Source organism: Providencia sp. PROV033, from assembly GCF_028484855.1.
In the GTDB taxonomy this organism is placed as follows: Bacteria; Pseudomonadota; Gammaproteobacteria; order Enterobacterales; family Enterobacteriaceae; genus Providencia; species Providencia alcalifaciens.
Genome location: NZ_JAMPSW010000003.1, coordinates 1 through 57,671 on the forward strand (window position 1 = coordinate 1; position 57,671 = coordinate 57,671).

Here is a 57,671-nt window from a genome sequence, read left to right on the forward strand (position 1 = left end):
TTCTTGCTGGTGGGATAGTCCAAATCTTATTATCAAGATCGATCTCACACCATGCCGATTCGGCTGCTTCGGCTGGGCGAGTCATAGTTAATAATTGCCATTGCAGTAAACAATAAGTTTGTCGCTCAATGTTGACTCCTTGGATTGCAGCCATCAATTCAGGAAGCTGATCAGGTTTTAATGCAGGTAAGTTTTTTACAACTGGATTTTCAAAGGCAGCGGTAATTTTTGCAGCAGGGTTAGCATCAAGAAAGCCAACATTCACAGCATAAAACATCACTTCATTAATACGTTGCGCTACTCGTTTAACTGATTCTAGTTTGCCTTGTGCTTTTAAGGGTTCTAATGCGCTAATAAAATGGCGAGCTTTTAAATCAGTTATTGCTATATCACCAACATGAGGAAGTACATGTAGCTCAAGAGAACGCCAAATATCTTTCAAAGTTGATTCTTGCAAGCTAGATTTACTTTTGATTTCGAACCACTGCTGAGCTATTTTTTCAAAAGTATTATTTTTTTCTTCAAATAGGCGTTGTTCTTCAGCTTTTTTGTGTTCTTGTGGATCTATATTTTTAGCTAGAAGCTCCCGTGCGTTTTCACGTTTAAGCCGAGCATCTAAAAGGCTAACTGTAGGATAGCTACCAAAGCTAATAAGCGCTCGTTTCTTGGTTATAGGGCGGTAGTAGTTAAAGCGCCATATTTTTGAGCCAGTTGTTTTGATTAGTAGATATAAGCCATTTCCATCTTGCAGCGTATAATCTTTATCCTTGGGTTTTGCTGATTTAAGCTTGGTATCACTGAGTGGAACTGTTGTACGCGCCATGTAGTTATACGCCTTTTAGTTATACATAGAGAATATAACTAATGATATAACTAAAATTTTTGCTTGTCACTGAACATAACTGATCATTAATACATATAAAAAAAGCCTTCAACTATGAAATTGAAGGCTTTTTTAATCATCACTGAACATCAATGATACTATATTTGGTGGAGCTGGCGGGAGTTGAACCCGCGTCCGAAATTTCTACATCCTCGGTACTACATGCTTAGTCTAGTCTTTAATTTCATTTGCCAGCTGCGGACAGACACGCCACCAACAAACTATCCTGATTAAGTTTAACGCTTCAACCTCAGGCAAGGCATCCACGCGATCTCTTTTGGGTTTGACCTCTCTTGATCCCCGTCCTAAGAGCGGAGGCTAGGGAGAGAGGGCTCTAAGCAGGTTATTAAGCTGCTAGTGCGTAGTTTTCGTCGTTTGCGACTATTTTTTTGCGGCTTTTTACGAGGCCAACCGCCCCTCGGCATGCACCTTGGGTTTCGCAAATCCCGTCGAATCCAGAATCAGCCCCAAGTTGTGATTGCAGTATAACAGAAAATAACTCTATAAAGCTAGGACTTAGCGATTAGAATGTTTCATTATACGTGCTTTATCTAATTGCCACTCTCTATCTTTGATATCAGAACGCTTATCGTGGGCTTTTTTACCTCTAGCAACGCCAATTTTGACTTTGCACCACGCATTTTTCCAATAGAGGGAAAGGGCAATAACTGTGTAACCTTCGCGATTCACTCGTCCATAAAGTGTATCTAATTCGCGTTGGTTAAGAAGTAATTTTCTACTACGTGTTGGGTCACAAACTACGTGAGATGAGGCGACAGTGAGTGGTGTAAAGTTTGCACCAAACAAATAAGCTTCGCCATCACGTAAGAGAACGTAGCTATCACCAATATTGGCTTTGCCTGCACGTAATGATTTAACTTCCCAACCTTGTAGGGATAAACCCGCCTCGAACTCCTCTTCGATAGAATATTCGTGGCGAGCACGTTTGTTCATAGCAATTGTTGCTGAACCGGGTTTATATGGTTTTTTCTTTGTCATAGTTCATTCATTATACGTTAAGATGCGTTGAATGAAATCGTTCAACACTGATATTTTTGTGATTGTGCATTTCTTGCCCTGTACGGGTTTTGTTTTTTGAGTAACCCACTAATGGTGCTATTATATGCGCAGTTTTTGGGGATAGGAATTGATATGCCACAGATTAGTCGCTCTGCGTTAGTCCCTTTTAGCGCGGAACAAATGTATAAACTTGTGAATGATGTGATTTCATATCCAAGTTTTTTACCAGGATGTGTTGGAAGTCGCATTATTAGCCACAGTTCTGATGAAATGACGGCCTCAGTTGAGGTTTCAAAAGCAGGAATTAGTAAAACGTTTATTACGAAAAATGCATTGGAAGACAATAAACGTATTCAAATGCAATTAGTCGAAGGACCTTTTAGAACGTTATCAGGGGGATGGCAGTTTATTCCTTTGAGTGCTGATGCTTGTAAAATTGAGTTCCATCTCGATTTTGAGTTTACCAATAAGCTTATTGAGCTGGCATTTGGCAAAATATTTAAAGAGCTGGCCAACAATATGGTTCAAGCATTTACGTCTCGTGCTAAGGTCGTCTACCGTGTCTGATATCAATATTGAAGTAACTTACGCGTTACCTGAAAAGCAATTTTTGCTCTCAGTGAAGGTTGCAGAAGGAACCACGATTGAAGATGCAATTATTGCATCGGGTATTTTAGCTCTGCGCTCGGATATCGATTTAAAGAAAAATAAAGTCGGAATATACAGCCGCCCAGCTAAATTGGGGGATGTGGTGCAAGAGGGGGATAGGATTGAGATTTATCGCCCATTGATAGCCGATCCAAAAGAACTACGCCGTAAACGAGCTGAAAAATCAAAAGAAAACAACAAGTAAGATACAACATCATTGAATGTATTGATGTGAAATAAAGCCGAGTGAAAGCTCGGTTTTTTTATTTAATAAATACTATTTCGCAGAGGATAAGAGAGTCAAACGCTACAATTTTAAAGAAAACACTTGCAGTGAATTATCTTAAAGTAACTACCTGTTGGTTTCCATGATTTAAAGGATCTCAGGTAGTTACTTATACTCTCTCAAGCGTTAAGCAATATGGGGTGTTATTCCGCTACTTTTGGTTCTGATGCTTTAACTTCACCAGCTTCCATGGCTTGCTGAGCTTCAAGGTTCTTTTCGTTTTTGATATCTGTCAGGATACCATTACGATCAAACGTCAGCGTTAATGTTTCTTGCTTCACTGGGTCATGTCCCAGCTCTTGGCGGAAAACATAAAACCAAGTCTGAGAACCAAACGGGTCAGTCATCATTGGGGTGCCCAAAGCATAAGCAACCTGTTGCTGTGTCATTCCGTTCTTAATTTTCGAAACATCTTTTGCTGTCAGATAGTTACCTTGGTTAATATCCGGATGATAGACAAGACGTTCCATCATTGAACAGCCCGTGGACATTAATGCGAATGATAGTGCAGCAGCAGTTAACAATTTATAACGCATGGATATCTCATTCCTTTTGGAGTCAGAACATCAATGATAATCGACATTGATACAATTTAAAACCTTCCAGATCGACTCTAAGACAACAGGAGATAAAAAAAGTTGTCGAAATTTAAGCTGCGAGCAACTCTTTTGCATTAGCCAGCGTGTTTTTGGTGACTTCAGAACCTGCTAGTAATCTTGCAAGCTCTTGTAATCTTGATTTTTTATCCAGTAATTGCATATGCGTTTCCGTTTCTACGCCATTGGTTTCTTTGCTGACATAAAAATGGTGGTGACCGCACCCTGCCACTTGAGGTAAGTGAGTCACACACATGACTTGAGTGGATTCTCCGAGCTCACGTAGTAATTTTCCAACAATGGCAGCGGTTGGTCCACTAATCCCCACATCGACTTCATCGAAAATTAAAGCAGGGGTGTCCATTTTCTTCGCTGTAATCACTTGGATAGCTAAAGCAATGCGAGATAATTCCCCCCCCGATGCAACTTTTGCTAACGCTTGATGTGGTTGTCCAGGGTTAGTCGTGACATTGAACTCCACTTTGCAAGCACCATCAATTTGTAGATTTTCAGGAACAAATTTGACATCAATAGTAAACAAGCCATGGGGCATAGAGAGCTGATGCATACTATTTGTAATTAATTGGCTCAGCTCTTGTGCATAATGTAGACGAACGTGGTGTAAACGTTCTGCACACTCTAATGCTTTTTGGTGGTCAGCGAGGACTTGTGCATTGAGGGCTTCACAATCTTCATTTTGATTAGCAATTTGATTTTTCTCTTCGACTAATTGTTGAAAGAGCTCTGGTAGAGCTTCAGGTGTCACATGGTGCTTACGGGCTAAACTAATTTGCTTGGAAATGCGTTGTTCCAATTCAAATAAGCGATTTGGATCTAATTCATACTGGTCGCAATAATGTTTAATTTCATCACTGACTTCGCTAACTTGAATAGAGGCTTCTTCTAGCATATCCAGTAATCCAGAGAATTTGGGGTTTAGAGTGACTAAGTCAGTCAATTCATTTTTTGCCATGTTCAATAGGCTAATAACGTTAGCCTCATCACTTTCGGTGAGAATTTGTGAAGCAGTTTGTCCAATGGTGAGAAATTGCCCATGATTAGCCAATTGTTTATATTCTTGGTCAATTTCTTCAAATTCCCCTTGGATAGGGAGAAAGTCATTTAATTCTTTTAAATGGTAATCAAGTAACTGCTGACGAGATTCACGCTCTTGCATCTGTTTTTGAAAAATAGCCAATTGCTGACAAGATTCATGCCATGTTTGCCATGTTTGCTTCATTTGAGCGAGTAATTGTTGCTGATTTGCATACGCATCAAGCAGAGATTGCTGATGGTCACTATCTAACAATAATTGGTGAGCATGTTGACCGTGAATTTGAATCAGTAGCGCACCCAGTTCACGTAACTGTGAAAGCGGAACAGAAACACCATTAATAAAGCCGCGAGAACGGCCATCAACAGCAATGGTACGACGTAGTAAGCATTCGTTATGATTATCAAGTTGATGTTCAATCAGCCAGGTTGTTGCCATTTGTGCATCAGATAAAGAAAAACGTGCACATAAGTCAGCACGTTGAGCTCCTGGGCGCACCATGTTGGCTTCTCCACGGTTGCCTAAACATAAACCGAGAGCGTCAATAGCAATGGATTTACCCGCACCGGTTTCACCTGTAATTGTTGTCATACCGCTACGAAAATCGATTTCTAACTCACGAACGATGGCAAAATTATTGATGGTTAGTTGGGTTAGCATCTGCGCTCTCCTGTTTAAATACACAACTGTGTTTTCATACAGTTTAACCTGTTTTTTTATACAGTAAAGAGGCAGAGTAAAAAAATTAAAAAGTTTTTTTAGACCAACCGAGCTTTGAGCTTAACGTATTGAAATAATTATAATCTTTAGGGTGGATTAAATTCAGACTCTTTGAGCTGCGTTTAATAATGACTTCTTCACCATCTTGGATAGGGAGCATAATTTGACTATCACAGCTGACTTCATAATCGATATTTGTACGTAAAAACTTCAAACGAATACTGCTGTCACTGCTAATCACGAGTGGGCGAGATGATAGGGTATGTGGGAACATTGGTACCAACACAATTGCATCTAAATTCGGTGTCAAAATTGGACCACCTGCGGAAAGAGAGTAGGCGGTTGAACCTGTTGGTGTCGCAATAATTAGACCATCAGAGCGCTGAGAAAAGGCAAATTTCTCATCGATGTAGACTTCAAACTCAATCATGTGTGCGACTTTTCCTGGGTGAAGAACCACTTCGTTAATTGCGCTACTTTTACGGGCCTTTTGATTTGCTTTGATAACTTGGGCTTCTAATAAAAAGCGCTGTTCTTCATGATATTCTCCTTCAAGAACACAAGACAGTTGTTGGAGTGCATTATCAGGATCAAGGTCAGTTAAAAATCCTAAATTACCTCGGTTTACGCCAATAACCTTATTGTTATAGCGAGATAAAATTCGTGCAGCACCGAGCATGTTGCCATCCCCTCCGACTACAACGACTAAATCTGCCTGCTGACCGATTTCTGTTAAAGTGCCTGTATTGGCATCTTTTAATTTCAAATCTTTAGCCACTTGCTTATCAATGATTGCATGGTAATTTTTTGAAATGAGCCAATGGTAGATGAGTTCATGGGTCGCCAGTGCTTCAGGGTGCCTTGGGTGTCCGACAATACCGATAGTTTTAAATTGTGAAGATGGTGTCATCTTAGCCTTTTGCATACTTTTTTAACTCCTCGTTGTATGACTTCCCTTGAATCCCTGTATTAGATCCCCATAATACTCCCATAGATAGAATTATTGCTAAATACGCGGAGATATTCATGAGTAGTAAAGAACAAAACATGCATGATGAGCAAGCTTCTGAGCAAAATGAAACACAAAAAGTGCAAGCAGAGCAAGAAGTAGAAACTCAACAAGCTGATTTACAAGCAGAAGAACAAGCGTTAGCCGCGCGTATTGCTGAGCTTGAACAGCAACTTGAAGCTTCTCGTAAAACTGAACGTGAAGCAATGCTACGTGCTCATGCTGAAATCGAAAATATTCGTCGTCGCACAGAACAAGATATTGAAAAAGCCCACAAGTTTGCACTTGAGAAATTTTCCAATGAATTGTTGCCTGTGATTGATAACTTAGAGCGCGCTATTGACGCGGCAGACCGTGAAAGTGAAGAATCCAAAGCAATGCTAGAAGGTTTGGATCTTACGCTAAAAACGTTCTTAGATGCAGTGTCTAAGTTTGGTATTGTGCCTGTTGATGAGGCAAATGTGCCATTCAACCCTGAAGTTCACCAAGCGATGACCATGATTGAATCTCCTGACCACAGTGCTGGTCAAGTGATTAACGTGATGCAAAAAGGTTATACCTTAAATAATCGTCTGTTGCGCCCTGCGATGGTGATCGTTTCTAAATAAGTTTAGAACGAGATATGATTTTAGGATATAGAACAAAATGGGATGCTAAGCATCCCATTTTTATATCCATAGATTGCTATTACGCAGGGATAACTGGGTTCCAGTTGATAGGGGTACGGCCTTGCTGCTCAAGTAATTGATTAGCCTTAGAGAAGTGACCACACCCAAGGAAACCGCGGTGTGCGGATAGTGGTGATGGGTGAGGCGCTTTGAGTACATGATGGCGCTTAGTGTCAATAATGCGACCTTTCTTTTGCGCGTGTGAGCCCCATAACAGAAAAATAACGCCTTCAGTATGGTCATTAATTGCTTGGATAACTTTATCTGTAAACGCTTCCCACCCTAAATGTGCATGTGAATGGGCATGACCTTGTTCAACGGTTAGTACAGTATTAAGCAATAAAACACCTTGCTGTGCCCAGCTTAGGAGATACCCATGGTCTGGGCGAACAAATCCAGGAATATCTTTCTCAAGTTCTTTATACATATTTACAAGTGATGGTGGTGCTTTAATGCCTGGACGCACTGAAAAGGATAAACCATGAGCTTGCCCCGGACCATGATAAGGGTCTTGCCCTAATATCATGACTTTAATATCACCCAATTCTGTATAACGAAAAGCATTGAAAACATCTTCTTGTGGAGGATAGATCACTTTGCCGTTTTCTCTTTCTTTAGCAACAAACGCAAGGGTATCTTTAAAGTAAGGCTGTGATTTTTCTGCACCGATTACGTCGTGCCAAGTCATCGTGTTTGACATGAATTATTCCATAGTGATGTGTTTTATAGTGCTTAGCTTACTGGTTCATGGCGCATAGATAAAGTGTTGTTCCATCTTAACCCCCTCAAATTATTTAAAATTATTTTGAAAATTTACAAAAATAATTAAAAAATCCATTTATGAATATTGATTTAAATCATAAAGATGCACAAGTTTGGTTAATTACCATACGAAATAATTGATAAATATCAAAGAAAGCGAGGGGGCTAGCTGGTATATATTAGATAAACAGGTTGGTTAGACCAATTATCCAATCAACAGCGATTAAAAATAGTTAGTAAAGGTTGATCAAAATCTGATTCGAACGTGGAGGTCGAGATGATTACTGGTATTCAAATTACAAAAAGTGATAATGCTGCACTACTTAATTCTTTCTGGTTAATCGATAGCGAGTCAAATGAAGCTCGCTGTGTGTGTGCGAAAGCGGATTATAACGAAGGTCAGGTTGTTGCTAAAGATGAATTAGGTGCTTTTGAGTACCGCGAAGTTCCTCTGGAAATGAAACCGACTGTACGTGTGGAAGGTGGTCAGCACTTAAATGTTAACGTATTAAGCCGTGAAACATTAGAAGATGCAGTGAAAAATCCAGAAAAATATCCTCAATTAACGATTCGTGTTTCTGGCTATGCCGTGCGTTTTAATTCATTAACGCCTGAACAACAACGCGATGTTATTACCCGTACTTTCACTGAAAGCCTGTAATAAACATTAAGGGGTCAATAGATCTCTTCTCTTAATAAATTCTAAAAGCCATTGTTCTCAATGGCTTTTTTATTTGTCTCTAACAAAGTAGATTATTTCCCTCCTTAGTTATTTATATTTCAATATTCTTCCAGCATACAGCATTTGTTAGGGAGAATTTATGCCATTGAGTACATTAATACAGCAGACAGTAAGTAAGGATGAACTTTCTTTTGTTGAGGAAGGTTTAAATTTATATCAACAGAATACATTTTTGGAATCGTTATGCAGTCCTCGTGATAAATGGTCTAAAAATATAATGCGGGAGGATTTTTTAGGAAGAGATGCACAGAATAAAGATTATCTTTTAGCGCTACTTTCACAAGGTGCTTATCATCATAATTGGCGAGATATTCATGGAATAGAAAAACTCAGTACGTCAAAAATTAACGCGTTAGGTATTGATGCAGAACTTTTAAATAATGAATTTACCGGTTTCCAATCGAATATTTGTTGTTTTAATGGTCTATATATTATTTGTTTTGCGGGAACGAATGATATTGTCGATTTCTATGCGAATATTCGACAAGGATTAGGATATTACGAACCTCAATTCTTTCAGGCTGTGGGGTTAACGAATATTCTATATCGAGCGGTTAAAGGCAATATTATTTGCACTGGGCACTCTTTAGGGGGAGGGCTAGCATCGATAGCAGCATTGGCAAGTCAATCACCTTGTATTTCATTTAGCCCGTCAGGGCTTGCACAAAACACAGTACATAAAATTGGGATGGATTATAACATTGCTAAACAGCGAGCAGATGAAGGTTTGATACGCTTTTATACTGTTCAATATGATTGGCTTGATGTACTGCAAAACAGGTTACCAATCCCTTCTGCGTTGGGAAATTGTATCAAAATGGCTTATAGCGAACATAATTCTTGGAAAGACTGGTTACCACACCGTTTGTTGACCAGGAGCTTTATTGCACATTCAATGGTTAAGATTATAAGGATGATGTGCAAACATAAACCATGGAATAATTGGAATGCGATTACAGGTGAATTTGATAAAACTTCGGATTCTATGTTGAATGATCTTCCAAACATAGAGCAACGACAAAGTTCTAATTGGCAAGAAAGCTGTAAAACATCAATTAAGAGAGAAAATATAAACGAATTTATTACGCTACTTTCAATGAAAAATAAGCACTGTGATATTGATAAGCTCGCAATGCAGTCTGTTCGAGCTGGAAATAGTCAATTCATTAAAATATTGTTGGAATCCCCTTATGGTCAGGGAATTAAAAAAATGCAATTGGCTCAACAAAAAACAGTTTTACATTTGGCTGCTCAAAGTGGAAGAGTCGCACAATCAGAAATTTTGTTAAGTAATGGCTTAATGGTCAATGTTAAAGATAATTTAGGAAATACTCCATTGCATGACGCTTTAAATAGTCACTCTTTAGAGGTTGCTGAATTATTATTATCGAGTGGTGCTGACTGGCGAATGGAAAATAGTCAAGGCTATAATTGCCGCGATATTTTAGATAATCACATGATAAAAGCAGAGTCATTGACCCATGAAAGCCGGATAATGAGAGAGAAAGTATATAAACTAATGAATTAAAAACGGGCCGAAGCCCGCTTTTATGAGTATCACTTTTAGGTGTTTTACTTGGTTTTATTGCTATCGGTTGTCGATGGCGCCACAGGAGTGCGGCGTTTACCGATATTTTTCTTATCGCGGTGGCGTACTTTTTCTTTTTTCTTACTTTGTTCTTCTTTTTTCTTTTCTTTACGCTTAGCCAGCACTTTCTTAGATGGCTTCGGCTTATTTAGCATCGCTTCAGAAGGCGCTTTTGTTGTTGGTCGTAAAGAATCCACCACGCGGATTTTAATTGGATCTTCAATGTAGCGAGTGATTTTACCCAGTAGAGGGAAATCGTGAGCTTCCACTAAAGAGAGGGCAGTACCTTTGCGTCCTGCTCGACCTGTACGACCAATACGGTGCAGATAGACATCTGCAGTACGCGGTAAGTCGAAGTTGAACACATGGCTGACATTTTCGATATCTAATCCACGAGAGGCTACATCGGTAGCAACCAAGACTTTAACTTGTCCTGTCACTAAACGGCGAACCGCTTCGTTGCGTTTTGCTTGAACCATTTCACCTTCAAGATAACAAGGTTCAATACCGGCATCACGTAACCACTGCACGACTTCGCGAACGCGTTCACGCTTACGCACAAACACAATTGACTTAGTGACATCTTCCTGCTTAAGAAGATGGCAAAGTAGGGCAGTTTTGTGCTCTAAAGTGTCGGCACGATAGTAAAACTGCTGGATTTTTTTACGTTCGCGACGTGATGGTTCTGCATCAATTTCGATAGGATCTTCAAGCAGACGTTCAGCGAAATCGCGAATAGCTTCCCCTTCAAGGGTCGCGGAAAATAGCATGGTCTGCTTACGCCAGCGAGTTTCGCCCGCAATGGTTTCGATATCATGAGCAAAGCCCATGTCGAGCATCCGATCTGCTTCATCGAGGATCAGAATTTCGACCGCGCGGCAATCAAAGTTTTCTTCTTTAATGTATTGCAGCAAACGTCCGGTCGTTGCGACGACGATATCTTGGTTTTCGCTGAAGACTTCAGCGTGGTTCATATAAGCAACGCCGCCTGTGATTGTGGCAACGTCTAAATGATTATGTGCACACAACTCTTTGGCTTGGTCAGCGACTTGCATAGCGAGTTCGCGAGTTGGTGTTAAAATCAGAACGCGAGGCGGCCCTGATTTTTTTCTTGGAAAATCAAGTAAATGCTGAATGGCTGGCAATAAGAATGCCGCGGTTTTACCTGTTCCGGTTGGGGCTGAACCTAAAACGTCTCGCCCATCCATTGCAGCAGGGATGGCAGCTTCTTGGATTGCCGTCGGGCGCTCATAACCTTTATTGGTCAGCGCAGTGATCAGGCTTTCATCAAGCTCAAGTTCAGAAAAAGTGGATGCAGTCATGATATACCTCTATTTGGGGCGCTGATTATAAACAGGTTAGCAAAATTGTTCACCACAAAAATCAGCTTTGTGCAGAGTTTACCTGTTTTTGTTAGCGGGGGGTATATAAGGAAGCGCCTTACCTACTATGAGGTGTTGTCCGTAAGACATTTTCATAGCAGGTAAGGAAAAGATGTGGAATTAGCTAAGCATGTTAATTAGCCAAGTATGGTAAGGAATACCGACGAGGTCGATCAGCACAGCACCGCTGAGTGGCACAATCATAAACGCTTTCATCGACACATGTTTGTAGCGCTCACAAACCGATGACATATTGGCCATCGCGTTCGGCGTGGCGCCCAGTCCATGCCCCATCATGCCGGAGCACATGACGGCAGCATCGTAGTTTTTACCAAGGAGTCTGAAGACAACGAAGACAACAAACAGAATGATAGCAACAGTCTGCGCCAATAAAATGATGAAGAGCGGCAGGGCGATGACTTTCAATTCCCAAATTTTTAGCGACATCATCGCCATGGTTAAGAATAACCCCAGAGAAACATCAGAAATTAAATTGATTGATTTCTGGTTAATACGAACAATTTCAGCTTGGTCATTAATATTTCGCACAATAATTGCGATAATCATTGCACCTACATAGCTTGGTAAAGAAAAACCGGTCGCTTTAGTAAATTGCGCAGAAGCAAACTGCCCCACGACCATGACACCTAAAATCAGAGCTAACATTTTTAAGAAAGCATGAGCATCGATTGAGTCGATTTTACCCGCCAGTTTTTCTTCAACTTTTACATTCTCGACATTTTCTTCGGATTGAATGGTCACCTTGTGTTTCTTAATGAGATAGCTCGCGATAGGTCCACCTAACAAGCTACCAGAAATCAAACCAAATGTTGCCGCAGCAATCGCGGCGACAGTTGCGGATTGCACTCCAAGCCCTTCTGCCATACTGCCAAATGCAGCAGCACCACCATGTCCCCCGGTGAGAGAAACGCCGCCCGCCATGATCCCGATAACCGGGTCAATACCTAATAAATGGGCAAGGCCTGCTCCAAATGTGTCTTGGAAAATGACTAAGGTCCAACAAATTAAAAGGTAAGTGATTAATAAGCGTCCGCCGCTTTTTAATACGCGGAAGCTGCCATCAATACCGACAGTGGTAAAGAATGCGACCATTAAGAAAGTTTGTAAGCTGGTATCAAATGAGATTTCAGCTAAGTCGAAAGATTTTAATCCCCAGATAAGTAAGCTGACTAAAAATCCACCAATGACCGGCGAAGGAATGCAAAAACGTTGTAGCCATTCAATACGCTTTTTGAGGTGAACTCCCATTAGTAAACAAATTACAGTCAAGAAGAGGGTGGTGAGTGTGTCGATGTGGAACGTCATATTTTTCCCTTTTTTTATACCTTGTCTTTCGTGCTACAGCGCTGTTGGTTTCTCTCAGCTACCCTAGCCACATACTTGAGTATGTTCCTAGGAATACCTTCATTCACCACCTAGCTGTAACTCGAAATCCAAGGGTATAAATATCTTTATGATGAAAGAGATAAATACGCTTAATTTTCAAACTACAGTGTTGTTGGCTATTTCGAACCTCAGTGCTGTTTATTGTTAACTAGTTACTTAGTTGACTAAGTTTTTATTTATATTTTGAAAGACAAGGTAAAATTGTTTATCAGTCGTTTTATTGTGTTTGTTGTTTTTAGAATAAATATTGGTAAACCAAGTAAGCTGCTAATTTTGATGTGTGGTTATCAATATCAAATTCAGGGTTACATTCAGCGATATCAAATAGCGTAATCTTGCCGCTAGATTTGATGACGTTAAACAATTCATCAAATGTTTCAGTGGAAATGCCTCTGGCGGCAGGCGCGCTGACTCCCGGAGCTATACCGGCAGAAAATACGTCCAGGTCCACAGTGACATACAGGAAATCCACTGAATTTATAAATTGCTTAATTTTTTCAATAGCATGTGGCAATAAACTCGGAGTTAATGCTTTATCACGAATGTAGTGACTGCCTAAGCGATCTGCTGTGTCGAATAACACTTTGGTATTACCATGATCGGCAATACCTAAGCATAAGTAATTGAAAGGGCGCTGATGTTTGGCACACAGTTGTGATGATTGTAAAAAGGGTGTACCAGAGGTGGCTTCGTCAGCTTCACGTAAATCAAAGTGCGCATCAAAGTTTATGATCCCAATGGTTTTTTCCGGGTGATGTTTGTGAATATAATCAAAAACACCTTGGAAACTGGCAAAGCCCACTTCATGCCCACCACCTAACACAATCGGTTTTTGTTGTTGTTCTAGAATGGAAATGATCTCATCGGATAAGCGGCGTTGAGCGATTTCTAAATTGCCATCATCACAGCTAACCGTCCCTGCATCACGAATGGCGAGCGGCTGGTGGATAGGCAGACCTGCAAGTTGACGGCGAATAGCATCCGGCCCCATTTTAGCCCCTAGGCGACCTTTATTACGACGAACACCTTCGTCCGAAGCAAAGCCTAGAATGGCAAACTCAGCAGGTGAGCATTGGTTGATGACTTGGTGGATCCGCAAATGTTCAGGTGTTTCACCATCAGTACGACCTTGCCATTGAAAAGGTTGTGTCATAGTTACTCCAAGTTAATCAGTTTTGTTATATTTTGTGCTGTTTGGCATGTCGCTTTGATGAGCTCATCGACGCGATTAATTGCCCGAAATTCAGGTGCCATCACTGAGACGACAGCTAAAATATCATTCCCTTTGAACACGGGGGCTGAAGCGCCAAAAACGCCTGCGTCAATTTCACCAACGGAGATGCCATAACCCTGTTGGCGAATTTGCACCAAATCCTGTTTTAATTTTTGCAAATAGTTATCTTTGTGTAGCTGTTTTGCGTGGGTTTCAAAGACCAATTCTTGGTATTGTTCATCTCTGTACGCTAAGAGGGTTTTGGCACTCGCGCCTCGGATTACTGTATTACCGTGCCCCACAATGAAAGAGCAGCGTACGGCTTGTTCACTATCAATTTTATCGACACAAATGGTTTCCCGTAGATTAGCGGTAATAATTGCCGCGGTTTCTTGGGTCTTTTTCGCTAATGCGTGAAGCTCCGATTTTGACGAAGTCATCAATAAACTATGGTGATAGTATTTTTCTTGGGTTTTGATACTCTGCGCACCGACGGTATAAGTGCCATACTGTTTAGAGTAAGTCACGAATTCCCAATTTATGAGAATAGTTAAAAGTCGATAAACTGTTGAGATTGGAATATCAAGCTCTTTAGAAATAGTTTGTGGTGTGACGGGAGATGCACAAGTTGTGACAAACGATAAGATATCTAGTGTTCGATTAATACTGTTCATGGCATCTCCTTTTTCTCGAACTTAGCAGTAAAAAAAATCACTAACAAATCACATTCTCATATTATGAGAATAATATTATTGTAATTGAATTAAATTTCTAGATTTGTGGACTGAAATTGAGAATGTGTACGCAAATCATATTCAAACCAGAGTGGCTGTATGAGCGAACAAAAAAAGCGTTATCGAAAAGGCGGGTTTACTTTCAAGCAATTTTTTGTTGCCCATGATCGTTGTGCAATGAAAGTCGGAACGGACGGGGTGTTACTGGGAGCGTGGGCGCCAGTAAGCCCTGCAAAATATGCGTTAGATATTGGTAGTGGAAGTGGTTTAATCGCATTAATGTTGGCTCAGCGTAACACTCAGTTGCATATTGATGCCGTTGAACTTGATGCGGATGCCGCTTCGCAGGCCCATGAAAATTTTAATGCATCGCCATGGTCTGATCGATTGCAGGTATTTCATCAGGATATTATTACGTTTAGTGAACAGCCTCATCGGCAATATGATTTAATTGTCAGCAATCCACCTTACTTTGAACCCGCAGTGGCGTGTCGAGATGAACAGCGGGATCAAGCGCGCTATACCCGCACACTTAATCATCAAGTGTTACTAGATAGCGCCAAGCGTTGTCTAGCGCCTGAAGGTATTTTTTGCTTAGTTTTGCCTTATGATGTTGGGGAGAAGGTTGAGGACATGGCGCTCACGAGTGGTTGGAGTTTAGCTTATCGTGTGCAGGTTCAAGATAAATTGCATACTCCATATCATCGTATGTTATTAGGGTTGGCACAGAAGGAGATGGAGACCGAGATTTCATCTTTGACGCTGAAACAGCAAGAGGGGAGTTATACCAATGAGTTTATTGCCTTGATTCAGCCTTTCTACCTTAAATATTAAAAGCTTATCAGTGATTGACTCACCGATAAGCTTTTGATGAATCACGACAATATTATCGCGTTAGAATAGTTGGACCGGATTCAGATAAAAGCTCTGGATAATCTAACGTGTAGTGAAGGCCTCGGCTTTCTTTACGTTCAAGGGCACAACGCACCATTAATTCTGCGACTTGTACTAAATTTCGTAGCTCTAACAAATTGTTGGAAATTCGGAAATTAGCATAGTAATCATTAATTTCTTGCTGAAGTAAGTGAATACGACGCAAGGCGCGTTCTAGGCGTTTTGTTGTGCGAACGATCCCCATGTAATCCCACATAAACAAGCGTAATTCATGCCAATTATGCTGAATGATAACTTGTTCATCAGAATTATGAACTCGGCTCTCATCCCATTCTGGTAGGTGAGAAACGGCAGGGATTGCATCGATTGTTTTGATGATGTTTTCCGCCGCTGCCCATCCATACACAAGGCATTCGAGTAGCGAGTTAGATGCCATGCGATTAGCACCGTGTAGTCCGGTATAACTCACTTCACCGATAGCATATAAATTAGGAATATCGGTCATGCCAGTCGAGTCAACGACTACACCGCCACAGGTATAATGTGCTGCGGGAACGATCGGGATCGGTTCTTGGGTTAAGTCTAACCCTAATGTCAGTAATTTGGCGTAAATCGTAGGGAAGTGATTTTTAATAAAATCCGGTGATTTATGGCTGATATCCAAATACATACAGTCAGCGCCGAGGCGCTTCATTTCATGGTCAATGGCTCTAGCTACAATATCCCGTGGCGCTAATTCACCACGCTCATCATAGTCGGGCATAAAGCGGCTACCATCGGGGCGTTTTAGGTAAGCCCCTTCGCCTCGTAGTGCTTCGGTGAGTAAAAAATTACGTGCTTGGGGGTGGAATAAACACGTTGGATGAAATTGGTTAAATTCCAAGTTAGCGACTCGACAGCCCGCTCGCCATGCCATCGCAATGCCATCACCAGATGAAATATCGGGATTGGTGGTATATTGATAGACTTTGGCTGCACCGCCTGTGGCTAAGACAACCGTTTTGGCCCGAATCGTTTCGACCTGCTCTTTTTGACGGTTCCAAACATAGGCGCCAACAATGCGCGAGTGAGTTGCTTTTTGTGCTTTGTCTTCGAGGATCAAATCAACGGCATTATAACGTTCTTTGATCTGGATATTTGGGTGGTTGAAAGCAAGGTTCACAAGGGTGGTTTCAACTTCTTTTCCCGTTGCATCTGCGTGGTGCAGAATACGACGATGACTGTGTCCACCTTCTCGAGTGAGATGATACTGGGTTTCTCCCGTTTCGTTGACCTCGGTATCGAAAAGTACGCCTTGGTCAATCAGCCATTGAACACAATGCTTCGCGTTTGAGGCAATGAATTCCACTGCGCTTCGTTCACAAATCCCAGCGCCTGCGATGAGGGTATCATCAACATGGGATTCGATGCTGTCTGTATCATCAAAAACAGCGGCAATTCCGCCTTGAGCGTAATAGGAAGCACCTTCATTGAGTGTGCTTTTGCTGAGAATCGTCACTTGATGAAAGGGTGCTAGCCGGAGTGCGGCTGATAATCCTGCGACACCACTTCCAATGATTAAAATATCAGTGTCATGCTGTGTGGATGTGTTCATAAGTATTTGCGTATTGTGTTTCTATAGAGAATTTTATGTTAGCCTATCGAGCTGCCTCTGACTATGCATTAATCCACATTTAGCGTCATCGGCGAGCGCGATAATTTAGCGGTGCGTTGTTTGACTATTTTGCTAAAAAATATTTTGTTAGAGAAATCATAGCGAGCTAAATGATAGATGATTATACGAATGAATAAATGCCATGTATTCGTGCCGCATATATGCCTGTTTTGTGTATACTATTAGGTAGTGCTCACAAGGATCGATGGGATCGATTAAGAAACTTAGATCTCATTTTTTGGAATTATTTTCGGTTTTTTTCGGAATAAATTGAACTTCATCAGTTTTTATTACTCGAAGTTAGGCTTGCTTAAGGAAGGGAGAAGATGAACAAGCTAAGTCATTATCAATCTGTGTTCAGGAGATGGATCCTGGAATGAGCGAGCAGCTGACAGACCAAATCTTGGTTGAGAAAGTACAAAAAGGCGACCAACAAGCTTTCAACTTACTGGTAATTAAATACCAGCATAAAGTTGCAAGTCTCGTTTCTCGTTATGTACCACAAGCAGATGTGCCTGATGTCGCGCAAGAGTCATTTATTAAGGCTTATCGTGCAATAGGTTCGTTTCGTGGCGACAGTGCTTTTTATACTTGGCTTTATCGAATTGCTGTCAATACGGCAAAGAACTATTTAGTCGCTCAAGACCGGCGTCCTCCCGCGTCAGATCTTGAAGCTAGTGACGCAGAAAACTTCGAATCAGCCGGTGCATTGAAAGAAATTTCGAACCCAGAGAACTTAATGTTGTCTGATGAATTAAAGCGAGTTGTTTTCCGTACCATTGAGTCACTGCCAGAGGATCTCCGAATGGCAATTACATTACGAGAACTTGATGGTTTAAGTTATGAAGAGATAGCTGAAGTGATGGATTGCCCTGTAGGCACAGTCCGATCACGGATCTTCAGGGCGAGGGAAGCAATTGATGAAAAAGTTCAGCCGTTGATCCAACAGCATTAATTGGTTGGATCGCGAGTTACCATTTAACTGTGAGCAATTAACTGAAGGTAATTGGGCATGCAAAGAGAGAAACTTTCCGCAATGATGGATGGTGAAGCTCTAGATTTAGAACTCATTAATACCATTTCATGTGATTCAACGTTAAAGCAACGTTGGGAGAGCTATCATCTTGTTCGTGATACTCTGCGCAATGATACTGGCGATGTTATTCATTTTGATATTGCTAGTAAAGTTGCGGCAGCGCTAGAAAATGAAGCGGTGCGAATTAGTCCTCAGGCAGTTGTTGAGTCACAGCCAGAACCAGCAAGCTGGAGTGGCTTCCCGTTTTGGAACAAAATTCGTCCATGGGCAAGCCAAATTACACAAATTGGCGTAGCAGCATGTGTGTCACTCGCGGTGATTGTGGGTGTTCAACAATACAATCAAAGTAATAGTGTTGATTCTACTGTGGATGATCCCGTATTCAATACCGTTCCCGTTGGACGTGGTGCGCCAGTGAGTTTAAATATTTCAGATAGCCAATTGTTTGGCACTGAACAGCAAACTCAACAAATTGAACAACAAAATCAACGTATCAATGCCATGCTACAACAGTATGAAATTGAAAGACGTTCGATGCTGAATCAACAGCTTCACGACAGTGATAAAAATAGCGCATCAGCTGGAGTTAAACAGCAATAATGAACAAATGGTTATCCGTCATCTGCCTGACGGGCAGCCTGATTATATCTAATCAAGCGTCGGCATCATCTACGGATGCCGATGTTCTTTTTAAAGAAATGGGAACGGCTGCCCAGAACTTGTCATATGAAATGTCTTTCATGACACTAAGTCCACAAAATATCGTCCCTGTTCGCTATCGTCATGCGATTCTCAATGGTATTCCTGTTTCTCAAATGATCCAAATGGATTCATCTCGACGAGAAATTGTGCAAAATGGCAATCGAATTAGCTATTTTGAACCTGGATTTGATGCATTTAGCCTCAATGGTGAACACATCATCGATAATTTGCCAACGGTTATTTTTGCTGATTATCAAAAAATTCAGCCGTATTATAATTTTATTGATGCTGGTCGTACCCATATTGGCGATAAACCTGCATTAGTGATCCGTATCATTTCAAAAGATAATTCCCGATTCAATTATGTGCTATTAATCGATGAAGAAACTAAATTGCCACTGCGTGTTGATTTATTGGATAATAATAATCAAACGTTGGAGCAGTTTCGGGTCATTTCGACGGTATTAGACAGCAAGAATGTACAAGACTCATTGAAATCTCTGAGCAATGTGAATCTCCCACCATTATTATTATCACCGAAGAATGAAAACCCAGCGTTTAAATGGCAAGTGGGCATGTTACCACCAGGATTTGAGGAAGTTTCACGTTCGACGGGAAAACTGAATAAAGATGATATTGTAGAAACCGCGATGTTTAGTGACGGTTTATTTACATTTTCGGTCAATGTGACAAAAGCGTCGAAAGGTCCTTTACTTGATCAGCCATTGCAAAATGGTCGTCGCACAATTTACACCATGACTCAAAAGCAAAATGTGATTACGATAATAGGTGAGCTGCCGCTGCCAACATCACAGTTAATTGCGAGTAGCATTCAGTTTCGGGAGTAAATCATGGTAAAAGAATGGGCAACAGTGGTTAGGTGGCAAAAGGGGCGAGCATTATTGCGTTATGGTTCGTCTGCTGGTTGTGGAAGTTGCAGTGCTCGCGCAGCCTGTGGCTCTTATGCCTTAAATAAAATCGGACCTAACACAGAGCATGAGTTGGAAATTGACGTTGAGCAGCCATTAGTCGTGGGGCAAAAAATTGAAGTTGGTATTCCTGAGGGAAGCTTACTTCGCTCAGCAATGCTAGTCTATTTAACGCCATTAATCGGACTATTTTTATTTGCTGCATTGGCTCAATCAGCTCAGTTAGAGCAAGTTTGGGTTGCTCTAACTGGTATTTTAGGCGGTTTTGTTGGCTTTTTTACGGCAAGAAAAGTGGCTTCTCGCTGGCGAAATAAAATCGACTTTGAGCCTATCGTGTTACAAATAGGACTGCCTCCTGGGGAAATCAGCGTTCAAGCACATTGTTGAATGTCACTGTATACCTTAATCGCCTGTAGTTATGCTTTTCACTACAGGCGATTTTGTTTTTAGTCGTTCAAAATGAAAAAAAACGAAATAAGTAACTTATTAAACTTTGGCAAGTTTACAGTTGTTTTACATTGAATCTTTGTGTTAGTGGGTTCTTGTATGTAAAATGCTGCTAATTAGCAATCTTGTGATAATCATAGCATTTTAGTTTTGTAGCGAAATTTGCTCAAAACTGATTTTGTAAGGCAATTTAAAAGAAGATATTACCTTGAAAATCAAAAACATCAGAAACTTTTCGATCATTGCACATATCGACCATGGAAAATCCACATTATCGGATCGTATTATTCAAATCTGTGGTGGTTTAACTGACCGTGAAATGGCGGCTCAGGTTTTAGACTCTATGGATCTGGAACGTGAACGTGGTATTACCATTAAAGCGCAAAGCGTTACGCTCGACTATAAAGCTTCAGATGGTGAAACCTACCAACTGAACTTTATCGATACCCCTGGACACGTAGACTTCTCCTATGAAGTATCCCGCTCATTGGCGGCGTGTGAAGGCGCATTATTAGTTGTGGATGCTGGCCAAGGGGTTGAGGCTCAAACTCTAGCAAACTGCTATACCGCTATTGAGATGGATCTGGAAGTGGTTCCGATCCTTAACAAAATTGACTTACCAGCCGCTGATCCAGAGCGCGTAGCTGAAGAGATTGAAGACATTGTGGGTCTTGATGCCCATGATGCCGTTCGTTGTTCTGCGAAAACCGGTATCGGTGTTCAAGATGTTATCGAACGTTTAGTGAAAGAAATTCCACCGCCAGAAGGTGATGGAGATGCCCCTTTACAAGCGCTGATTATCGACTCTTGGTTCGATAACTATTTAGGCGTTGTTTCTCTGATCCGTATTAAAAACGGAACATTGAAAAAAGGCGATAAAGTAAAAGTCATGAGTACAGGAAATGTCTACAACGCGGATCGCCTTGGTATTTTTACACCAAAACAAGTTGACCGTGATGTACTGAACTGTGGCGAAGTAGGCTGGTTAGTGTGTGCAATTAAAGATATCACTGGCGCACCTGTCGGGGATACTTTAACGGGAGCTCGTAACCCAGCAGATAAAGCATTACCTGGCTTTAAAAAAGTAAAACCTCAGGTATATGCGGGTTTGTTCCCGGTCAGTTCTGACGATTATGAAGCTTTCCGTGATGCATTAGGTAAATTAAGCCTGAATGACGCCTCTCTGTTTTATGAGCCAGAAACATCAACGGCATTAGGATTTGGTTTCCGCTGTGGTTTCCTTGGCTTACTGCACATGGAAATCATTCAAGAACGTTTAGAGCGTGAATACGATCTTGATCTGATCACGACGGCACCAACGGTAGTGTATGAAGTTCAGCAAACTAATGGTGAAGTGGTTTATGTGGATAGCCCATCAAAATTACCGCCGCTGAATAACATTGAAGAGTTAAGAGAGCCGATCGCTGAGTGTCACATGCTAATGCCTAAAGAGTATTTAGGTAACGTTATCACTCTGTGTATTGAAAAACGTGGTGTACAAACCAACATGGTTTATCACGGTAATCAGGTCTCATTGACGTATGAAATCCCAATGTCAGAAGTGGTGCTGGATTTCTTCGATCGCTTAAAATCGACATCCCGTGGTTATGCATCATTGGATTATTCATTCAAACGTTTCCAAACATCAGATATGGTGCGTGTAGATGTTTTAATCAATAACGAACGTGTGGACGCATTAGCTCTGATCACTCACCGTGGTAACTCTCAGTATCGCGGACGTGAACTGGTGGAAAAAATGAAAGAGCTGATTCCACGTCAACAGTTTGATATTGCAATTCAAGCGGCAATCGGTAACCACATTATTGCTCGTTCTACAGTGAAACAGCTGCGCAAAAACGTTCTTGCCAAATGTTATGGCGGTGACGTTAGCCGTAAGAAGAAACTGTTACAGAAGCAAAAGGATGGTAAGAAACGTATGAAGCAAGTGGGTAACGTTGAACTCCCACAGGAAGCGTTCCTTGCTATATTGCACGTAGGTAAAGACAGCTAAGTTTACAAGGAGTCTTAATGGCTAACACGTTTGCCCTGATCCTCACACTCGCTACGCTGGTGACGGGGATTATTTGGTGCTTAGATAAATTTAAGTTTGCGCCTGCACGTAAGGCGAAACTTAAAAAATTGCGGGAAGTAACAAACGGCTCAATGAACGAGGATGAACTGGCGAAAGCGGTTCGTCGTCCATCGTGGCTGGAAACAGGAACCTCAATTTTTCCTGTGTTAGCCATTGTTTTGATTGTTCGTTCATTTATTTATGAACCGTTCCAGATCCCATCAGGTTCGATGATGCCAACATTATTAGTTGGTGATTTTATGTTGGTTGAAAAGTTTTCATATGGATTAAAAGATCCAATAACACAAACCACATTAATCGAAACTGGTAAGCCTAATCGCGGGGATATTGCGGTATTTAAATATCCGAAAGAGCCAAATGTTGACTTCGTAAAACGCGTAATTGGTTTACCTGGCGATAAAATTATTTATAACCCAGAAGCGAAAGAATTAACCATTTATCCAAACTGTGCAGATAATCAATGTACTGAAAAATTGCCCGTCACATATGGTCCATTAGAGCCAAGTGAGTGGACAATGGTTTTTGAAAATAGCTCTGTGGTAGATAACCAATATGGTAATTATCAGATTCCAGTAGACCAAGCATTACCGAGTAATTCATTGCGCCAGTATGGTCGCAGTGAGCAGTTAGATACCGTCACGCATCAAATACTGACGATTAATAACTACATTACTCAATCAAAATATGTGCAACCAGGTTTACCACTTAATGAGTGGATAGTGCCTGAAAAACACTATTTTATGATGGGCGATAATAGAGACAATAGTTCAGATAGCCGTATGTGGGGCTTTGTTCCTGAACAAAACTTAGTTGGTCGTGCTGTATTTATCTGGTTAAGTTTAGATAAACAAGAAAACGAATGGCCAACAGGCATTCGCTTTAGCCGAATTGGTCCTCTATAATTCATTTCAGACAATGCGGGTTTTCATGAGAAAACTCGCATTATCATAAAGCATTATTATTTTACCCAGTGTACAATAATGTTGCTTTAAACATTATTGACTTCCTATTTATTAATTATCCTCGTTAAATTCCGATAACTCATCGAAGTTATTTCTCGAATATCAATTAATTATGAGTGATGGTTGACGGGAGTCAGTGCAAACGCAACAGTTTTGTAAAATAGCTGATTTTACAGGTCTGTTGCGTGTGCTTTTTTATTAAACGTAGAATGGTTGGGCGCACATGAACCCCTCTTTGTTAGAAAAATTACAGCGTAAGCTTGGATATACGTTCAAGCAAAATGATTTATTAATTCAGGCATTAACTCACAGAAGTGCAAGTAGCAAACATAATGAAAGACTGGAATTTCTAGGTGATTCAATTCTCAGTTTTGTGATTGCTAATGACCTCTATCATCGTTTCCCAAAAGTGGACGAGGGTGATATGAGTCGCATGCGTGCAACGTTAGTGCGTGGAAATACACTGGCTGAAATAGCTCGTGAGTTTGAGCTCGGTGAATGTTTACGTTTAGGGCCGGGTGAATTAAAAAGCGGTGGCTTCCGCCGTGAATCTATCTTAGCAGATACTGTTGAAGCCTTAATTGGCGGAATTTTTCTTGATAGTGATATCCAAACTATCGAAAAAATCATTCTCGCATGGTACAAAGCGAGATTGGATGAAATTAGTCCGGGTGATAAGCAAAAAGACCCGAAAACGCGGCTACAAGAATATTTGCAAGGGCGTCATCTTCCATTACCGAACTATTTAGTGGTGCTTGTGAAGGGAGAAGCTCATGATCAAGAATTTACGATCCACTGCCAAGTCAGTGGCATTGAAGAACCGATTCATGGCATCGGTTCAAGCCGTCGTAAAGCGGAGCAAGCCGCAGCAGAGCAAGCATTGAAAATCTTGGAGATTGAATGAGTGAATTACAATCCCACTGTGGTTTTGTTGCCATAGTTGGACGACCAAATGTTGGGAAATCAACATTGTTAAACCAGTTGCTGGGGCAAAAAGTCTCGATTACCTCGAGAAAGCCACAGACAACTCGTCACCGTATTATGGGGATCCATACAGAAGATAATTATCAAATTATCTATGTTGATACCCCAGGTCTTCATATTGAAGAAAAAAGAGCGATTAACCGTTTGATGAACCGTGCAGCATCCAGCTCTATTGGTGATGTTGAATTAATTATTTTCGTGGTTGAAGGTACCCACTGGACACCTGATGATGAAATGGTGCTCAATAAGTTATCAAGTTTGCGTTGCCCTGTTATCTTGGCAATCAATAAAATTGATAATGTAGTTGATAAGACCAGTTTATTACCGCATATCGGCATGATCAGCCAAAAAATGAATTTCTTGGATGTGGTGCCAATTAGTGCTGAAAAAGGCACTGGCGTTGATACTATCGCGAAGATTGTGAAACAGCATATTCCTGAAGCTATCCATCACTTCCCTGAAGACTATATTACAGATCGCTCTCAGCGCTTTATGGCGTCTGAAATTATTCGTGAAAAACTGATGCGTTTCTTAGGTGACGAATTGCCATACTCTGTGACTGTCGAAATTGAGCAGTTTAAAGTTATGGATAAAGGCGGCTACCATATCAACGGCTTAATTTTGGTTGAGCGCGAAGGTCAGAAAAAAATGGTTATCGGTAATAAAGGAAGCAAGCTGAAAACCATTGGAACAGAAGCTCGTATTGATATGGAGCGTCTGTTTGAAACCAAAGTGCATTTAGAGCTTTGGGTCAAAGTAAAATCCGGCTGGGCAGATGATGAAAGAGCACTGCGCAGTCTGGGCTATGTTGACGATTTAAAATAATCGGTGACACCGTGAGTGGTTGGCAGCGTGCGTTTGTACTCCATTCTCGTCCTTACAGTGAAACAAGTCTATTAATCGACTTTTTCACTGAAGGGGAAGGGAAAATACGTTTGCTAGCAAAAGGTGCAAGACGTAACCGCTCACCATTAAGAGGCTGCTTGCAGCCTTTTACACCTCTACTAATCCGTTGGAGTGGTAAAGGTGAAATCAAAACCCTCATCAGTGCGGATCCCGTCTCTCTCGCTCTTCCTCTAAGTGGTACTGTCTTATACAGCGGTTTATACCTTAACGAACTCACAGCGCGTGTCATTGAGTTTGGGACACCATACTCTGCCTTATTTTTTGATTACCTCCAGTGTTTACAAATTTTAGCGGGGAGTGAACGCACTCCGGAGTCTGCTTTACGCCAATTTGAGCTCGCTTTATTATCTTATCTGGGCTACGGCGTTGATTTTTTACATTGTGCTGGTAGTGGTGAACCTGTTTCTGATGCAATGACCTATCGTTACCGAGAAGAAAAAGGTTTCATTGGCAGCTTGGTGATTGACCAACTCACATTTACAGGCAAACAATTAAAAGCGTTAGCAGAACGTGAATTCCCTGATGCCGATACGTTAAAAGCGGCTAAACGTTTTACTCGTATAGCATTAAAACCCTATCTGGGGGGGAAGCCCCTTAAAAGTCGTGAACTCTTCCGTCAATTTATTATTCCTTCGGCAAATATAGCCAAGTCTTAGTTATTTTTATTTGATAACGCTGTTTTCCTTTGTTGTATCCGTAACCTCACGAGTAATCCAATTCAATTTATAGCTATGTCCATTTTCTTCGAAGCGCTTCCCAAAAAGTGAATGTAATTGATGAAAATCAGGTATTAAGTTGGAATCGGTGGTGAAGAACGAGAGATTTTTTCCCTCAACGCGATAAATTGCAGTAGGATATGGCGGATACGAAATAAGTGACTGTTTATTCATAGGGAGTTAAACATGGCTGAGCTGTTATTGGGCGTTAACATTGACCACATTGCAACAGTTAGAAATGCAAGAGGAACACAATACCCTGATCCTGTTCAAGCGGCGTTTGTTGCTGAGCAAGCTGGAGCTGATGGGATCACGATTCATTTACGTGAAGACCGTCGTCATATTACTGATAGAGATGTTGAACTGCTTAATAAGACCATTCAAACACGAATGAATCTCGAAATGGCTGTCACGGAAGAGATGATTAAGATTGCTTGCCATATTCAACCAGCGTATTGCTGCTTGGTTCCTGAAAAACGTGAAGAAGTCACCACTGAAGGTGGTCTTGATGTGGCAGGGCAAAAAGAAAAAGTGGCTGCGGCAGTAAAACGTCTAACCGATGCTGGCATTTTAGTCTCTTTATTTATTGATGCAGACCATAAGCAAATTGATGCGGCACAAGAGTGTGGAGCGCCATTTATTGAAATCCATACTGGGGCTTATGCAGACGCTAAAACTGAACAAGAGCAGGAACTTGAGTTCCGTCGTATTCGCGATGGCGTAAGTTATGCGGCAGGCAAAGGTATTAAAGTGAATGCAGGGCATGGGTTGACCTATCATAATGTTCAGCGAATTGCTGCACTTCCCGAAATTTATGAGTTAAATATTGGGCATGCAATTATTGGTCGTGCGCTATTTAGTGGATTATCCCAAGCGGTGTCGGATATGAAAAACTTATTGATAGAAGCGCGAAAATAATGGCTATTGTAGGTTTAGGAACAGATATTGTTGAAATTACACGTATTGAATCGGTTATTGAGCGCTCCGCGGATAGCTTAGCGAAACGAATTTTAACGGAATATGAATACACGCAGTATCAGCAACAAACTAAGCCTGCGCGTTTTCTCGCTAAACGATTTGCAGTGAAAGAAGCCGCGGCTAAGGCGTTAGGTACGGGGATCCGTAATGGTTTGGCTTTTAATCAGTTTGAAGTTACAAACGATGAGCTAGGCAAACCGTTACTTTCACTGAGCGGTGAAGCGTTAAAACTAGCCAATAACTTAAAAGCCACACATTTTCATGTTTCGATTACAGATGAACGGCACTATGCGGCTGCAACGGTGATTATTGAAAGTCTGTAGTCATTATTCATTGCCGACTTATTTTTGGTCGGCAATGAGTCAATGAAATAGTACTCAATGAAAGAATACTTCAATGGATGGGGTTTTTAGTAAAACAAAATTGAATAGCGCAGAGCTCAGCCACGTCGTTTTAACAAACTTATTTAGCGTATTTGTGAAATTAGATTTTATCGGCGTGATGGATCATGACAAATTTATCCCAAAGCTGTTCTTGGGACTCAATATGTTCGGGATCAGTGATAATCGTATTAGTGATGGGACAAACTGACTGGCAAGTGGGTTTATCGTAGTGCCCAACGCATTCAGTACATAGGTTAGAATCTATTTCATAGATCTCCGCCCCCATGAAGATTGCATCATTTGGGCATTCGGGTTCACACATATCGCAGTTAATGCATTTTTTAGTAATTAATAGTGCCATTTCAATTAGTTATATCAGATTCAAACCAGTAGTATACGTTTTCGAACGCCATTTTACACTGAAGTAAATCAATTAGACACTGAATTGTGGTTAAGAAAATTGAACTTACGATAAAGAAATGCTCCCAAGAATAAGACGTAAAAAGGCAGCAGCAAGTTGTTCATCAAAAATAATTAAGATTAGAATTTTTTATATATAAATAAAATAAGGACTTTAAAAGCCCTTATTTGGGAAAACCACAAATATTAAATTAATAAGTGATTAAGTTGTAAATAAACCAGTTTTTAGTTTTATCTGACTGAGTATAGAAATGCAGTACGCCATTAATGATAAAGAAGGTCGCTGACTTAATAGAGTCTTCGATGGAGAACTCTTCAGAATACATTAATTGTATACTTGCGTTATCTGCTATTTGATACACATCGATAACTTTTTCATCGAGGTTATAACCGTATAGATACTGTTTGTTTTGAGCTGAATCGTAGAAAGCTTGGATGTTTTGTAGGTAAGTCTTTAATTTACCTTTTTGTACAACAACGGTAGGTTCGATTCTTCCCGCATCCGTCATGTTGTAAATCATGTAAGACTTATCTTTTGAATGCCCTAAAAAATAGTTTTTTTTGCCAGCACTGAATGCGAGTGTAGTTGGATAAAACTCTTCAAAGATATTTGTTTGCACGGTTCTTCTAATAAAAGCCATATTTTCCTCTTATTTAAATTATGAAAACTTAATTGCGTGTTAATCATATTTAACGAAAGAGCGGTTTAAAATAATGTTAATTATTAGTTTGTTTTATATATTCAAATGATTTAAAAATTAATAAAAGTAGAATATTCACAATAAATCCTAACTGTGATAGTAATAAGAAAAAATTATTAGGAAGTGGCTATGTTTGAGAATCTAGGGGTGTTGAACTTTTGGACCTATTTGGCGGGCTTGGTGTTGATCATTATAGTTCCGGGTCCAAATTCGTTGTATGTCTTAAAATCAAGTACTTCGCACGGGACTAAAGCTGGCTATCGTGCTGCTATAGGGGTGTTTACTGGGGATGCGATTCTGATTTTTCTTTCATTCATTGGGGTAGCCTCGGTAATCAAAGCTTCTCCAACCTTATTCATGATCGTGCGGTATCTAGGGGCGGCTTATCTTTTATATTTGGCTGTAAAATTTTGTACGCAACATTTTGGCAGAAGAAAGCGCTATCAGCTGATATGGAACACATTGAAATAAAAAAAGAAAATTACTTCACACGTGCCTTGGTGCTGAGTTTAACAAACCCTAAAGCCATTTTATTCTATATCTCTTTCTTTATTCAATTTATCGATTTTAATTATAGCCATGCTTGGATTCCGTATATGGTCTTGGCGGTTATCTTAGAAACAGTCAGTTTCTTGTATTTAAGCTTATTAATTTTTAGTGGTTATTTAATCGCCCGTTTTTTACGAGAAAAGCAAATTTTAGCAAAACTGGGGAACTGTACGGTAGGCGCATTTTTTATGGGATTTGCTGCAAAACTCGCCATTTTTAGCAATTAGCCATTGATTAATATCCGATTCAATTTGCAGTCACTTTAACATTTCGTAATAATCAACTGTCTGAGTTGAATGAGTGAGAGGTTAGAGTGACACAGTCAGAAATTGATGAATATTGGATGCTTCAAGCCCTTGAGTTAGCAAAAAAAGCTCAAGATGCCGGGGAGATCCCTGTTGGTGCGTTACTCGTCAAAGATAACCAGTTAGTCGCAACGGGTTGGAATCACTCGATTGAAAACCATGATCCAACCGCTCACGCTGAAATTGTCACCTTGAAGCAAGCTGGCACTGCGCTGCAAAACTATCGCCTATTAGACACTACATTGTATGTGACGCTAGAGCCTTGCATTATGTGTGCTGGTGCAATGATACATAGTCGCATTGGGCGGGTCGTGTATGGTGCTAAAGACTTTAAAACCGGAGCATGTGGTTCATTTATCAATATTATGTCACAACCAGGTTTAAACCATTATGTTGAAGTCACAAGCGGTGTTCTTGAAGATGCTTGCTCATCTATGCTCAGCGAATTTTTTAAAATGCGTAGAGCACAGATTAAAGCACTGCGACAACAAGAAAAATTGATGCAAAATCCAGAAGATTAATCCCCTCCAGAAGGCTCGTTATATAGCGCCATTTCATTGTGAATTGCACTTGAACGAGTAGGCTTCGAGAGAATGTATTTTCCTAGGGAGTGGCTAGGTGAGTTTTTACTCTCTTTAGGACCAAATACACCTAAATTTGCAGAGGCTTGTGGTGTGATATCTAATTTTGCAGGCATCACGTACGATGAAAGCTGAGTTTCATTATTCGGAAGTACCACATAAACATGAGATTTCTTGGCAATCTCTAATGTTTTCTGTTTTTTCTCCTGACTCTGTAAATAACCCACTAAACTTTGATGATAACGACGAATGTTTTCTACATAGCGGTAAGCTTCGTGCCCGCGTGCATAGCCGTAAGTCAGTTGAGAATAGTATTTGGGTTGCGTTAACAGGGGTAAATTAGCTTTAACATCCAACCAACGATCAGGGTTACCACCCAGTTTTTGTGTGAGTTTTCGCACGTCCAGCATATGCCCATAGCCCATGTTATAGGCAGCAAGCGTAAACCAAATACGATCATCATCTGCAATCGAGTCTGGTAATCGATTCATAATATAGGCCAAATACGCTGCGCCGCCTTTGATGCTACCCTCAGGATCTAACCTATCTTCAATTCCCATCGTTGTGGCAGTGGGTTTGGTCAGCATCATTATTCCGCGAACACCGGTCGGGGAGGTTGCGAGAGGATCCCAATGGGACTCTTGCCAAGCGATAGCTGCAAGTAGCTTCCAATCGATGGTGTCGACCGTCTCCGCGTACTTTTCAAATAAATGCTGATAGTCAGGTAATTTATTATTAATGGCACTAATAAATGTAATAGTGTCAAAATAATCAAAGGATTCTACATGGCTAAAATGTTTTTCCGTTAAGCGAGCGAGTAGGTCATTTTGATTACTAATATTAAAGAAATCGAGCAGGGCTGCATCTAAGCTATCGTCATACTGACGGCTCATATACCATGTAATGGCATGCTCATCACGCAAGTCAAATGCGACAGCCACTTTGGGGTGAATACGTTGTTGCAAAGAGACCGCAATAGAATCTTCAAGAGTATAATCGATTTCACCTTCTGCAACCATTTCGAGTAATTGGCTTGGCGTATAGTCGGTGCTTTCTTCCCATTTTAGGTTAGGGTATTGCGCTGAAAGTGCTTTTAAAGTGCTGGCGTGAGTACTTCCGGCGATAACCACCAATTTACCTTTCAGGTCATTAAACGTTTTTGGGCGGTTTTTCCCTTTACGGTAAACCAATTGCTGAGTCACGCTTAAATAATTTGGACCTGTTTTCATGGTGTCTAAGCGATCTTTGTTATACAGAAGTCCTGCGACAGCGATATCAGCATCTCTATTGTCGAGGTCGTCAAAAATTTGCTCAATTGTGGGGCGGATAATGATTTTTAGTTTAACACCTAGGTATGTAGCAAAGCCTTGAGCAAGCTCGTAGTCGAAACCTCGGAGCTGACGTTGCTCATCAATATAGATAAGTGGTGAACTTACTGCACTAATACGTAATTCTCCCCGCGCAATAATTTTGTCGATTTGGGGTGTTGGCGTATTTGACCATCGGACATTAAAGCCAATGATCATGGTGGCAAGTAAGGTGATGACCACGATAATAAAATAGTTAACTTTTAGGTTATTCAAATAATTATTTCTCGTGTAAGCACGGGTGCTGTGTTCTATATAGGGACTGTTTAATCATGGTTATAAATCCAGTGGTTTCGTATTTTGCTCTAACTATGACGATCGGTGCAACTAATATTATCGTATTTAGCACATATTAATATTTAACTAATCGCTCTATTTTTAATCACGCAAACGGTTTCGTATTGATGAACATTGCTCTATAATGGGCGCCGGTTTCCCTGCTTTCGTGATCAGGGCTGGCGTTTAAAAGAGAGAATTGAAGACTATGGAAATTTTGCGTGGCTCACCGGCACTATCAGCATTTCGTATTACCCGCCTTTTGGCGCTGTTTGCTGAAAAACAGCTCCCAGTAACGGATATCTATGCTGAATATATGCATTTTGCTGAGCTATCAGCCCCATTAAGTGGCAGTGAGCAAGGTAAGCTGAGTAGTTTATTAAAATATGGTCCTTCTCTAGCTGAGCATGAGCCATTTGGAAAATTAATTTTAGTCACTCCACGCCCAGGAACTATCTCTCCTTGGTCTTCTAAAGCCACAGACATTGCCCATAACTGCGGTTTAACACAAGTTAAACGTATTGAACGCGGCGTTGCTTACTATATTCAAGCCGATTCACTGACTCATGAGCAGTGGGATCTCGTCATCAGCCTATTGCATGACCGCATGATGGAAACGGTTTTTGCCTCCTTTGAACAGGCTGAAGCGTTATTTGTGCAACATCAGCCTGCACCGATGAAAGTGATTGATATCATCGAAGGCGGCCGTTTAGCGTTAGACACCGCAAACAAAGAAATGGGCTTAGCATTAGCTGACGATGAAATCGATTATTTATTAGAGGCATTCACAGGATTAAAACGCAATCCTACGGATGTTGAGTTGTATATGTTTGCGCAAGCAAATTCCGAACACTGCCGCCATAAAATTTTCAACGCAGATTGGATCATTGATGGGGAAACACAACCGAAATCCCTGTTTAAAATGATTAAAAATACCTTCGAAAAAACCCCTGACCATGTCTTATCCGCATATAAAGATAATGCGGCGGTGATGGAAGGTTCTTCAGTAGGACGCTTCTTCCCAGAGCCTGATGGGCGCACTTATCGCTACCATCAGGAAGATGCACACATTCTGATGAAAGTCGAAACCCATAACCACCCAACAGCCATTTCTCCTTGGCCCGGTGCGGCAACAGGCTCGGGGGGTGAAATTCGTGATGAAGGTGCAACAGGGCGCGGTGCAAAACCTAAAGCAGGCTTAGTCGGCTTCTCAGTTTCAAATTTACGTATTCCTGGCTTTGAACAACCGTGGGAAGAAGATTTTGGTAAGCCAGAGCGTATCGTTACAGCGCTAGATATTATGACTGAAGGCCCTTTAGGTGGTGCGGCATTTAACAATGAGTTTGGTCGTCCTGCTTTATTAGGTTACTTCCGTACTTATGAAGAAAAGGTCAACAGTCACAATGGCGAAGAGTTGCGTGGCTATCATAAGCCGATTATGTTGGCGGGTGGTATCGGGAATATTCGTGCAGATCACGTCCAAAAAGGTGAAATTACCGTTGGCGCTAAACTGATTGTTCTGGGTGGTCCATCCATGAATATCGGCTTAGGTGGGGGAGCTGCGTCATCCATGACCTCGGGTCAATCTGCCGCGGATCTTGATTTTGCTTCCGTCCAACGTGATAACGCAGAAATGGAGCGTCGCTGCCAAGAAGTTATCGATAAATGCTGGCAGTTAGGCGATAAAAATCCAATTCTGTTTATCCATGACGTCGGCGCGGGCGGTTTATCGAACGCAATGCCCGAGTTGGTGAGCGATGGTGGCCGTGGTGGTCGCTTTGAACTGCGCAAAATTCTGAATGATGAGCCGGGTATGAGCCCACTAGAAGTATGGTGTAATGAATCTCAAGAGCGTTATGTGATGGCTGTTGCGCCAGAGCAACTCGCCTTATTCACTGAGATTTGTGAGCGCGAACGTGCGCCGTTTGCTGTGATTGGTGAAGCCACTGAAGAGCGCCATTTAACCCTAAACGATGCGCATTTCGATAATCAACCTATTGATATGCCGCTTGATGTGTTATTGGGTAAAACACCGAAAATGCTGCGTGATGTTAAATCACAGAAAGCTGAGCCTGAGTCATTAGATAGAACGTCAATCGACTTAACTGAAGCGGTAAAACGTGTTCTGCATTTACCTGCTGTTGCAGAGAAAACCTTCTTAATTACGATCGGTGACCGCACGGTAACAGGTATGGTTGCTCGTGATCAAATGGTCGGTCCATGGCAGATTCCAGTAGCTGATTGCGCGGTGACAACAGCAAGCTTAGATAGCTACTATGGTGAATCCATGTCCATTGGTGAAAGAACACCTGTGGCATTGTTAGATTTTGCCGCTTCCGCACGCATGGCGGTGGGGGAAGCGTTGACCAACTTAGCCTGTTCTTATGTACAGGATCTCAAACGCGTGAAGTTGTCTGCTAACTGGATGTCTGCTGCGGGACATCCTGGTGAAGATGCGGGACTGTATGACGCTGTTAAAGCGGTCGGTGAAGAATTATGCCCAGCGTTAGGTTTGACTATCCCAGTAGGTAAAGACTCAATGTCGATGAAGACGCGCTGGCAGCAAAATGGTGAAGAGCGAGAAATGACGTCACCATTATCGTTGATTATCAGTGCCTTTGGTCGTGTTGAAGACGTGCGTTTGACCGTCACTCCTGAGCTGAAAACGACAGCGGATAACGGCTTGCTATTGATCGATCTTGGTCAAGGTCACAATGCGCTTGGTGGTTCTGCGCTCGCACAAGTTTATCGTCAACTAGGCAATAAAGCGCCAGATGTTCGCGACCCAGCGCTGTTATTAGGCTTCTTTAATACAATCCAAACATTGTTATCCGAGCAAAAATTACTGGCATACCATGACCGTTCAGATGGCGGGCTGTTTGTCACGTTAGTTGAAATGGCATTTGCAGGTCACTGCGGAATTAATGTTGATATCAGTTCGTTTGATGAAGATACACTAGCCGCGTTATTCAATGAAGAGTTGGGCGCGGTGATTCAAATTCAAGGTACCGACCGCCATTATGTAGAGCAGTGTTTTGCAGATGCAGGCTTAGCGAGCTGTGTTCACTACTTAGGTTCTGCAACCCAAGATGATGCGGTGATTATCAATAGCCGTGATACGGTCGTTTATAATGGTTCCCGTAGTGCTTTGCGTGAGTGCTGGGCTGAAACTACATGGCAAATGCAGCGCCTGCGTGATAACGAAGAGTGCGCAGACCAAGAGCACGAAGCGAAGAAAGACAATCAAGACCCAGGTCTGAATGTGAAGCTGACTTACGATATCGCAGAGGATATTGCTGCGCCGTTTATCGCTTCCGGTATTCGTCCAAAAGTGGCCGTTCTACGTGAGCAAGGGGTTAATTCACATGTAGAGATGGCAGCTGCATGGGATCGCGCTGGTTTTGATGCTATCGATGTGCACATGAGTGATTTATTATCGGGCAACTTATCCCTTGAACAATTCCAAGCGTTAGTTGCGTGCGGTGGCTTCTCTTACGGTGACGTGCTCGGTGCTGGTGAGGGATGGGCGAAGTCCATTCTGTTTAACAACCGCGTTCGTGATGAATTTGCAGCCTTCTTCAATCGCCCAGATACTTTATCTTTAGGGGTTTGTAATGGTTGCCAGATGATGTCTAACTTGCATGAGCTGATCCCAGGGGCTGACTATTGGCCGCGTTTTGTCCGTAACCGTTCAGAACGTTTTGAAGCCCGCTTTAGCTTAGTGGAAATTGTGAATAGCCCATCATTGTTACTGCAAAATATGGCTGGCTCACGTATGCCGATTGCGGTATCTCACGGTGAAGGTCAGGTAGAAGCCCGTGCAGCGACGCATTTAACCCAGTTAGAAAATAGCTCGCTGGTGGCAATGCGCTTCGTGAACAACTATGGTCAAGTGACTGAGCAATATCCAGCTAACCCGAATGGATCGGTTAATGGGATTACTGCGGTAACATCCACGGATGGACGCGCAACTATCATGATGCCGCATCCAGAGCGTGTGTTCCGTACGGTCAGCAACTCTTGGCACCCAGAAAACTGGGGAGAAGATAGCCCATGGATGCGTATTTTCCGTAATGCACGTAAACAATTAGGGTAAGATTAAAACGGCTATTTGAACAATGAGCTGAATATAAATCCCCCGATAAACAGGTGAATTCGCCTAATATATCGGGGGATTTTTTTATTCATGTAGCAAAATAAAAAACCGCCCCGAAAGGCGGTTTAGCTAAGAAAATGTCAAATAAGCATGACTTATTCTAAGATAAATATCCCGTATGGATGGATCTGTAAATACAGCTCTTCACCAACAGACGGCTGCAATTGCGTCGCGTTAATCTGTAACAGCATCGATTGACCATGCCAATCTACCGTCACTTCGTATTGAGGTCCCATGTAAGCAACATGGGTGATAGTACAACGTTGGCTATCTTCACCTTGTTTACTTAAGGTAATGGCTTCAGGACGAACGCCGACGGTCACTTGTGTTTTATCTGTCATGAACTGCGCTGGGCGCGGTAAACGATAATCAAAAATATCCACGGCATCATTGCTGAGTGTCGCAGGGAAAATGTTTGCATCGCCCATAAAGCTCGCCATAAATTTAGAGGCTGGCTGGCGGTAAAGCTCCTGTGGAGAGCCTAACTGCATAATTTTACCTTTGTTCATCACCAAGACCATATCCGAGACGGCAAAGGCTTCACTTTGGTCGTGAGTAACATACAAAGAAGTAATATTAAACTGTTGTTGTAGCTCACGAATCTTTTCACGCATGCTGCGACGTAAGTTGGCATCTAAGTTACTGAGTGGTTCATCAAATAACAGTACTTTAGGCTTCAAAATCAAGGCGCGTGCCAGTGCTACACGTTGCTGTTGTCCACCTGAAATTTGGTCAACGAAACGGTCTGCAAAGCCTGCTAAGTCCACTAATTCTAATGCTTCTTGTACGCGTTGTTTGATTTCGGCTTTTGGTAAACCGAGCATTTTCAATCCGTAACCGACGTTATCCCCTAAAGACATGTGTGGGAATAGGGCATAGGATTGGAAAACCATACAAATATCACGTTGTTGAATCGAACGGTCAGTCACATCTTCGCCATCGATAAACATGCGCCCTTCAGTGGGTTTTTCTAATCCTGCCACTAAGCGCAGCACGGTGGTTTTACCACAGCCAGACGGCCCTAATAGGGTGACCATGCTTCCTTGCGGAATGGAAAGGCTTAAATCGTCGATGACCGTATTGTCGCCAAAGCGTTTAGTTATATTTTTTAATTCAACGAAACTTTTCTGTGTCATGTCAGTGACTCCATGATTACTGTGCATTTTTGGCTTTGGAACGTGAAACACGGGCTTCGCCAATTAAATAGTCAAATAAGAAGATAATCGCGAGCATGACCACGATCAGAATAGAACCATAGGCAATGGCGACACCATATTCACCATCTTCAACACGGTTCAAGATATAGGCGGTTGCCACACGCGTATCTGGCGTCACTAAGAATACGATGGCGCTAACGGTGGTGATGGCGCGTACGAAGCTGTAGATCAACGCAGATAAAATAGCAGGGCGTAATAATGGCAACAGAATGTGGAAAATTGTGCGCATTGAACCTGCTCGTAAGCTGAGGGAGGCTTCATCTAATGACTTGTCAATTTGCCCTAATCCTGCGATACCTGCACGGATTCCTACAGGCACGTTACGCATGGTCATGGAGATAATCACGATTGCCGCAGTCCCCGTTAAATAGAACGGTGTATCGTTAAAGGCGAGGATATAAGACACCCCAGCCACAGTCCCCGGAACGGCAAAGCACAGCATGGTAGTAAATTCGATGGTTTTCTTACCACGGAAATCTTGGCGAACCACAATATAGGCAATGAGTAATCCTAAGATTGCCGTGATAGGGGCTGCGATACCTGCATATAACAACGTATCCAGCAATGAAGGCCATGCACCATCATCAAAACCTTGACCAAACAACTTGATAAAGTTATCGAGTGTTAAGGTGTAGTCCACGCCCCAGTTTACGGTGAAACTACCGTAGAAAATGCTACCGTATAATAAGACGTTAAAAGCGACCCAAATACCAAGAATTGTTGTCACTGTTGCGACAAGAGAAACTGGCAGTGGTTGCACATCGCCACGGTAAGATTTACCGGAAACGGTGACGTAAGAACGTTTACCAATCCACATGTATTGCACGCAAAAAACCAGCAATGAGAAGACTAATAAGGATGCGCCTAAGGTACTGGCGGCTTGGTAATCGAGCTGAGAACCGGTGATATAGAAGTAAATTTGCGTCGCCAGAACATCAAAGTTACCCCCTAACACTAATGGGTTACTGAAGTCAGCAAGGGATTGCACAATGACAATTAAGAATGCGTTAGCTAGCGCGGGTTTCAACAGCGGCATAAACACGTTGAAAAATGTTTGGTAGCGGTTAGCTCTTAAGGTGTATGACGCTTCTTCCAGTGAAGGGTGAATAGTTTTAATCGCACCATCGAGGATCATAAATGACATCGGCGTAAATGCCAGAACTTGCGCTAACCAAATTCCCGTAAAGCCATACAACCAGTTGGTATTTTCTAACCCCATATAGGTTGCTAAGAATTCGGTGATATAACCGGAACGACCCATCATCAAGGTCACCCCTAAACCAACCACAAATGGCGGGGTAACAATCGGTAGAATTGAGAATACGCGACCAATAATCGCGGAACGCTTAGCAATTCTTGTAGTGTAAATTGCCAGGATTAAGCCAAAGAAGGTACATCCAACACCGACGGCTAATGAAAGGAAAATAGAGTTAATAATGACCTGAACAATGTGTGACTGCGTTAAAATAGCCACAAATGCAAATGGTGCAAAATCTCCGTTCCCATCAGTAAACATTGGAATAAAAATTGCCACACTGGGAAATACGATAAACAGCGCAATCAGTGCGACAACGGTGATCAGGGAGCCAATCACAAATTGGTCGCCACCCAGCCACTCTAAGCGAGTGAGGGCATGGGTCATTATCATACCCAATGCAATAAACAGCGTAATGGCTGAGTAGCCTAATCCGGTGCCTACCAAATAGGCACTAATAATGACGACAACGGCGGTAATTGCAGCCACGGCGATGTCGATATAGTGACGCGTTTTTTGGTTGCGATCAGCGGCAGTGATGGGTCTTAACAGTAAAATAGAAGGCAATAGATACCATAGCCAACTGATATTGACACTGCTCCAGCCGTACGCAGCGAAAATCTCTTCTTGGGTTGAGTCGAATAAGCCGTAGTCGAGGCTCCATGAGGGTAACAGAGCGAAGCCCAGCCAAGCTATCAGAATCCAAAGGAAGATACTGTCCTTTTTCTTCGAGGCTGTTAGGGTTAAGGTCTGAGGCATTGTTTTTCCCCTAAGTTCATTATTATTGAGTTAATAATTCATTAATTTAATATCATGATTTATAACGAAAATAATTTTGAGCTTAATTAATATTATCGTTCTAATGAGTGAGCCAGCCTTGAGCCGTCTGCGGATAGCAGACACTCTCTTATTGGGCATCATTTTTATAGTAAGTAGCTAGTACATCAAATCGTTAAGCAAGCGAATAACGCTGAGTGAAATACTCAGTGCGGCGACAAGCGCCGCACTGGGCGTATTACTTACTCATTTTGACTTCAGTCACCCACTTGTTGATCAGATTTTTACGGACTTCAGCATCGCCGTATTTATCCATATCGTAGTTGATTAAGTTTAAGTCTTTAAGTTTCAGAGACAGAGGTGAGGATTCTGCCGTGGTGTTGGTCAGGATTTGGTAAGATTGACCTTGTTTCCAGCTCAGCTCTTGGGCTTCTTTGGAGAGAACAAAATCCACGAACAGTTTGGCATTGTCCATGTTACGCGCGTTTTTCAGAATACTGATCCCGCCGATTTCGTAACCTGTACCTTCACATGGTGCGATTAGTTCTAATGGTGCGCCATTTTCCACTTCTAAAGAATAGTCATGAAGGAAGCCGATACCAATTGCGGATTCGCCGCGTGCTGCGTTACGCGCAGGGGCAATACCTGATTTCGTGTATTGAGAGATGTTAGCGTTTAATTTTTTCAGGTAATCGAACGCTTGCTCGTTGCCCCACAGTTGGTCAAAGGTTGCCAATGCGGTGTAGGCAGTCCCTGAACTTTGTGGATCGGCGATTTGAATTTCACCTTTATATTCAGGCTTAGTCAGATCTTTCCAGCAAGTTGGGATTGGTAATCCTTTCTCTTTTAAACGATCTTTATTCACACCAAAACCTAAAATTCCGATATAAACCGCAGAGGAGTAGTTGCCTTTGCGTTTTGCTGGATCTTGGAATTGCGGCATGATTTGAGACAGGTTAGGGGATTTATAAGGTTCTAACAGATCCATTTCACCCGCTTGTGAATGTGGGTCGAGAGTTCCACCATACCAAACGTCTGCTTGTGGGTTGCGTTTTTCAGCTTCGATTTTTGCCAAAGTACTGCCCGAACCATTACGAACGAAGGTGGTTTTAACGTCGTATTTCTTAGCGAATGCTTGCGTTTCCGCTTCGCACATCGCGTTGGTCGCACTACAGTAAACCACTAAACGACCCGCTGCGTTTGCAGTGGTTGTAATAGCGGCAAGGGATAAACCTGCTGCAACGAGTGTAGAGAGAGTCTTAAGTTTCATTGTCAGTCCTTTATTCACGTTTTCGGATTAACTATTATTATTTGCTGGTGAAACTGCACCGGCTAAATGTTCTCTTTTGCTGACATTGGCAATCAAAAGAGGCATCAGTAGTAGCCCCATCAAAGCGGCTGCACTGGCGAGTAAGGTAAACATCCCTGACCAACCATAATTGGCAATCACTTGAGAGAGCGGCCATCCTGCGATTGCCGCCCCTAGATAAGCGTACAATCCAAGATAACCCGTTACCGTTCCAGCTGCCTTTTTATGACAATATTCTGTAGCAGCTAGACCGACTAACATCTGTGGTCCAAAGACAAAAAAACCGTTGGCTAAGAAGCATGCCGCCAATAGCCCGTAGTGATGAATGGGTATTAACCATAAGGCATTCACCGACACGAATAAGCCTAAGGAAAATAACAAAATCATCGGCGCACGTTGCCCTCTAAAGAGAAGGTCAGAACCCCAACCTGCGCAAAGTGCCCCCAGCAAGCCACCCAATTCAAATAGGGCGAGTGTGGCATTGGCACTTAATAAATTACTTCCGTGTGTTTCGGTTAGCCATAAATTACCCCAATCGTTTATCCCAATACGGATGAGATAAACCAATATGTAGGTGAAACCAAGCAGCCAAATCATCGGGTTAAACACAATGGTTTGTTTTAAGATCACCCACATTGATTGGGGTGGAGAAAGCTGCTCTTGGCGTAACTCTAATGCATCATGTCGCCATTGCCCGACTGTGGGTAAATGTTCTTCTTTTGGCGTTCCTCTAAGCTGGCGACATAGCCATAAACCTAAAATCACACCAATAATGCCCGGAACGATTAACGCCATTTGCCAGCTATAATGGGTTGCGAGTAACGCGGTTAACAGTGGCAGTGCCATTCCACCAAGGTTGATAGAGATATTCCACAGTCCCCACCAAAAACCGCGTTCGTTGCGCGAATACCAATGGGTTAGAATGCGCGCACAAGGTGGCCAACCCCAGCCTTGGAAAAACCCGTTTAGTGTCCAAACAACCAGCAATGCAGGAAACGATAAACAGTAGGCAAAAATGATATTGAGGATCCCCGTCATGACTAAACCTACCCCCATAAACCAACGGTAGCCTGTAATGTCGTGGAAAATACCAGATATAAACTTGGATAAACCATAAGCAAGGTAAAATGCGGAGGCGATCCAACCAATATCACTTTTGTCTAAAAACAGCTCAACTTGCATGACCGGCATAACAAAATTAAAGCTTTTACGAGTTAGGTAAAAAGCGGCATAACCGATGATCATGGAAAACATCAAGCGGCGACGCCAAAAACGGTAATTGCTGTCTAAACCCAGTTTGCTTTTACCTGTCATGATAGAGTTTCTCCCGTTTGGCAGAATGTAATGAAGTTTTTAAATAAAAGGATGAGATAAGGTATTAGGAGGCTAGGAAATATTCCTAGTTTTTCACTATTTCATTTCAAAATGTGGGCAAGTTAACAATTATTTTGGTGCCATTTTTGGTTGTCAGTGTCCAATCCCCACCTAAGGCGCGAACTCGCTCTTCAATTCCTCGTAAACCGAAGCCTGATGTACGTTTGCTAAAAGGAATGCCTACGCCGTTATCATCCACCATGAGCTGTATCGAGTCACCTTGCTGATTGAGCGTAATGTGGATTTTTGTGGCTTTCGCATGTTTGCTAATGTTATTCAGCAGTTCCTGAACCAGACGATAAAGGGTGAACAGTACCGTGTCGTTGGCTGGGGTTTCGGTTAGTCCATAATGAAAGTCACATTGAATATTATTTTCTTCAAACGCGAATTCACCGATTAAATGAGTGAGGGCATTTTCGAGGGACATTTCATCTAGCACTGGGGGGCGCAATTGACGTAATAGATGACGGGTAGCTTGGTGAATTTGTAGTGCAAGCTCATTGATTTGACTCGCCGCGTTATAGCTCAGATCGTTGGTCGCTGTTTTTTTCACTAGCATTGATTGGATCTGAATGGCGGTAATGTTCTGCCCAATTTCATCATGGAGCTCACGGGCGATATCTTTTTTCACATCTTCTTCAGTGTGAACCAGTTGGCGCATCAGGTCGCGACGTGCATGAAGTTCTTGCTCTAACCGCTGGCGATAACGTTGCAAGTTGCTGGAGAGCTGTTTTTGGCGGCTGATAGCAATTCCAAGCCCAATGCCAATTAAAGCTTGAGAGCTTAAAAAAAGTTGGAGCTCTTGAAGATCAACAAACGCCCCTTGGAATTGTCTGGCAAACGTGATGATTAAACTGCCTAACAGTGCGGACAGCACACCACCTTGCCAGCCATAGCGATAAGCCATAAAGATATTGGGAATAAAAACTAATAAAACAATGAGTTGTTCAATTTCAGGGGCGAAGAAAATCTGGGCGCTTAAACCGACCAGACAAAAAAGGAAACACCATATAATCAATGAAGTACGTAATTGTTTATCCGTTGTACCGTAGTCGAGGAGCATATGGTAATGCTGTTCATGCAGATATTCATAAATCAGATATACAAAGGGGGATAACAAGATTCCACCCGTAAATGTCGTGAGAAACAGTTGGCTAATAGAGTATTGGGAGAGTAGTCCGAACAGTAAGGCACTCAGAACACTATTGGCGGCAACACCAGCTAGTAGCAAAATAAGTCGTTGCCAGTAAAGGGTATATCGCCACCAAATATTCTGGATAACGATTGCAACAAGCAAACTTAATAGCGGCGATAATAACAAAATAGGCTGTGTTACTAATTGCTCTTCAGCGAGCCAGTAAGTGAGTAGCCCTTCAGCAAGTAAAACAGTTGGCCAGTAGCGACGCCATAATAGAATCATTAAGGTTAAGCGTAAGGCTTGGGGAAGAAATAACGTCGCTTGAAAGCTATTTTGGCTGAGATAAAAACCAATAGTCCATAATCCCACCCAAATCAGCGAGTAGGTAAATAATAGGAATAGAGACTGTAATCCTAAACGAGCCGCTTTGTTCATGATTATTTACCTTGATGGGATTCGCAGAAATCAGACTACCTAGAAATGATGTTGTGTTCTAACGCGTAATGCACTAAATCAATGGTGCTCTCACATTGTAATTTGCCAAGAACATTGGCTCGGTGTACATGCACTGTTTTATGGCTCAGGTTTAATTGTTCTGCAATCACTTTTACGCTGAGCCCTGCGACCAGCAAGTTAAAAACTTCGCGCTCACGGTTGGTCAGTTCTTGAATGCCTTGTTTCTGTTGGGGTGTTTGGCGTAATGCGCGCATGGCATCGGCGCATAAGTAGCATCCACCTTGGTATACTGAGCGAACCGCTTGCACTAACTCTTCGGGTCCGCAGCATTTGGTGAGATAGGCACTGGCACCTGCATCTAGTGCACTTTGTACAAAGGCAGGAGTGTCATAGATACTTAAAATTATGGTACGAAAATCGGGCTTTTTTTTACGTAAGCGAGTTAGCAGTTGTAAACCGCTCTCATCGGGCATTGAAATATCCATAATTGCCACGTCAATATCGAGGCTAATTAGGTGCGGCCATGCTTCTTGTGCACTCGCATATTGCCCCACGATACTAATGTCAGGTTCTAACGTTAGTAATTGAGCAAAACCGGAGCGAACAACAATATGGTCATCAATAAGGGCTATTTTTATCATTGTAATATCGAGAGTAAGTAGGAGACCATTTGCCAGTCTTATATCAATATAGGGATGGATAAGCTAGCGGAATAACATAAAATTCTGACGTACATCAGAAATGAAACGCGCAGGATCATAGCGATAACAAATGGGATGGCAATATTTTATTTGGTCGAATACGGTGTTTTCCCTCGGAAAAAAACAGCATTTGCTTAAGGACAATACACTCGCTACTAAAATACAGCAAAAGCGAGTGGGGAATACAATTAGCCAATTTGCGCTTCTAGAATGGATAAGTCACAGTCAGTTTTGAGGATATTCGTGGTTTTTAAGCCAGCCTGCTGCAATAGTATCTCCAGTTCTTCTTGGGTACGCTCATCGGCACCAATGATCAAGTGGGAACAAAGTAGACCAAGATTTTTACCAAAATTTGGCTGATTATCGTGGCTAAGATGAATATCAATTAACAACACTTTTGATGTTTTGGTCATCGACTGGCGAATAGTGGTCAGTATTTGAATTAGATGATCATCATCCCAGTCTCGGCAAATAGATTTCAGTAAATAAAAATCAGCACTCGGGACTTTTTCAAAGAAAGATCCATTCTCTATTTTCCAGCGGCTATCATCATTTAGCTTATGCAGGATATGTTTATCAGTTACTGCTTTCATGTCAAAGAGAACGCCTTCGGTTTTTGGATTAGCGTCTAATACTCCAAGAAGTAAACCGCCAGTCCCCCCGCCAATATCGGCAATCAGACTATTTTCTGGGAAAGGGTATTTTGCGGTGATAAATGGATTTTCTAGGGTAGAAAATGAGGCCATCCCATCGTGAAAATTATGGGGAAGGTTGGCATTTCTTTCCCAATACTCAAAAAAGCTCTCTCCAAAAATACGTTTAAAAATAGGTTCTCCAAGCGCCATTTCGGCAACGTGTAAAGAGGGCTCCCAAAGCGTTTTGTCGGTTAACATTAGCACAGCCTTATGGAGAGAATGAGGGTGATCGGCTAAGAGAAACTCAGCCTCCGGTGTCATGGCAAATTGATGTTTATCGACAGCAGTAAAAATGTTTTGTGTCGCGAGTAACCGTAATATTTTATGGATCATTGTGGCATTAGCTTCTATTTTTTGTGCAATTTGCTTAGCGGTTTGGGGTCCGTCTTGTAGGTGTTCAGCAAGTTTGAGTTTTATAGCTGCACGTAACGCAGCTTGAAAGATAAAACCGACTGACTTATGGAGTAAGCGAATACCGGGTTCTAAATGTGATAAAGGTTGAGATGAGGGTAAAGACATATAATCTCCGGATGTTGATGGGCAGAATGTTGAGTGGATATGTGAAGTATTGTCGGAATAGGAAAAACCTTCAAAATCATAAATTAACTTGATTGGTATAAAAATGATGTCGTTGTTGCTCATCTGGCTTTCAAACCAACACTCAGTTAAATCAAATAACGATGTCTAAAATTAGCGACAAACAGCGATTGACACTGTCGCCAAAAGGAGACATTTATCCCATTGATAAATAATGATTTTAAAAATCAGGGTATTCACTGTCTTGAATTGGAGACAGATCGGTAGGAGATAACGAGAAATTTTCATCCTTCACAGTGAGTCAGAGAAAGTATGAATAGATAAAAAAATAAAAACACAATAAAAACAGAAGATTAAAAAATGGTTTGAAAAGTTGGCACGGGTTGTGCATAATATCAATCAGTTGCTCATTCAACTGCTTATGTAGGTCCAAGCTTGTAGAGATTCAAGCAATTGGGAACATACCACATAAAACCCGAATGACGCCAAAGTAAGGTGCCTACCGTCCAATATCATCGATATTCGCTTTCGAGCTTTATCAAACACAGGGCGACACGTTGAGTGAGGCACCACCTATATGATTATCTTTAATGAAAGACATAATCATATAAAAAAAATCAGACATTTATAGTCAATGTCGAACATCGCTGGCGGAGGAAAGACGCAATTCTTTCCTCCGCCTTCCCATTTCTAGCGCCTCGATCTCTTCAAACTCACGTTTATCTATTGACGTGTTTTAATCCTTATATATTTAATCTATTTATCTGAAATTATTCATATTTCATGCAACTTCTTGGCATGTTCATTGCTATCTATCTGTACACTCGTTTGGCAATCATCAATGCAAACAGCGCTTTTCGCATTAAGCGGAGTTCTGCTAACATTGAATTACATATAAATAGGTATGAGATGAATGCGTTGAGTAAATTGCGCCTTTTCCCGCGCTCATTGCGGCAGTTAGTGGTTATGGCATTTTGGCTAGTACTTTTGCCATTACTGGTATTGGCTTATCAAGCCTACCAAAGCTTAGAACAACTGAGTAATCAAGCGGCAGAAATTAATAAAACCACATTACTTGATGCGCGGCGCAGTGAAGCGATGAGTAGCCTTGCGCTGGAAATGGAACGTAGTTATCGCCAATATTGCGTGTTGCAGGACAAAGCATTGCAGACACAATACCAAAAGCAATTTGCTGACTATGAACAAATGCTTGAGCGCCAGAAAACAATCTTGCCTGAAACACCTGAGCTACTTGGATTATCAGCTGGCTTGCAGAAGCTCACTGCGATTAGTTGTGAAAATAACGAACCGACAGAATCAACCACTAAAGTTTTAGAGCAATTTTCTGCGCAAAATACTGCGGTTGTACAGCAGACTCGCGAAGTGATCTTCAGCCGTGGTGAACAACTCCAAAAAGCCATTGCTAGCAAAGGGCAGCTATTTGGTTGGCAAACTCTGCTGCTTTTTTTACTGAGTGCATTATTGGTCACATTATTTACTCGTATGATCATCGGTCCGGTTAAAATCATTGAGCGAATGATTAACCGTTTAGGGACTGGGCTGACACTTGAGAATGATACCGACCGCTTTAAGGGTCCAAGAGAGCTACGAATCATTGCTCAACGTATTATTTGGTTAAGCGAACGCCTTGCGTGGTTAGAGTCGCAGCGCCATGAATTTTTACGCCATATTTCCCATGAATTGAAAACGCCCCTAGCCAGTATGCGCGAAGGGACTGAGTTATTGGCTGACGAGGTGGCGGGACCTTTAACCAGTTCGCAAAAAGAGGTTGTGGAAATTCTGGATCAAAGCAGCAAGCATCTTCAGCAACTTATTGAGCAGCTTCTTGACTATAATCGAAAACTCGTTGATGAACCGCCAGTTGCCCAGCAAGTGGACTTGAAAAAGCTGATAAAGGATATTGTTAATGCGCATAATTTACCTGCGAGAGCAAAAAATATTACGACAGAAGTCCGCTTAAAAGTAGAAAGTTGCCTTGCGGAACCAACCTTACTCGGAAGGGTTATTGATAATATCTACTCCAATGCGGTGCACTATGGTGGCGAATCAGGTAATATTTGGATTTCAAGCCGCAGAACGGGAAATAAATTACTCATTGAAGTTGCCAATACTGGCACGCCTATTCCTGAATCTGAGCAGAATATGATTTTTGAACCTTTCTACCAAGGCAGCCTCCAAAGAAAAGGAGCTGTCAAAGGAAGTGGATTAGGGCTGAGCATTGCGCAAGATTGTATTAAGCAAATGGGCGGTGAGTTATCATTAGTGCCGCATAAATCAGCAGATGTTTGCTTCCGAATTGAACTGCCTTTAACCGCAGAGAATGAATAATAATGCAAAACAGGTCTACAGATTTCTTGGCAGTATTGTGTAATACAATATTGTTGAAGACAAAATTAACCTCAATTCGCCGTGGGAGCAGTGTTAAGCCTTCCCGCGTCGGAACGCCTTTGGGAATGCTTTTATTCTCACTTATTTTAACTGGCTGTGTTGCGAAGAACGGACAATCTCCATTAGACACCTTAGCGAAAGTGGTGATCCCTGAAGTGAAAACGACGGATTATCGCTATGCTTCTTGCGAATCCATCTGGGAAAACCAAGAGCCTACCTCGCAGGAAAATGCCCTCTATTGGTTACGAATGATGGGTTGTGTAGACAGAATGGATGCCGATAAAGCACGCGCAGAAGCGGCAAAAATAGAGGTGAATAATTGGTCAACTTCATTCACGAAAAATATTCTATTAGGTTCCGCGGAACCCACCATCGCTGAACGTCGCCAGATGTTGGATAGCATTAATACCTATAGCTTGAGTTTCCCAACGCCTATTCGGCCATTGCTACAATTATGGCGTGAACAGCAGGTTCAACAGATTAATCTAGCGGATGCGAACGCGCGGTATAAGCGTATGCAGCAAGAGATGGATGGAAAACTTGACCGTCTAAAAGAAGATAACGCTAAGCTACGTTTCGAGCTTGATAATACCTCCCGCAAGTTAGAAAACCTGACGGATATCGAACGTCAGCTCTCTTCACGCAAAAAAAATGCGAATGAAGCCGAAAAAGAAGATGAAGCGGCTGTCGCTGCCCCCGCAGAGACAACGCCAGCACCTACCGAACAGAATTCCTCGGAGAATAAAACACAATGACCAGCCGTAAGTCAGCTAACTTACTTTTGGTGGATGATGATCCCAGCCTGTTAAAATTGCTTGGAATGCGTCTAAGTAGTGAAGGATTTAAAGTCTCAACAGCAGAAAGCGGACCTGAAGCGCTAAAATTACTGCAAAAAGAAAAAATTGACTTAGTCATTAGCGATTTACGCATGGACGAGATGGATGGTATGGCACTGTTTGATGAAGTGCAAAAAGCCCATCCCAACCTTCCTGTGATTATCTTAACCGCTCATGGCTCGATTCCCGATGCAGTGGCAGCGACTCAACGCGGTGTATTTAGTTTCTTAACGAAACCTGTTGATAAAGACGCACTCTACAAAGCCATTGATGAAGCGCTAGCGTTGTCATCAACGCCAATAAGTGATGTCGAGTGGAACTCGGGTATTGTGACTCGCAGCCCACTCATGATCCGTCTGCTTGAGCAGGCTCACATGGTGGCTCAGTCTGATGTCAGTGTGCTCATTAATGGGCAAAGTGGTACAGGTAAAGAAGTATTAGCGCAAGCCATTCACAAGGTGAGCCCTCGTGCTCATAAGCCATTTATTGCGATTAACTGTGGTGCGCTGCCTGAACAATTACTTGAATCTGAACTGTTTGGACATGCCAAAGGCGCATTTACGGGAGCGGTGAGTAGCCGTGAAGGGCTATTTTTTGCAGCCAGCGGCGGTACGCTCTTTTTAGATGAAATTGGTGATATGCCAATGCCACTTCAAGTGAAACTACTGCGTGTTTTGCAGGAGCGAAAAGTACGCCCTTTGGGAAGTAACCGAGATTTAGATATTGATGTACGGATCATTTCTGCAACTCACCGTAACTTACCTAAAGCGATGGAAAAAAATGAGTTTCGTGAAGATCTCTATTATCGCTTGAATGTGGTGAACTTACGGATCCCTGCATTAAATGAACGCGCTGAAGATATTCCATTATTAGCAAATCATTTATTACGTGAAGCTGCGAACCGGCATAAGCCTTTTGTGCGCAGCTTTTCGAGTGATGCGATGAAGTGTTTGATCACTGCAAGTTGGCCCGGAAATGTGCGTCAATTAGTCAACGTGATTGAGCAATGTGTTGCATTAACAACATCCCCAGTAATTAGTGAAGCCTTGGTTAGCCAAGCATTAGAAGGGGAGAATACGGCGTTACCGACCTTTGTAGAAGCGCGTAACCAATTTGAATTGAATTATCTGCGTAAGTTATTGCAGATGACAAAAGGCAACGTGACCCAAGCTGCACGTATGGCGGGACGCAACCGTACCGAGTTTTATAAACTACTCGGGCGTCACGATTTAGAAGCGAATGATTTTAAAGAATAAAACCTTTATAGCCTAAAGGATTAAGGGAGAGTAAACACGTTATGAGCCGTAAGCTTAATATCTCACTGGCACAACTTAACTGGCTAGTTGGTGACATTGAAGGCAACTGCGAACGCATGTTGCAAACTGTTGAAGAACAGGGAAAAAATACTGATATTGTCATGTTCTCTGAGCTGGCTCTGACAGGGTATTCCCCTGAAGATTTACTCTTCCGCCACGATTTTGAAGAGCGATGCACTGCGCAATTAAAACGTTTACAACAAGCTAGCAGTCAATGCGGGATCATCGTGGGACATCCGTGGTACGAAGAGAATGAAATTTATAACGCATTATCATTTTTCTACCAAGGCAAGCTATTAGCCCGTTATTTTAAGCAAGAACTGCCTAATTACGGCGTTTTTGATGAGCCTCGTTACTTTACTGCGGCGGAAAAAACGTGCGTGGTGGAATTCAAAGGTTATCAGCTCGGTTTACTGATTTGTGAAGATATTTGGTATGACGAACCCATTGATGCCGTTAAAGGGGCGGGTGCTGACCTCGTATTGACTATCAATGCATCTCCATATGATCTGAATAAAGAACATATTCGTAGTGATCTGCTGGTGGAGCATGCTCAGCGTACCGGTTTGCCGATTGTTTATCTTAACCAAGTGGGTGGACAAGACGAACTCGTATTTGATGGTGGCTCGAAAGTGCTGGCAAACAAAGGCAAGCAAGTCTATCAAATGGTTGAATTTGCAGAGCAAGTGGCGACAGTCACCTTTGAAGATGTGAAATTAGTGACTGAGCAGCCGAAACAGCCTGAAGCGTCTCAAATCGCGCAGGTATATCAAGCATTAGTCTTAGCCACTCGCGATTACATCAATAAAAATGGCTTCAATGGGGCGATTTTAGGACTATCTGGCGGGATTGATTCAGGATTAACCGTGGCGATTGCGGCAGATGCTATTGGGAAAGATCGTGTTCAAGCCGTGATGATGCCATTTCGTTATACGTCAGAAATGAGCATTCATGATGCGAAAGAGCAGGCTGAATTGTTAGGTGTTGAGTTTGATATTGTGTCTATTGAGCCGATGTTTGATGCTTTTATGGCTCAATTACAACCGATGTTTGAGGGAACTCAACCGGATACTACCGAAGAAAACTTACAAGCTCGTTGCCGCGCCGTTATTTTAATGGCGATGTCCAATAAACGCCGCCGCTTAGTGCTGACAACCAGCAATAAAAGTGAGTCAGCAGTAGGGTACTCAACGCTATATGGTGATATGGCAGGTGGCTTTGATGTCCTAAAAGATGTACCGAAAACACTGGTCTTTGAACTGGCTAAATATCGTAATACAATATCGCCGGCAATTCCGCAGCGCGTGATTGATAGACCACCTTCAGCGGAACTCGCGCCAGGTCAGTTGGACCAAGATAGCTTACCGCCTTACGATGTGTTAGATGCTATCTTAGACGGTTATGTAGAAAAAGATTTATCTGTGGCTGATCTTATTAAGCTCGGATTTGATAGAGAAATCGTTCGCAAAGTTGTGCGTCTTGTCGATATTAACGAATATAAACGCCGTCAGGCTCCTGTTGGACCACGGATCACAATGCGTAATTTCGGTAAAGATCGTCGTTATCCGATTACCTCAGGTTTTGGCCGGAAAAACTGGTCATAACAGGGACTGAATATGAAAAAAATTGATGCAATTATAAAGCCATTTAAACTTGATGATGTACGCGAGGCTTTAGCCGAAGTGGGGATCACTGGCATGACCGTAACCGAAGTGAAAGGCTTCGGTCGTCAAAAAGGTCACACGGAACTTTATCGTGGTGCAGAATATATGGTCGATTTTTTACCTAAAGTAAAAATCGAGATTGTGGTGCCTGACGATATCGTTGAAAGCTGTGTCGAAACCATCATGCAGACAGCGCAGACTGGCAAAATTGGTGATGGTAAGATTTTTGTGTATGACGTCGCTCGAGTGATCCGTATTCGTACGGGAGAACAGGATGAAGAAGCGATTTAACGATTTCAGTTAATTTGCTAACTTGAACCATTCAAGCTTAGTTATTTGAGTGAAAAGTGCGGTAACGGAATAAATATATCCTACTTGGGATGACAATATATTTATATGCGAGTCCGTTACCGCAAAATGAAAAACAATTTAAATTAAAGCCTTAAAAAACAATTTACTATAATGAATAATTTTCATTAATTCAGTGGCAATACCTTATGAGGACCGAAACACTCATAATGAATGCTATCCGCAGTAACGCCCATTTCAATCAGCTGTTTTCCGACATGTTGCATAAAGCCGACAGGTCCGCAGAAGTAGAATTGCATATTCGGCTGAAGCACTTTGTTTTTCACTTGTGCTAAATCCAGTAATCCGCGGTATTGATAGTCTGTACCCAACTGGTCTTGTTGCGTTGGCTGGTTGAACCAAACTGCCGAATGACCTTGCTCATGCTGTGCCATTAGATTGCTAACTTCTTGATCAAATGCGTGAACATCACCATTCTCAGCAGCATGCAGCCAATTGATTGGTGCTGGATGTTGTTGATGTGTGAGATGGTTAAGCATGCTGAGCATTGGGGTTAACCCCACACCTGCAGAAATCAGTGTGACTGGTGTTTGTGGATCGACATCAAGGAAAAAGTCGCCGCAAGGTGGCGCTAAGCGAACGATATCACCTTCATTGAGATATTGGTGTAAAAAGCCTGATACTGTGCCTTGCTCTTCACGTTTCACCGCTATACGGTAGGTTTTGCCATTTGGTGCGCTAGTGAGCGAGTACTGACGAATTTCTTGATTCTCAAAGCTATTTTCGTTCAGATAGATGGTAATGTATTGTCCTGGGCGGTAGTCAGCAACGGGGTTTCCATCAACAGGTGTGAATTCAAAACTAGTGATGACTGTGCTTTGTGGCTGCTTTTTAGTCACTCTAAATTCTCTTAAACCTTCCCAACCACCTGATTTTTCAGCATTCTCATGATAAATCGCATTTTCACGATTAATAAAAATATCAGCGAGTACACCGTAAGCTCTGCCCCATGCATCTAAGACTTCCTGACCTGGGCTAAGTAGCTCATCAATTGCAGCTAACAAATTTTCCCCAACAATGGGGTAGTGTTCAGGTTTGATATTTAAGCTGACATGCTTCTGAGCAATTTTTTCCACCGCGCCAATCAGGGCTTCAGGGGTTTCAATATGCACAGCATACGCACAAATGGCGTTGAATAAAGCTTCACGCTGATCCCCATTTTTTTGGTGAGTCATATTAAAAATATCTTTCAGTTCTGGATGTTGTTTGAACATCCGGTCATAAAAGTGAGCGGTTAGCTTAGGACCCGTTGCAGCGATAGCGGGGATAGTGGATTTAATTGTGGCGATAGTTTGTTGGTCAAGCATACAGGTGCTCCTGAATTATTTTCATGATTTTATGAATTTACAAACATGTATTTTATATGCAACTTATAATATTTAACGGTAAATGTAAATAATTAACGTGTCAAAAAGTGAGGGAATTCACTGCAAAGTTAGAGGTCGCTTGCAAAGTTAGATATTCATCTCGGTATTATTAAAATATGCACTATTATATTTTGTGTTGTTTAAGGCTATCTGAAAGCAAAAAAATTAATGCAATCGTTTGCGTATATTTTTTCTTAGGGGCTATCTCAATGGCGAAAAAGAGTTTACACTGTCAGTCATTAAGTTGAATTGATTGTTACCTTATTGAATTGCTGAGGCAGGAGAAGCGAATGTTAAAGCGTGAAATGAATATTGCAGATTACGACCCACAACTGTGGGAAGCAATGGAAAAAGAAGTACAACGTCAAGAAGAACACATTGAATTAATTGCTTCTGAAAACTACACCAGCCCACGAGTTATGCAAGCTCAAGGCTCTCAGCTGACCAATAAATATGCGGAAGGTTACCCAACTAAACGTTATTACGGTGGTTGTGAATTTGTTGACGTTGTTGAGCAATTAGCTATCGACCGTGCGAAAGAGTTATTTGGTGCTGATTACGCAAACGTACAGCCACACTCAGGTTCACAAGCTAACGCGGCTGTCTATATGGCACTTCTGCAACCAGGCGACACTGTATTAGGTATGAACCTTGCGCACGGTGGTCACTTAACTCATGGTTCCCCAGTCAACTTCTCCGGTAAGCTGTATAACATCGTTCCTTATGGTATCGATGAAAGCGGTAAAATTGATTACGACGATATCGCTGCACAAGCGAAAAAACACCAACCAAAAATGATCATCGGCGGTTTCTCCGCGTATTCCGGTGTGGTTGATTGGGCAAAAATGCGTGAAATCGCTGATAGCATCGGTGCTTATCTGTTCGTTGATATGGCTCACGTTGCGGGTCTGGTGGCTGCGGGGGGGTATCCTAACCCAGTTCCACATGCGCATGTCGTCACGACGACAACACACAAAACTTTAGCAGGTCCACGCGGTGGTTTGATCCTGGCTAAAGGTGGTGATGAAGATCTGTATAAACGTCTGAACTCTGCGGTATTCCCAGGTTCACAAGGTGGTCCTCTGATGCACGTTATCGCGGGTAAAGCAGTAGCACTGAAAGAAGCGATGGAACCTGCGTTTAAAACTTACCAACAGCAAGTCGCTAAAAATGCGAAAGCCATGGTGGAAGTTTTCCAACAGCGCGGCTTTAAAGTCGTTTCTGGCGGTACTGAAAACCACCTGTTCTTAGTTGACTTAGTTGACAAAGACATCACGGGTAAAGACGCGGATGCTGCATTGGGTCGCGCCAATATCACTGTGAATAAAAACAGCGTACCTAACGATCCGAAGAGCCCATTTGTAACTTCTGGTGTTCGTATTGGCTCTCCTGCAATTACACGTCGTGGCTTCAATGAAGCAGATGCTCGCGAGCTAGCTGGCTGGATGTGTGATATTCTGGACAACCTCAATGACGAAGCGACCATTGAAGCCGTTAAACAGAAAGTATTAGCTATCTGTAAAAAATACCCAGTTTACGCATAATTTAAACTGATTAGTTATCTAAACCCGCTTCTACATCGTGTAAAAGCGGGTTTTTTGCATTGAAAAAAGGGAGGAGTGATGGTTATCCCATCAACGCGCTGGTTAGCGATTGATTATTTTACCTACTTTTTTGCCTACAGTATTTTCCTACCATTTTGGTCGGTATGGCTGCAAGGTGAGGGTATTGATGCCGAAATGATCGGGTTATTGCTTGGCATAGGGCTCGCGGCGCGTTTTTTAGGTGCAATGTTTATTACTCCTCAAGTCAAAGAACCGTCGAAATTGATTAATGGTTTGCGATTGCTGGCTGCACTTTCCCTCATTTTTTCAATTGGATTTTCATTCGGCTCTCACTGGGCTTGGTTAATGTTTGTCATGATAGGGTTTAACCTCTTTTTTGCACCGATGGTGCCATTGGGGGACTCATTAGCGGGAACATGGCAGAAGCAATTCACATTTGACTACGGCAAAATTCGTGTTTGGGGCTCCATCGCCTTTATTATTGGTTCGTCTTCTATGGGCTATTTTGCGGGAGTATGGGGACATACTTCAATTATGGTCGCACTTGTGATTAGTTGTGCTGCACTATTATTTGGAGCGATGTTAAAACCTGCCATTATGCCAGCAGGGGTAGCTAAAACAGAAGGCACTAATAAGGTCTCATTTAAACAACTGATTGTAGATAAAAACGTCCTGATGTTTCTCATCTGTGTGACATTATTACAAGGCGCTCATGCCGCATATTATGGTTTTGCTTCTTTGTTTTGGAAAGAAGCCGGCTATTCAGATTTGGTGATTGGAAATTTATGGTCACTGGGTGTGGTGGCGGAAGTTATTGTATTTATGTTGAGTCACCGTTTATTCCGCCGCTGGAGCGCTCGAAATTTATTATTATTATCGGCAGTTTGTGGAATTATTCGGTGGGGAATGATGGGGGCATTTACTGCGCTACCTGTATTGATCATCGTGCAAGTTTTACATAGCGGCACGTTTACGGTATGTCACTTAGCGGCGATGCGCTTTATCAGTGCACGTAAAGAGAATGAAATCATTCCGTTGCAAGGTGCATACTCGGCATTAGCAACAGGAGGCGGGCTTGCGGTGATTACCATCATGGTCGGTTATATATATGAACGCATGCCTGATCAACATGGTGTTGTATTTTACTTGATGGCGCTGTTGGCTGTACCTGCATTATTTATTCGCCCAAAAGTGAGTGTTCAAGCGTAACAAACAACATTATGAAAGATAAAAAGGCGCTGAGGTTTATAACCTAGCGCCTTTTTTATCTGTCTTGAATTCTGCGGGAATTAGCGTTTTAACGCTTCAGATAATTCATCTTTCATTGCAGCTAAAATATCGCGAACAACACGTGGGCTACCTGCAACTAAGTTGCCTGATGCTAAATAGTTATGACCACCAACGAAGTCAGTCATGATCCCACCTGCTTCACGCATGATAAGCTCGCCACTTAAGAAATCCCATGGTTTTAAGCCGATTTCAAAGTAAGCATCAACACGACCCGCCGCCACGTAGCATAAATCCAGAGCCGCAGAACCTGTGCGACGGAAATCAGCGCACTGTTCAAACATTTTGCCCATGATATTCATGTAGATAGGTGCATGTTGTTTGTGTTTGAATGGGAAGCCAGTTGCAACAACTGCGCCTTCAAGATCACGTTTCTCAGCCATACGTAAACGGTAGCCGTTCATTTGAGCGCCTTGACCGCGTACAGCAGTAAATAATTCGTTACGCATTGGGTCATAGACAGCAGCAACTTCTGTACGACCTTTAACGCGTACAGCGATAGAAACTGAGAAGTGAGGGAGACGTTTTGTGAAATTGGTGGTGCCATCCAGTGGATCGATTACCCATTGAATATCATCATCTTTACCTAATAATTCACCACTTTCTTCAGTGATGATTGTGTGGTCTGGGTAAGATTTACGAATAATATCAACGATGATTTGTTCAGCGTCTCGGTCAACGTTAGTGACGAAATCGTTAGAACCCTTTTGGGTTACAGTCACATTCTGAGGGTCTTCATAGTTTTTAGCTATGTAATTACCAGCCTTACGTGCAGCACGTATGGCGATGTTAAGCATCGGATGCATGGGTATTTTCCACTGGGATGTTAAAGAACGAAAAACAAGAGACGCAAAGTATATAGATGTTCGTCACAATAAGCAATTTTGTGTTAGACTCTTGCGATTAATTTTTCATGATAATGTATAAACCATGCTAGAAAATATCCGTATCGTTCTTGTTGAAACCTCACACACTGGCAATATGGGCTCAACGGCCCGCGCAATGAAAACAATGGGGCTTTCAAACCTTTATTTAGTCAACCCACTTGTTGAACCTGATTCTCACTCTATCGCATTATCGGCGGGAGCGAGTGATGTTATCGGTAATGCCAAAGTCGTGAAATCTCTCGATGAGGCGCTGGAAGGGTGCAAACTGGTTATTGGCACCAGTGCACGTTCTCGTACGCTTTCTTGGCCAATGGTTGAGCCTCGTGAATGTGGCGTAAAATCGGTTGAACAAGCTAAAGATGCACCCGTTGCCATTGTTTTTGGTCGTGAAAGAGTCGGCTTAACTAACGAAGAATTGCAAAGATGTAATTATCATCTTTATATTCCGACTAACCCTGAATATGGTTCGTTGAACTTGGCGATGGCGGTACAGTTGGTCAGCTACGAAATCCGCATGGCGTATTTGGCAATTGCTGAAAAAAATACGCAAACATCAGTGGATGATGAGGTAGAATACCCACCTGCTGAAGATTTAGAGCGTTTTTACGTTCATCTTGAAAGCGTATTGAATGAATCCGGCTTTATTCGCAAGGCGCACCCAGGGTTAATTATGAATAAACTACGACGTTTATTTACCCGTGCCCATGTAGAAACTCAAGAGTTGCATATTCTTCGTGGCATTTTGACTTCAATGGAAAAATG

At 42.1% G+C, this 57,671-nt stretch carries 50 protein-coding genes, 1 other RNA gene and 1 pseudogene (1 of these 52 running past the window's edge); 28 read left to right on the top strand and 24 right to left on the bottom strand.

Annotation, left to right across the window (positions count from 1 at the left end; all coding sequences use genetic code 11):
* The 3 genes from PSF16_RS01170 to smpB all read right to left on the bottom strand — a co-directional run.
* Nucleotides 1–823, bottom strand: an 823-nt coding sequence (locus PSF16_RS01170) for an integrase arm-type DNA-binding domain-containing protein (RefSeq protein WP_272688641.1), incomplete at its 3' end; no start/stop codon positions are given.
* Between the two features lie 165 nt (nucleotides 824–988).
* Nucleotides 989–1,352, bottom strand: a transfer-messenger RNA (tmRNA) gene (ssrA, locus tag PSF16_RS01175).
* Between the two features lie 47 nt (nucleotides 1,353–1,399).
* A complete protein-coding gene (gene smpB / locus PSF16_RS01180; RefSeq protein WP_006658697.1) occupies nucleotides 1,400–1,882 on the bottom strand; it encodes an SsrA-binding protein SmpB in 483 nt (160 codons plus the stop codon).
* Between the two features lie 153 nt (nucleotides 1,883–2,035).
* Between smpB and PSF16_RS01185 the strand changes: the two genes are divergently transcribed.
* A complete protein-coding gene (locus PSF16_RS01185) occupies nucleotides 2,036–2,470 on the top strand; it encodes a type II toxin-antitoxin system RatA family toxin (RefSeq protein WP_006661273.1) in 435 nt (144 codons plus the stop codon).
* Nucleotides 2,463–2,756 (top strand): RnfH family protein, encoded by a 294-nt coding sequence (locus PSF16_RS01190; RefSeq protein ID WP_006661274.1) that lies wholly within the window; start codon nucleotides 2,463–2,465, stop codon nucleotides 2,754–2,756. Before PSF16_RS01185 ends, PSF16_RS01190 begins: the two co-directional genes overlap by 8 nt.
* Nucleotides 2,757–2,980: 224 nt before the next feature.
* On the opposite strand, the gene bamE is transcribed toward PSF16_RS01190, so the two are convergent.
* The 3 genes from bamE to nadK all read right to left on the bottom strand — a co-directional run bounded on the left by bamE (nucleotide 2,981) and on the right by nadK (nucleotide 6,117).
* Nucleotides 2,981–3,373 carry an outer membrane protein assembly factor BamE gene (gene bamE / locus PSF16_RS01195; RefSeq protein ID WP_006658693.1) on the bottom strand — a complete coding sequence of 131 codons (393 nt, stop codon included), beginning with the start codon at nucleotides 3,371–3,373 and terminating at the stop codon, nucleotides 2,981–2,983.
* Between the two features lie 112 nt (nucleotides 3,374–3,485).
* A complete protein-coding gene (recN, locus tag PSF16_RS01200) occupies nucleotides 3,486–5,147 on the bottom strand; it encodes a DNA repair protein RecN (protein ID WP_272688642.1) in 1,662 nt (553 codons plus the stop codon).
* 85 nt (nucleotides 5,148–5,232) lie between these two features.
* A complete protein-coding gene (gene nadK, locus PSF16_RS01205; RefSeq protein WP_179896740.1) occupies nucleotides 5,233–6,117 on the bottom strand; it encodes an NAD(+) kinase in 885 nt (294 codons plus the stop codon).
* A 116-nt stretch (nucleotides 6,118–6,233) separates the two neighbouring features.
* Between nadK and grpE the strand changes: the two genes are divergently transcribed.
* Nucleotides 6,234–6,824 (top strand): nucleotide exchange factor GrpE, encoded by a 591-nt coding sequence (gene grpE / locus PSF16_RS01210; protein ID WP_006658690.1) that lies wholly within the window; start codon nucleotides 6,234–6,236, stop codon nucleotides 6,822–6,824.
* Nucleotides 6,825–6,903: 79 nt separating this feature from the next.
* On the opposite strand, the gene ung is transcribed toward grpE, so the two are convergent.
* The gene (gene ung, locus PSF16_RS01215; RefSeq protein WP_272688643.1) at nucleotides 6,904–7,584 is read right to left on the bottom strand and encodes a uracil-DNA glycosylase; all 681 of its coding nucleotides are present in this window, start codon (nucleotides 7,582–7,584) and stop codon (nucleotides 6,904–6,906) included.
* Between the two features lie 339 nt (nucleotides 7,585–7,923).
* On the opposite strand from ung, the gene grcA reads away from it, so the two are divergent.
* Nucleotides 7,924–8,307 carry an autonomous glycyl radical cofactor GrcA gene (gene grcA / locus PSF16_RS01220; protein WP_006661276.1) on the top strand — a complete coding sequence of 128 codons (384 nt, stop codon included), beginning with the start codon at nucleotides 7,924–7,926 and terminating at the stop codon, nucleotides 8,305–8,307.
* A 160-nt stretch (nucleotides 8,308–8,467) separates the two neighbouring features.
* Nucleotides 8,468–9,916, top strand: a complete 1,449-nt coding sequence (locus PSF16_RS01225; protein ID WP_272688644.1) for an ankyrin repeat domain-containing protein — start codon at nucleotides 8,468–8,470, stop codon at nucleotides 9,914–9,916.
* A gap of 44 nt (nucleotides 9,917–9,960) precedes the next feature.
* Here PSF16_RS01225 and srmB read toward each other — a convergent pair whose 3' ends face one another.
* The 4 genes from srmB to PSF16_RS01245 form a co-directional block, all read right to left on the bottom strand.
* Complete coding sequence (gene srmB / locus PSF16_RS01230) at nucleotides 9,961–11,298, bottom strand: ATP-dependent RNA helicase SrmB (protein ID WP_006658686.1); 1,338 nt, start codon at nucleotides 11,296–11,298, stop codon at nucleotides 9,961–9,963.
* A 180-nt stretch (nucleotides 11,299–11,478) separates the two neighbouring features.
* Entirely contained in the window at nucleotides 11,479–12,684 is a 1,206-nt protein-coding gene (gene gltS / locus PSF16_RS01235; RefSeq protein ID WP_036979726.1) for a sodium/glutamate symporter, read from the bottom strand.
* A gap of 316 nt (nucleotides 12,685–13,000) precedes the next feature.
* Nucleotides 13,001–13,918, bottom strand: a complete 918-nt coding sequence (hutG, locus tag PSF16_RS01240; protein ID WP_006658684.1) for a formimidoylglutamase — start codon at nucleotides 13,916–13,918, stop codon at nucleotides 13,001–13,003.
* 2 nt (nucleotides 13,919–13,920) lie between these two features.
* Complete coding sequence (locus PSF16_RS01245) at nucleotides 13,921–14,652, bottom strand: IclR family transcriptional regulator (RefSeq protein ID WP_036975011.1); 732 nt, start codon at nucleotides 14,650–14,652, stop codon at nucleotides 13,921–13,923.
* 159 nt (nucleotides 14,653–14,811) lie between these two features.
* On the opposite strand from PSF16_RS01245, the gene trmN reads away from it, so the two are divergent.
* The gene (gene trmN, locus PSF16_RS01250; RefSeq protein WP_006658682.1) at nucleotides 14,812–15,546 is read left to right on the top strand and encodes a tRNA(1)(Val) (adenine(37)-N(6))-methyltransferase TrmN; all 735 of its coding nucleotides are present in this window, start codon (nucleotides 14,812–14,814) and stop codon (nucleotides 15,544–15,546) included.
* Nucleotides 15,547–15,598: 52 nt separating this feature from the next.
* Here trmN and nadB read toward each other — a convergent pair whose 3' ends face one another.
* Nucleotides 15,599–17,200 carry an L-aspartate oxidase gene (gene nadB, locus PSF16_RS01255; RefSeq protein WP_272688645.1) on the bottom strand — a complete coding sequence of 534 codons (1,602 nt, stop codon included), beginning with the start codon at nucleotides 17,198–17,200 and terminating at the stop codon, nucleotides 15,599–15,601.
* Nucleotides 17,201–17,636: 436 nt separating this feature from the next.
* On the opposite strand from nadB, the gene rpoE reads away from it, so the two are divergent.
* From rpoE to acpS, 11 genes are all read left to right on the top strand, one after another.
* Nucleotides 17,637–18,215 (top strand): RNA polymerase sigma factor RpoE, encoded by a 579-nt coding sequence (gene rpoE / locus PSF16_RS01260; RefSeq protein WP_006661282.1) that lies wholly within the window; start codon nucleotides 17,637–17,639, stop codon nucleotides 18,213–18,215.
* Nucleotides 18,216–18,272: 57 nt separating this feature from the next.
* Complete coding sequence (gene rseA, locus PSF16_RS01265; RefSeq protein WP_006658679.1) at nucleotides 18,273–18,896, top strand: anti-sigma-E factor RseA; 624 nt, start codon at nucleotides 18,273–18,275, stop codon at nucleotides 18,894–18,896.
* Nucleotides 18,896–19,846 carry a sigma-E factor regulatory protein RseB gene (rseB, locus tag PSF16_RS01270; protein ID WP_272688646.1) on the top strand — a complete coding sequence of 317 codons (951 nt, stop codon included), beginning with the start codon at nucleotides 18,896–18,898 and terminating at the stop codon, nucleotides 19,844–19,846. Before rseA ends, rseB begins: the two co-directional genes overlap by 1 nt.
* Before the next feature lie 3 nt (nucleotides 19,847–19,849).
* Nucleotides 19,850–20,314 carry a SoxR-reducing system protein RseC gene (gene rseC / locus PSF16_RS01275; protein ID WP_036963935.1) on the top strand — a complete coding sequence of 155 codons (465 nt, stop codon included), beginning with the start codon at nucleotides 19,850–19,852 and terminating at the stop codon, nucleotides 20,312–20,314.
* Between the two features lie 274 nt (nucleotides 20,315–20,588).
* Complete coding sequence (gene lepA / locus PSF16_RS01280) at nucleotides 20,589–22,385, top strand: translation elongation factor 4 (RefSeq protein ID WP_036963946.1); 1,797 nt, start codon at nucleotides 20,589–20,591, stop codon at nucleotides 22,383–22,385.
* Between the two features lie 17 nt (nucleotides 22,386–22,402).
* Nucleotides 22,403–23,368 (top strand): signal peptidase I, encoded by a 966-nt coding sequence (gene lepB, locus PSF16_RS01285; protein ID WP_006658675.1) that lies wholly within the window; start codon nucleotides 22,403–22,405, stop codon nucleotides 23,366–23,368.
* Nucleotides 23,369–23,651: 283 nt separating this feature from the next.
* A complete protein-coding gene (rnc, locus tag PSF16_RS01290; RefSeq protein WP_006658674.1) occupies nucleotides 23,652–24,332 on the top strand; it encodes a ribonuclease III in 681 nt (226 codons plus the stop codon).
* Entirely contained in the window at nucleotides 24,329–25,237 is a 909-nt protein-coding gene (era, locus tag PSF16_RS01295) for a GTPase Era (protein WP_272688647.1), read from the top strand. The genes rnc and era overlap by 4 nt, the downstream gene beginning before the upstream one ends.
* Before the next feature lie 11 nt (nucleotides 25,238–25,248).
* The gene (recO, locus tag PSF16_RS01300) at nucleotides 25,249–25,974 is read left to right on the top strand and encodes a DNA repair protein RecO (protein WP_272688648.1); all 726 of its coding nucleotides are present in this window, start codon (nucleotides 25,249–25,251) and stop codon (nucleotides 25,972–25,974) included.
* A 246-nt stretch (nucleotides 25,975–26,220) separates the two neighbouring features.
* A complete protein-coding gene (gene pdxJ, locus PSF16_RS01305; RefSeq protein WP_006661286.1) occupies nucleotides 26,221–26,952 on the top strand; it encodes a pyridoxine 5'-phosphate synthase in 732 nt (243 codons plus the stop codon).
* Nucleotides 26,952–27,335 carry a holo-ACP synthase gene (gene acpS / locus PSF16_RS01310; RefSeq protein ID WP_006658669.1) on the top strand — a complete coding sequence of 128 codons (384 nt, stop codon included), beginning with the start codon at nucleotides 26,952–26,954 and terminating at the stop codon, nucleotides 27,333–27,335. Before pdxJ ends, acpS begins: the two co-directional genes overlap by 1 nt.
* A 160-nt stretch (nucleotides 27,336–27,495) precedes the next feature.
* Here acpS and PSF16_RS01315 read toward each other — a convergent pair whose 3' ends face one another.
* A complete protein-coding gene (locus PSF16_RS01315; RefSeq protein ID WP_006661288.1) occupies nucleotides 27,496–27,756 on the bottom strand; it encodes a YfhL family 4Fe-4S dicluster ferredoxin in 261 nt (86 codons plus the stop codon).
* A 250-nt stretch (nucleotides 27,757–28,006) separates the two neighbouring features.
* Nucleotides 28,007–28,456: a hypothetical protein gene (locus tag PSF16_RS01320; protein ID WP_006661289.1), complete on the bottom strand. Its 450-nt coding sequence runs from the start codon at nucleotides 28,454–28,456 to the stop codon at nucleotides 28,007–28,009.
* Between the two features lie 189 nt (nucleotides 28,457–28,645).
* Between PSF16_RS01320 and leuE the strand changes: the two are divergent.
* Together leuE and tadA are read left to right on the top strand one after the other, a co-directional pair.
* Nucleotides 28,646–29,292: pseudogene (gene leuE, locus PSF16_RS01325) on the top strand (leucine efflux protein LeuE).
* An 86-nt stretch (nucleotides 29,293–29,378) separates the two neighbouring features.
* Entirely contained in the window at nucleotides 29,379–29,891 is a 513-nt protein-coding gene (gene tadA, locus PSF16_RS01330) for a tRNA adenosine(34) deaminase TadA (RefSeq protein ID WP_006661290.1), read from the top strand.
* Here tadA and mltF read toward each other — a convergent pair.
* Nucleotides 29,888–31,534, bottom strand: a complete 1,647-nt coding sequence (mltF, locus tag PSF16_RS01335; RefSeq protein ID WP_006661291.1) for a membrane-bound lytic murein transglycosylase MltF — start codon at nucleotides 31,532–31,534, stop codon at nucleotides 29,888–29,890. The genes tadA and mltF overlap by 4 nt on opposite strands.
* A gap of 268 nt (nucleotides 31,535–31,802) precedes the next feature.
* On the opposite strand from mltF, the gene purL reads away from it, so the two are divergent.
* A complete protein-coding gene (gene purL / locus PSF16_RS01340) occupies nucleotides 31,803–35,690 on the top strand; it encodes a phosphoribosylformylglycinamidine synthase (RefSeq protein WP_272688649.1) in 3,888 nt (1,295 codons plus the stop codon).
* A gap of 155 nt (nucleotides 35,691–35,845) precedes the next feature.
* Here the strand turns inward: purL and fbpC are convergent, their stop codons facing one another.
* The 7 genes from fbpC to PSF16_RS01375 all read right to left on the bottom strand — a co-directional run bounded on the left by fbpC (nucleotide 35,846) and on the right by PSF16_RS01375 (nucleotide 45,191).
* Complete coding sequence (fbpC, locus tag PSF16_RS01345) at nucleotides 35,846–36,886, bottom strand: ferric ABC transporter ATP-binding protein (protein WP_272688650.1); 1,041 nt, start codon at nucleotides 36,884–36,886, stop codon at nucleotides 35,846–35,848.
* A gap of 16 nt (nucleotides 36,887–36,902) precedes the next feature.
* Nucleotides 36,903–38,981 carry an ABC transporter permease gene (locus PSF16_RS01350; protein WP_006658661.1) on the bottom strand — a complete coding sequence of 693 codons (2,079 nt, stop codon included), beginning with the start codon at nucleotides 38,979–38,981 and terminating at the stop codon, nucleotides 36,903–36,905.
* A 256-nt stretch (nucleotides 38,982–39,237) separates the two neighbouring features.
* Nucleotides 39,238–40,269 carry an ABC transporter substrate-binding protein gene (locus PSF16_RS01355; protein ID WP_211886161.1) on the bottom strand — a complete coding sequence of 344 codons (1,032 nt, stop codon included), beginning with the start codon at nucleotides 40,267–40,269 and terminating at the stop codon, nucleotides 39,238–39,240.
* 27 nt (nucleotides 40,270–40,296) lie between these two features.
* Nucleotides 40,297–41,622, bottom strand: a complete 1,326-nt coding sequence (gene uhpC / locus PSF16_RS01360) for an MFS transporter family glucose-6-phosphate receptor UhpC (RefSeq protein ID WP_006661294.1) — start codon at nucleotides 41,620–41,622, stop codon at nucleotides 40,297–40,299.
* Nucleotides 41,623–41,728: 106 nt separating this feature from the next.
* Nucleotides 41,729–43,255 carry an MASE1 domain-containing sensor histidine kinase gene (locus PSF16_RS01365; RefSeq protein ID WP_272688651.1) on the bottom strand — a complete coding sequence of 509 codons (1,527 nt, stop codon included), beginning with the start codon at nucleotides 43,253–43,255 and terminating at the stop codon, nucleotides 41,729–41,731.
* Between the two features lie 35 nt (nucleotides 43,256–43,290).
* Complete coding sequence (locus tag PSF16_RS01370; protein ID WP_006658657.1) at nucleotides 43,291–43,917, bottom strand: response regulator transcription factor; 627 nt, start codon at nucleotides 43,915–43,917, stop codon at nucleotides 43,291–43,293.
* 248 nt (nucleotides 43,918–44,165) lie between these two features.
* The gene (locus PSF16_RS01375; protein ID WP_036963920.1) at nucleotides 44,166–45,191 is read right to left on the bottom strand and encodes a methyltransferase; all 1,026 of its coding nucleotides are present in this window, start codon (nucleotides 45,189–45,191) and stop codon (nucleotides 44,166–44,168) included.
* Between the two features lie 927 nt (nucleotides 45,192–46,118).
* Here PSF16_RS01375 and PSF16_RS01380 point away from each other — a divergent pair.
* Genes PSF16_RS01380 through glnB form a run of 5 tightly spaced genes read left to right on the top strand, consistent with a single transcriptional unit; the run spans nucleotide 46,119 to nucleotide 51,725 of the window.
* Nucleotides 46,119–47,558 (top strand): sensor histidine kinase, encoded by a 1,440-nt coding sequence (locus PSF16_RS01380; RefSeq protein ID WP_006661296.1) that lies wholly within the window; start codon nucleotides 46,119–46,121, stop codon nucleotides 47,556–47,558.
* A gap of 2 nt (nucleotides 47,559–47,560) precedes the next feature.
* Complete coding sequence (gene qseG / locus PSF16_RS01385) at nucleotides 47,561–48,373, top strand: two-component system QseEF-associated lipoprotein QseG (RefSeq protein ID WP_181480089.1); 813 nt, start codon at nucleotides 47,561–47,563, stop codon at nucleotides 48,371–48,373.
* Entirely contained in the window at nucleotides 48,370–49,710 is a 1,341-nt protein-coding gene (gene glrR / locus PSF16_RS01390; protein ID WP_006658652.1) for a two-component system response regulator GlrR, read from the top strand. The genes qseG and glrR overlap by 4 nt, the downstream gene beginning before the upstream one ends.
* Nucleotides 49,711–49,751: 41 nt before the next feature.
* Complete coding sequence (locus PSF16_RS01395; protein ID WP_006658651.1) at nucleotides 49,752–51,374, top strand: NAD+ synthase; 1,623 nt, start codon at nucleotides 49,752–49,754, stop codon at nucleotides 51,372–51,374.
* Nucleotides 51,375–51,386: 12 nt separating this feature from the next.
* Nucleotides 51,387–51,725 carry a nitrogen regulatory protein P-II gene (glnB, locus tag PSF16_RS01400; RefSeq protein WP_004921424.1) on the top strand — a complete coding sequence of 113 codons (339 nt, stop codon included), beginning with the start codon at nucleotides 51,387–51,389 and terminating at the stop codon, nucleotides 51,723–51,725.
* Between the two features lie 185 nt (nucleotides 51,726–51,910).
* Here glnB and hmpA read toward each other — a convergent pair whose 3' ends face one another.
* Nucleotides 51,911–53,110 (bottom strand): NO-inducible flavohemoprotein, encoded by a 1,200-nt coding sequence (gene hmpA, locus PSF16_RS01405; protein WP_272688652.1) that lies wholly within the window; start codon nucleotides 53,108–53,110, stop codon nucleotides 51,911–51,913.
* Between the two features lie 350 nt (nucleotides 53,111–53,460).
* On the opposite strand from hmpA, the gene glyA reads away from it, so the two are divergent.
* Nucleotides 53,461–54,714 carry a serine hydroxymethyltransferase gene (gene glyA, locus PSF16_RS01410; RefSeq protein ID WP_272688653.1) on the top strand — a complete coding sequence of 418 codons (1,254 nt, stop codon included), beginning with the start codon at nucleotides 53,461–53,463 and terminating at the stop codon, nucleotides 54,712–54,714.
* A gap of 78 nt (nucleotides 54,715–54,792) precedes the next feature.
* Entirely contained in the window at nucleotides 54,793–55,944 is a 1,152-nt protein-coding gene (locus tag PSF16_RS01415; RefSeq protein WP_272688654.1) for a 3-phenylpropionate MFS transporter, read from the top strand.
* An 80-nt stretch (nucleotides 55,945–56,024) separates the two neighbouring features.
* Here the strand turns inward: PSF16_RS01415 and suhB are convergent, their stop codons facing one another.
* Nucleotides 56,025–56,828, bottom strand: a complete 804-nt coding sequence (suhB, locus tag PSF16_RS01420; RefSeq protein WP_272688655.1) for an inositol-1-monophosphatase — start codon at nucleotides 56,826–56,828, stop codon at nucleotides 56,025–56,027.
* 124 nt (nucleotides 56,829–56,952) lie between these two features.
* Between suhB and trmJ the strand changes: the two genes are divergently transcribed.
* Nucleotides 56,953–57,671, top strand: partial view of a tRNA (cytosine(32)/uridine(32)-2'-O)-methyltransferase TrmJ gene (gene trmJ / locus PSF16_RS01425; RefSeq protein WP_006658646.1) — the 5' portion only. The gene runs 13 nt beyond the window's last position; 719 of the gene's 732 nt are visible here — the first part of the coding sequence; the start codon lies at nucleotides 56,953–56,955; its stop codon lies off the right edge, out of view.

Bases quoted from the DNA above. Each gene is read 5' to 3' on its own strand.
- grpE (WP_006658690.1), top strand. From the start codon at position 6,234: ATGAGTAGTAAAGAACAAAACATGCATGATGAGCAAGCTTCTGAGCAA.
- acpS (WP_006658669.1), top strand. From the start codon at position 26,952: ATGGCTATTGTAGGTTTAGGAACAGATATTGTTGAAATTACACGTATT.
- fbpC (WP_272688650.1), bottom strand. From the start codon at position 36,886: ATGACACAGAAAAGTTTCGTTGAATTAAAAAATATAACTAAACGCTTT.
- rpoE (WP_006661282.1), top strand. From the start codon at position 17,637: ATGAGCGAGCAGCTGACAGACCAAATCTTGGTTGAGAAAGTACAAAAA.
- PSF16_RS01315 (WP_006661288.1), bottom strand. From the start codon at position 27,756: ATGGCACTATTAATTACTAAAAAATGCATTAACTGCGATATGTGTGAA.
- PSF16_RS01395 (WP_006658651.1), top strand. From the start codon at position 49,752: ATGAGCCGTAAGCTTAATATCTCACTGGCACAACTTAACTGGCTAGTT.
- ung (WP_272688643.1), bottom strand. From the start codon at position 7,584: ATGTCAAACACGATGACTTGGCACGACGTAATCGGTGCAGAAAAATCA.
- hmpA (WP_272688652.1), bottom strand. From the start codon at position 53,110: ATGCTTGACCAACAAACTATCGCCACAATTAAATCCACTATCCCCGCT.
- rseA (WP_006658679.1), top strand. From the start codon at position 18,273: ATGCAAAGAGAGAAACTTTCCGCAATGATGGATGGTGAAGCTCTAGAT.
- nadB (WP_272688645.1), bottom strand. From the start codon at position 17,200: ATGAACACATCCACACAGCATGACACTGATATTTTAATCATTGGAAGT.
- nadK (WP_179896740.1), bottom strand. From the start codon at position 6,117: ATGACACCATCTTCACAATTTAAAACTATCGGTATTGTCGGACACCCA.
- PSF16_RS01350 (WP_006658661.1), bottom strand. From the start codon at position 38,981: ATGCCTCAGACCTTAACCCTAACAGCCTCGAAGAAAAAGGACAGTATC.
- bamE (WP_006658693.1), bottom strand. From the start codon at position 3,373: ATGCGTTATAAATTGTTAACTGCTGCTGCACTATCATTCGCATTAATG.
- hutG (WP_006658684.1), bottom strand. From the start codon at position 13,918: ATGACACAACCTTTTCAATGGCAAGGTCGTACTGATGGTGAAACACCT.
- recN (WP_272688642.1), bottom strand. From the start codon at position 5,147: ATGCTAACCCAACTAACCATCAATAATTTTGCCATCGTTCGTGAGTTA.
- glrR (WP_006658652.1), top strand. From the start codon at position 48,370: ATGACCAGCCGTAAGTCAGCTAACTTACTTTTGGTGGATGATGATCCC.
- PSF16_RS01375 (WP_036963920.1), bottom strand. From the start codon at position 45,191: ATGTCTTTACCCTCATCTCAACCTTTATCACATTTAGAACCCGGTATT.
- PSF16_RS01185 (WP_006661273.1), top strand. From the start codon at position 2,036: ATGCCACAGATTAGTCGCTCTGCGTTAGTCCCTTTTAGCGCGGAACAA.
- PSF16_RS01380 (WP_006661296.1), top strand. From the start codon at position 46,119: ATGAATGCGTTGAGTAAATTGCGCCTTTTCCCGCGCTCATTGCGGCAG.
- rseC (WP_036963935.1), top strand. From the start codon at position 19,850: ATGGTAAAAGAATGGGCAACAGTGGTTAGGTGGCAAAAGGGGCGAGCA.
- qseG (WP_181480089.1), top strand. From the start codon at position 47,561: ATGCAAAACAGGTCTACAGATTTCTTGGCAGTATTGTGTAATACAATA.
- trmN (WP_006658682.1), top strand. From the start codon at position 14,812: ATGAGCGAACAAAAAAAGCGTTATCGAAAAGGCGGGTTTACTTTCAAG.
- suhB (WP_272688655.1), bottom strand. From the start codon at position 56,828: ATGCATCCGATGCTTAACATCGCCATACGTGCTGCACGTAAGGCTGGT.
- srmB (WP_006658686.1), bottom strand. From the start codon at position 11,298: ATGACTGCATCCACTTTTTCTGAACTTGAGCTTGATGAAAGCCTGATC.
- PSF16_RS01370 (WP_006658657.1), bottom strand. From the start codon at position 43,917: ATGATAAAAATAGCCCTTATTGATGACCATATTGTTGTTCGCTCCGGT.
- purL (WP_272688649.1), top strand. From the start codon at position 31,803: ATGGAAATTTTGCGTGGCTCACCGGCACTATCAGCATTTCGTATTACC.
- PSF16_RS01365 (WP_272688651.1), bottom strand. From the start codon at position 43,255: ATGAACAAAGCGGCTCGTTTAGGATTACAGTCTCTATTCCTATTATTT.
- rseB (WP_272688646.1), top strand. From the start codon at position 18,896: ATGAACAAATGGTTATCCGTCATCTGCCTGACGGGCAGCCTGATTATA.
- PSF16_RS01245 (WP_036975011.1), bottom strand. From the start codon at position 14,652: ATGAACAGTATTAATCGAACACTAGATATCTTATCGTTTGTCACAACT.
- PSF16_RS01355 (WP_211886161.1), bottom strand. From the start codon at position 40,269: ATGAAACTTAAGACTCTCTCTACACTCGTTGCAGCAGGTTTATCCCTT.
- PSF16_RS01415 (WP_272688654.1), top strand. From the start codon at position 54,793: ATGGTTATCCCATCAACGCGCTGGTTAGCGATTGATTATTTTACCTAC.
- pdxJ (WP_006661286.1), top strand. From the start codon at position 26,221: ATGGCTGAGCTGTTATTGGGCGTTAACATTGACCACATTGCAACAGTT.
- gltS (WP_036979726.1), bottom strand. From the start codon at position 12,684: ATGACGTTCCACATCGACACACTCACCACCCTCTTCTTGACTGTAATT.
- grcA (WP_006661276.1), top strand. From the start codon at position 7,924: ATGATTACTGGTATTCAAATTACAAAAAGTGATAATGCTGCACTACTT.
- glnB (WP_004921424.1), top strand. From the start codon at position 51,387: ATGAAAAAAATTGATGCAATTATAAAGCCATTTAAACTTGATGATGTA.
- uhpC (WP_006661294.1), bottom strand. From the start codon at position 41,622: ATGACAGGTAAAAGCAAACTGGGTTTAGACAGCAATTACCGTTTTTGG.
- era (WP_272688647.1), top strand. From the start codon at position 24,329: ATGAGTGAATTACAATCCCACTGTGGTTTTGTTGCCATAGTTGGACGA.
- lepB (WP_006658675.1), top strand. From the start codon at position 22,403: ATGGCTAACACGTTTGCCCTGATCCTCACACTCGCTACGCTGGTGACG.
- glyA (WP_272688653.1), top strand. From the start codon at position 53,461: ATGTTAAAGCGTGAAATGAATATTGCAGATTACGACCCACAACTGTGG.
- rnc (WP_006658674.1), top strand. From the start codon at position 23,652: ATGAACCCCTCTTTGTTAGAAAAATTACAGCGTAAGCTTGGATATACG.
- PSF16_RS01225 (WP_272688644.1), top strand. From the start codon at position 8,468: ATGCCATTGAGTACATTAATACAGCAGACAGTAAGTAAGGATGAACTT.
- smpB (WP_006658697.1), bottom strand. From the start codon at position 1,882: ATGACAAAGAAAAAACCATATAAACCCGGTTCAGCAACAATTGCTATG.
- PSF16_RS01320 (WP_006661289.1), bottom strand. From the start codon at position 28,456: ATGGCTTTTATTAGAAGAACCGTGCAAACAAATATCTTTGAAGAGTTT.